Annotated in this window: 72 protein-coding genes and 1 other RNA gene (2 of these 73 running past the window's edge); 58 read left to right on the top strand and 15 right to left on the bottom strand. The window is 46.0% G+C overall.

What is annotated here, in order from left to right:
- Positions 1 to 981: the 3' portion of a 2,3-bisphosphoglycerate-independent phosphoglycerate mutase gene (gene gpmI / locus SB752_RS17475; protein ID WP_410716886.1), read on the top strand. It extends 561 nt beyond the left edge of the window; 981 of the gene's 1,542 nt are visible here — the last part of the coding sequence; its start codon lies off the left edge, out of view; its stop codon occupies positions 979 to 981.
- An 81-nt stretch (positions 982 to 1,062) separates the two neighbouring features.
- A complete protein-coding gene (gene eno / locus SB752_RS17470; RefSeq protein WP_103109617.1) occupies positions 1,063 to 2,349 on the top strand; it encodes a phosphopyruvate hydratase in 1,287 nt (428 codons plus the stop codon).
- A gap of 82 nt (positions 2,350 to 2,431) precedes the next feature.
- Here eno and SB752_RS17465 read toward each other — a convergent pair whose 3' ends face one another.
- The 4 genes from SB752_RS17465 to SB752_RS17450 all read right to left on the bottom strand — a co-directional run bounded on the left by SB752_RS17465 (position 2,432) and on the right by SB752_RS17450 (position 6,153).
- Positions 2,432 to 3,079 (bottom strand): hypothetical protein, encoded by a 648-nt coding sequence (locus SB752_RS17465; protein WP_410716885.1) that lies wholly within the window; start codon positions 3,077 to 3,079, stop codon positions 2,432 to 2,434.
- Between the two features lie 184 nt (positions 3,080 to 3,263).
- A complete protein-coding gene (locus tag SB752_RS17460; RefSeq protein WP_410716884.1) occupies positions 3,264 to 4,091 on the bottom strand; it encodes an ABC transporter ATP-binding protein in 828 nt (275 codons plus the stop codon).
- A 20-nt stretch (positions 4,092 to 4,111) separates the two neighbouring features.
- A complete protein-coding gene (locus SB752_RS17455) occupies positions 4,112 to 5,146 on the bottom strand; it encodes a FecCD family ABC transporter permease (RefSeq protein ID WP_410716883.1) in 1,035 nt (344 codons plus the stop codon).
- Positions 5,146 to 6,153, bottom strand: a complete 1,008-nt coding sequence (locus SB752_RS17450; RefSeq protein ID WP_410716882.1) for a FecCD family ABC transporter permease — start codon at positions 6,151 to 6,153, stop codon at positions 5,146 to 5,148. Before SB752_RS17450 ends, SB752_RS17455 begins: the two co-directional genes overlap by 1 nt.
- Before the next feature lie 206 nt (positions 6,154 to 6,359).
- On the opposite strand from SB752_RS17450, the gene SB752_RS17445 reads away from it, so the two are divergent.
- Positions 6,360 to 7,373, top strand: coding sequence for an ABC transporter substrate-binding protein (locus SB752_RS17445; protein ID WP_410716881.1), 1,014 nt, complete (start codon positions 6,360 to 6,362; stop codon positions 7,371 to 7,373).
- A gap of 108 nt (positions 7,374 to 7,481) precedes the next feature.
- On the opposite strand, the gene SB752_RS17440 is transcribed toward SB752_RS17445, so the two are convergent.
- The 5 genes from SB752_RS17440 to SB752_RS17420 all read right to left on the bottom strand — a co-directional run bounded on the left by SB752_RS17440 (position 7,482) and on the right by SB752_RS17420 (position 11,332).
- On the bottom strand, positions 7,482 to 8,729 hold the full coding sequence (locus tag SB752_RS17440; RefSeq protein ID WP_410716880.1) for a YjgB family protein: 1,248 nt from the start codon (positions 8,727 to 8,729) through the stop codon (positions 7,482 to 7,484).
- Positions 8,719 to 9,243: an RNA polymerase sigma factor gene (locus SB752_RS17435; RefSeq protein ID WP_410716879.1), complete on the bottom strand. Its 525-nt coding sequence runs from the start codon at positions 9,241 to 9,243 to the stop codon at positions 8,719 to 8,721. Before SB752_RS17435 ends, SB752_RS17440 begins: the two co-directional genes overlap by 11 nt.
- Before the next feature lie 112 nt (positions 9,244 to 9,355).
- Positions 9,356 to 10,102: an ABC transporter permease gene (locus SB752_RS17430; protein ID WP_410716878.1), complete on the bottom strand. Its 747-nt coding sequence runs from the start codon at positions 10,100 to 10,102 to the stop codon at positions 9,356 to 9,358.
- Positions 10,099 to 10,860: an ABC transporter ATP-binding protein gene (locus SB752_RS17425; protein ID WP_410716877.1), complete on the bottom strand. Its 762-nt coding sequence runs from the start codon at positions 10,858 to 10,860 to the stop codon at positions 10,099 to 10,101. Before SB752_RS17425 ends, SB752_RS17430 begins: the two co-directional genes overlap by 4 nt.
- A gap of 73 nt (positions 10,861 to 10,933) precedes the next feature.
- The gene (locus SB752_RS17420) at positions 10,934 to 11,332 is read right to left on the bottom strand and encodes a YqzM family protein (protein WP_312113441.1); all 399 of its coding nucleotides are present in this window, start codon (positions 11,330 to 11,332) and stop codon (positions 10,934 to 10,936) included.
- Between the two features lie 291 nt (positions 11,333 to 11,623).
- Between SB752_RS17420 and secG the strand changes: the two genes are divergently transcribed.
- The 5 genes from secG to ssrA all read left to right on the top strand — a co-directional run bounded on the left by secG (position 11,624) and on the right by ssrA (position 15,737).
- On the top strand, positions 11,624 to 11,866 hold the full coding sequence (gene secG, locus SB752_RS17415) for a preprotein translocase subunit SecG (RefSeq protein WP_103109606.1): 243 nt from the start codon (positions 11,624 to 11,626) through the stop codon (positions 11,864 to 11,866).
- Between the two features lie 7 nt (positions 11,867 to 11,873).
- The gene (locus SB752_RS17410; protein WP_410716876.1) at positions 11,874 to 12,008 is read left to right on the top strand and encodes a hypothetical protein; all 135 of its coding nucleotides are present in this window, start codon (positions 11,874 to 11,876) and stop codon (positions 12,006 to 12,008) included.
- A complete protein-coding gene (gene rnr / locus SB752_RS17405; RefSeq protein WP_410716875.1) occupies positions 12,009 to 14,513 on the top strand; it encodes a ribonuclease R in 2,505 nt (834 codons plus the stop codon).
- 106 nt (positions 14,514 to 14,619) lie between these two features.
- Complete coding sequence (gene smpB / locus SB752_RS17400) at positions 14,620 to 15,093, top strand: SsrA-binding protein SmpB (RefSeq protein WP_376909284.1); 474 nt, start codon at positions 14,620 to 14,622, stop codon at positions 15,091 to 15,093.
- Between the two features lie 288 nt (positions 15,094 to 15,381).
- Positions 15,382 to 15,737, top strand: a transfer-messenger RNA (tmRNA) gene (gene ssrA, locus SB752_RS17395).
- Positions 15,738 to 15,779: 42 nt separating this feature from the next.
- On the opposite strand, the gene SB752_RS17390 is transcribed toward ssrA, so the two are convergent.
- The 3 genes from SB752_RS17390 to SB752_RS17380 form a co-directional block, all read right to left on the bottom strand.
- Positions 15,780 to 17,186, bottom strand: a complete 1,407-nt coding sequence (locus SB752_RS17390) for a recombinase family protein (RefSeq protein WP_410716874.1) — start codon at positions 17,184 to 17,186, stop codon at positions 15,780 to 15,782.
- Positions 17,187 to 17,206: 20 nt separating this feature from the next.
- Entirely contained in the window at positions 17,207 to 17,719 is a 513-nt protein-coding gene (locus SB752_RS17385; protein ID WP_410716873.1) for an ImmA/IrrE family metallo-endopeptidase, read from the bottom strand.
- Between the two features lie 69 nt (positions 17,720 to 17,788).
- Positions 17,789 to 18,220, bottom strand: coding sequence for a helix-turn-helix domain-containing protein (locus SB752_RS17380; RefSeq protein WP_410716872.1), 432 nt, complete (start codon positions 18,218 to 18,220; stop codon positions 17,789 to 17,791).
- A gap of 165 nt (positions 18,221 to 18,385) precedes the next feature.
- Here SB752_RS17380 and SB752_RS17375 point away from each other — a divergent pair, with 165 nt between their 5' ends.
- From SB752_RS17375 to SB752_RS17290, 18 genes are all read left to right on the top strand, one after another.
- A complete protein-coding gene (locus tag SB752_RS17375; RefSeq protein ID WP_410716871.1) occupies positions 18,386 to 18,634 on the top strand; it encodes a helix-turn-helix domain-containing protein in 249 nt (82 codons plus the stop codon).
- A 35-nt stretch (positions 18,635 to 18,669) separates the two neighbouring features.
- A complete protein-coding gene (locus tag SB752_RS17370) occupies positions 18,670 to 18,810 on the top strand; it encodes a hypothetical protein (protein WP_410716870.1) in 141 nt (46 codons plus the stop codon).
- A 433-nt stretch (positions 18,811 to 19,243) separates the two neighbouring features.
- Positions 19,244 to 19,798: an XRE family transcriptional regulator gene (locus SB752_RS17365; RefSeq protein WP_410716869.1), complete on the top strand. Its 555-nt coding sequence runs from the start codon at positions 19,244 to 19,246 to the stop codon at positions 19,796 to 19,798.
- Complete coding sequence (locus tag SB752_RS17360) at positions 19,795 to 20,172, top strand: hypothetical protein (protein ID WP_410716868.1); 378 nt, start codon at positions 19,795 to 19,797, stop codon at positions 20,170 to 20,172. The genes SB752_RS17365 and SB752_RS17360 overlap by 4 nt, the downstream gene beginning before the upstream one ends.
- 62 nt (positions 20,173 to 20,234) lie before the next feature.
- The gene (locus tag SB752_RS17355; protein ID WP_410716867.1) at positions 20,235 to 20,489 is read left to right on the top strand and encodes a hypothetical protein; all 255 of its coding nucleotides are present in this window, start codon (positions 20,235 to 20,237) and stop codon (positions 20,487 to 20,489) included.
- The gene (locus SB752_RS17350) at positions 20,470 to 20,700 is read left to right on the top strand and encodes a hypothetical protein (RefSeq protein WP_410716866.1); all 231 of its coding nucleotides are present in this window, start codon (positions 20,470 to 20,472) and stop codon (positions 20,698 to 20,700) included. Before SB752_RS17355 ends, SB752_RS17350 begins: the two co-directional genes overlap by 20 nt.
- 35 nt (positions 20,701 to 20,735) lie before the next feature.
- A complete protein-coding gene (locus SB752_RS17345; protein ID WP_410716865.1) occupies positions 20,736 to 21,011 on the top strand; it encodes a hypothetical protein in 276 nt (91 codons plus the stop codon).
- Between the two features lie 226 nt (positions 21,012 to 21,237).
- Complete coding sequence (locus SB752_RS17340; protein ID WP_410716864.1) at positions 21,238 to 21,360, top strand: hypothetical protein; 123 nt, start codon at positions 21,238 to 21,240, stop codon at positions 21,358 to 21,360.
- Positions 21,361 to 21,464: 104 nt separating this feature from the next.
- Positions 21,465 to 23,447, top strand: coding sequence for an ATP-binding protein (locus SB752_RS17335; RefSeq protein ID WP_410716863.1), 1,983 nt, complete (start codon positions 21,465 to 21,467; stop codon positions 23,445 to 23,447).
- Positions 23,448 to 24,473, top strand: a complete 1,026-nt coding sequence (locus tag SB752_RS17330; protein WP_410716862.1) for a recombinase RecT — start codon at positions 23,448 to 23,450, stop codon at positions 24,471 to 24,473. It begins immediately after the preceding gene.
- Complete coding sequence (locus tag SB752_RS17325) at positions 24,473 to 25,183, top strand: MBL fold metallo-hydrolase (protein WP_410716861.1); 711 nt, start codon at positions 24,473 to 24,475, stop codon at positions 25,181 to 25,183. The genes SB752_RS17330 and SB752_RS17325 overlap by 1 nt, the downstream gene beginning before the upstream one ends.
- 31 nt (positions 25,184 to 25,214) lie before the next feature.
- Complete coding sequence (locus tag SB752_RS17320; protein ID WP_410716860.1) at positions 25,215 to 26,222, top strand: hypothetical protein; 1,008 nt, start codon at positions 25,215 to 25,217, stop codon at positions 26,220 to 26,222.
- Positions 26,155 to 27,006: an AFG1/ZapE family ATPase gene (gene zapE / locus SB752_RS17315; RefSeq protein WP_410716859.1), complete on the top strand. Its 852-nt coding sequence runs from the start codon at positions 26,155 to 26,157 to the stop codon at positions 27,004 to 27,006. The genes SB752_RS17320 and zapE overlap by 68 nt, the downstream gene beginning before the upstream one ends.
- Before the next feature lie 37 nt (positions 27,007 to 27,043).
- Positions 27,044 to 28,408, top strand: a complete 1,365-nt coding sequence (gene dnaB, locus SB752_RS17310) for a replicative DNA helicase (protein WP_410716914.1) — start codon at positions 27,044 to 27,046, stop codon at positions 28,406 to 28,408.
- A 29-nt stretch (positions 28,409 to 28,437) separates the two neighbouring features.
- Positions 28,438 to 28,596: a DUF6906 family protein gene (locus SB752_RS17305; protein ID WP_410716858.1), complete on the top strand. Its 159-nt coding sequence runs from the start codon at positions 28,438 to 28,440 to the stop codon at positions 28,594 to 28,596.
- A gap of 2 nt (positions 28,597 to 28,598) precedes the next feature.
- Positions 28,599 to 29,054, top strand: a complete 456-nt coding sequence (locus tag SB752_RS17300) for a DUF1064 domain-containing protein (protein ID WP_410716857.1) — start codon at positions 28,599 to 28,601, stop codon at positions 29,052 to 29,054.
- A 19-nt stretch (positions 29,055 to 29,073) separates the two neighbouring features.
- Entirely contained in the window at positions 29,074 to 29,832 is a 759-nt protein-coding gene (locus tag SB752_RS17295; protein WP_410716856.1) for a hypothetical protein, read from the top strand.
- 188 nt (positions 29,833 to 30,020) lie between these two features.
- On the top strand, positions 30,021 to 31,910 hold the full coding sequence (locus tag SB752_RS17290; protein ID WP_410716855.1) for a DNA cytosine methyltransferase: 1,890 nt from the start codon (positions 30,021 to 30,023) through the stop codon (positions 31,908 to 31,910).
- Here SB752_RS17290 and SB752_RS17285 read toward each other — a convergent pair.
- Positions 31,904 to 32,122, bottom strand: a complete 219-nt coding sequence (locus tag SB752_RS17285; RefSeq protein WP_410716854.1) for a hypothetical protein — start codon at positions 32,120 to 32,122, stop codon at positions 31,904 to 31,906. The genes SB752_RS17290 and SB752_RS17285 overlap by 7 nt on opposite strands.
- 71 nt (positions 32,123 to 32,193) lie before the next feature.
- On the opposite strand from SB752_RS17285, the gene SB752_RS17280 reads away from it, so the two are divergent.
- From SB752_RS17280 to SB752_RS17245, 8 genes are all read left to right on the top strand, one after another.
- Positions 32,194 to 32,766, top strand: a complete 573-nt coding sequence (locus SB752_RS17280; RefSeq protein ID WP_410716853.1) for a hypothetical protein — start codon at positions 32,194 to 32,196, stop codon at positions 32,764 to 32,766.
- A gap of 43 nt (positions 32,767 to 32,809) precedes the next feature.
- Positions 32,810 to 33,364, top strand: a complete 555-nt coding sequence (locus SB752_RS17275) for a hypothetical protein (RefSeq protein ID WP_410716852.1) — start codon at positions 32,810 to 32,812, stop codon at positions 33,362 to 33,364.
- Between the two features lie 31 nt (positions 33,365 to 33,395).
- Complete coding sequence (locus SB752_RS17270) at positions 33,396 to 33,617, top strand: hypothetical protein (protein ID WP_410716851.1); 222 nt, start codon at positions 33,396 to 33,398, stop codon at positions 33,615 to 33,617.
- A 43-nt stretch (positions 33,618 to 33,660) separates the two neighbouring features.
- Entirely contained in the window at positions 33,661 to 33,834 is a 174-nt protein-coding gene (locus SB752_RS17265) for a hypothetical protein (protein ID WP_410716850.1), read from the top strand.
- A 17-nt stretch (positions 33,835 to 33,851) separates the two neighbouring features.
- Positions 33,852 to 34,076: a hypothetical protein gene (locus SB752_RS17260; RefSeq protein WP_410716849.1), complete on the top strand. Its 225-nt coding sequence runs from the start codon at positions 33,852 to 33,854 to the stop codon at positions 34,074 to 34,076.
- A 36-nt stretch (positions 34,077 to 34,112) separates the two neighbouring features.
- A complete protein-coding gene (locus tag SB752_RS17255; protein WP_410716848.1) occupies positions 34,113 to 34,304 on the top strand; it encodes a hypothetical protein in 192 nt (63 codons plus the stop codon).
- A gap of 338 nt (positions 34,305 to 34,642) precedes the next feature.
- Positions 34,643 to 35,104 carry an ASCH domain-containing protein gene (locus tag SB752_RS17250; protein WP_410716847.1) on the top strand — a complete coding sequence of 154 codons (462 nt, stop codon included), beginning with the start codon at positions 34,643 to 34,645 and terminating at the stop codon, positions 35,102 to 35,104.
- Positions 35,088 to 35,432, top strand: coding sequence for a hypothetical protein (locus tag SB752_RS17245; RefSeq protein WP_410716846.1), 345 nt, complete (start codon positions 35,088 to 35,090; stop codon positions 35,430 to 35,432). Before SB752_RS17250 ends, SB752_RS17245 begins: the two co-directional genes overlap by 17 nt.
- A 382-nt stretch (positions 35,433 to 35,814) precedes the next feature.
- Here the strand turns inward: SB752_RS17245 and SB752_RS17240 are convergent, their stop codons facing one another.
- Positions 35,815 to 36,018 carry a hypothetical protein gene (locus SB752_RS17240; RefSeq protein WP_213022483.1) on the bottom strand — a complete coding sequence of 68 codons (204 nt, stop codon included), beginning with the start codon at positions 36,016 to 36,018 and terminating at the stop codon, positions 35,815 to 35,817.
- A gap of 137 nt (positions 36,019 to 36,155) precedes the next feature.
- Between SB752_RS17240 and SB752_RS17235 the strand changes: the two genes are divergently transcribed.
- From SB752_RS17235 to SB752_RS17200, 8 genes are all read left to right on the top strand, one after another.
- Positions 36,156 to 36,623, top strand: coding sequence for an ArpU family phage packaging/lysis transcriptional regulator (locus tag SB752_RS17235; RefSeq protein WP_410716845.1), 468 nt, complete (start codon positions 36,156 to 36,158; stop codon positions 36,621 to 36,623).
- Between the two features lie 350 nt (positions 36,624 to 36,973).
- Entirely contained in the window at positions 36,974 to 37,468 is a 495-nt protein-coding gene (locus SB752_RS17230; protein WP_410716844.1) for a hypothetical protein, read from the top strand.
- Between the two features lie 219 nt (positions 37,469 to 37,687).
- Complete coding sequence (locus SB752_RS17225) at positions 37,688 to 38,248, top strand: ParB N-terminal domain-containing protein (protein ID WP_410716843.1); 561 nt, start codon at positions 37,688 to 37,690, stop codon at positions 38,246 to 38,248.
- Positions 38,238 to 39,281, top strand: a complete 1,044-nt coding sequence (locus SB752_RS17220) for a DNA cytosine methyltransferase (RefSeq protein WP_410716842.1) — start codon at positions 38,238 to 38,240, stop codon at positions 39,279 to 39,281. The genes SB752_RS17225 and SB752_RS17220 overlap by 11 nt, the downstream gene beginning before the upstream one ends.
- A 132-nt stretch (positions 39,282 to 39,413) precedes the next feature.
- Complete coding sequence (locus tag SB752_RS17215) at positions 39,414 to 39,647, top strand: hypothetical protein (protein WP_410716841.1); 234 nt, start codon at positions 39,414 to 39,416, stop codon at positions 39,645 to 39,647.
- Positions 39,648 to 39,718: 71 nt separating this feature from the next.
- Positions 39,719 to 40,006, top strand: coding sequence for a hypothetical protein (locus SB752_RS17210; RefSeq protein ID WP_410716840.1), 288 nt, complete (start codon positions 39,719 to 39,721; stop codon positions 40,004 to 40,006).
- A gap of 275 nt (positions 40,007 to 40,281) precedes the next feature.
- Positions 40,282 to 41,070, top strand: a complete 789-nt coding sequence (locus tag SB752_RS17205; RefSeq protein ID WP_410716839.1) for a phage terminase small subunit-related protein — start codon at positions 40,282 to 40,284, stop codon at positions 41,068 to 41,070.
- On the top strand, positions 41,051 to 42,457 hold the full coding sequence (locus SB752_RS17200; RefSeq protein ID WP_410716838.1) for a terminase large subunit domain-containing protein: 1,407 nt from the start codon (positions 41,051 to 41,053) through the stop codon (positions 42,455 to 42,457). Before SB752_RS17205 ends, SB752_RS17200 begins: the two co-directional genes overlap by 20 nt.
- 194 nt (positions 42,458 to 42,651) lie before the next feature.
- Here the strand turns inward: SB752_RS17200 and SB752_RS17195 are convergent, their stop codons facing one another.
- On the bottom strand, positions 42,652 to 43,104 hold the full coding sequence (locus SB752_RS17195) for a hypothetical protein (protein ID WP_410716837.1): 453 nt from the start codon (positions 43,102 to 43,104) through the stop codon (positions 42,652 to 42,654).
- Positions 43,105 to 43,156: 52 nt separating this feature from the next.
- Between SB752_RS17195 and SB752_RS17190 the strand changes: the two genes are divergently transcribed.
- The 16 genes from SB752_RS17190 to SB752_RS17115 all read left to right on the top strand — a co-directional run.
- Positions 43,157 to 44,131 carry a hypothetical protein gene (locus SB752_RS17190; RefSeq protein WP_410716836.1) on the top strand — a complete coding sequence of 325 codons (975 nt, stop codon included), beginning with the start codon at positions 43,157 to 43,159 and terminating at the stop codon, positions 44,129 to 44,131.
- A gap of 150 nt (positions 44,132 to 44,281) precedes the next feature.
- Positions 44,282 to 45,829: a phage portal protein gene (locus SB752_RS17185; protein WP_410716835.1), complete on the top strand. Its 1,548-nt coding sequence runs from the start codon at positions 44,282 to 44,284 to the stop codon at positions 45,827 to 45,829.
- Positions 45,826 to 46,734 (top strand): minor capsid protein, encoded by a 909-nt coding sequence (locus SB752_RS17180; RefSeq protein WP_410716834.1) that lies wholly within the window; start codon positions 45,826 to 45,828, stop codon positions 46,732 to 46,734. Before SB752_RS17185 ends, SB752_RS17180 begins: the two co-directional genes overlap by 4 nt.
- A 54-nt stretch (positions 46,735 to 46,788) precedes the next feature.
- Complete coding sequence (locus SB752_RS17175; RefSeq protein ID WP_410716833.1) at positions 46,789 to 47,001, top strand: ribosomal-processing cysteine protease Prp; 213 nt, start codon at positions 46,789 to 46,791, stop codon at positions 46,999 to 47,001.
- Positions 46,998 to 47,684, top strand: coding sequence for a hypothetical protein (locus SB752_RS17170; protein ID WP_410716832.1), 687 nt, complete (start codon positions 46,998 to 47,000; stop codon positions 47,682 to 47,684). The genes SB752_RS17175 and SB752_RS17170 overlap by 4 nt, the downstream gene beginning before the upstream one ends.
- Positions 47,685 to 47,698: 14 nt before the next feature.
- A complete protein-coding gene (locus SB752_RS17165) occupies positions 47,699 to 48,685 on the top strand; it encodes a phage major capsid protein (protein ID WP_410716831.1) in 987 nt (328 codons plus the stop codon).
- A 23-nt stretch (positions 48,686 to 48,708) separates the two neighbouring features.
- Entirely contained in the window at positions 48,709 to 48,888 is a 180-nt protein-coding gene (locus tag SB752_RS17160) for a hypothetical protein (RefSeq protein ID WP_410716830.1), read from the top strand.
- Positions 48,869 to 49,186, top strand: a complete 318-nt coding sequence (locus SB752_RS17155) for a head-tail connector protein (RefSeq protein WP_410716829.1) — start codon at positions 48,869 to 48,871, stop codon at positions 49,184 to 49,186. The genes SB752_RS17160 and SB752_RS17155 overlap by 20 nt, the downstream gene beginning before the upstream one ends.
- A 125-nt stretch (positions 49,187 to 49,311) precedes the next feature.
- Positions 49,312 to 49,560: a hypothetical protein gene (locus SB752_RS17150; protein ID WP_410716828.1), complete on the top strand. Its 249-nt coding sequence runs from the start codon at positions 49,312 to 49,314 to the stop codon at positions 49,558 to 49,560.
- Complete coding sequence (locus tag SB752_RS17145) at positions 49,560 to 50,105, top strand: HK97 gp10 family phage protein (protein WP_410716827.1); 546 nt, start codon at positions 49,560 to 49,562, stop codon at positions 50,103 to 50,105. The genes SB752_RS17150 and SB752_RS17145 overlap by 1 nt, the downstream gene beginning before the upstream one ends.
- On the top strand, positions 50,098 to 50,583 hold the full coding sequence (locus SB752_RS17140) for a hypothetical protein (protein WP_410716826.1): 486 nt from the start codon (positions 50,098 to 50,100) through the stop codon (positions 50,581 to 50,583). The genes SB752_RS17145 and SB752_RS17140 overlap by 8 nt, the downstream gene beginning before the upstream one ends.
- Complete coding sequence (locus SB752_RS17135) at positions 50,555 to 50,752, top strand: YqzN/YkzM domain-containing protein (RefSeq protein ID WP_410716825.1); 198 nt, start codon at positions 50,555 to 50,557, stop codon at positions 50,750 to 50,752. The genes SB752_RS17140 and SB752_RS17135 overlap by 29 nt, the downstream gene beginning before the upstream one ends.
- Complete coding sequence (locus SB752_RS17130; RefSeq protein ID WP_410716824.1) at positions 50,753 to 52,168, top strand: phage tail sheath N-terminal beta-sandwich domain-containing protein; 1,416 nt, start codon at positions 50,753 to 50,755, stop codon at positions 52,166 to 52,168.
- 11 nt (positions 52,169 to 52,179) lie between these two features.
- A complete protein-coding gene (locus SB752_RS17125; protein WP_410716823.1) occupies positions 52,180 to 52,581 on the top strand; it encodes a phage tail tube protein in 402 nt (133 codons plus the stop codon).
- A gap of 35 nt (positions 52,582 to 52,616) precedes the next feature.
- Positions 52,617 to 53,048 carry a phage tail assembly chaperone gene (locus tag SB752_RS17120; RefSeq protein ID WP_410716822.1) on the top strand — a complete coding sequence of 144 codons (432 nt, stop codon included), beginning with the start codon at positions 52,617 to 52,619 and terminating at the stop codon, positions 53,046 to 53,048.
- Between the two features lie 200 nt (positions 53,049 to 53,248).
- Positions 53,249 to 55,445, top strand: the 5' portion of a protein-coding gene (locus SB752_RS17115) for a phage tail tape measure protein (protein WP_410716821.1). The gene runs 161 nt beyond the window's last position; 2,197 of the gene's 2,358 nt are visible here — the first part of the coding sequence; its start codon is at positions 53,249 to 53,251; its stop codon lies off the right edge, out of view.

The raw sequence follows: 55,445 nt of genomic DNA, 5'->3' as shown, positions 1-55,445 counted from the left end.
TATTATGCGATGGACCGTGACAAACGCTGGGAGCGCGTAGAAAAGGCGTACCGTGCGATGGTATACGGGGATGCTCCGCGCTACCAAGATCCGATTCAAGCGATCAAAGAATCGTATGAGAAATCGGTCATGGATGAATTCGTCATGCCGACGGTGATCGTCGATGAGGCAGGAGAGCCGGTTTCCACCATTCAAAGCGGTGACTCGATCATTTTCTATAATTTCCGTCCGGATCGCGCTATTCAAATCTCGCAGGCGTTTACGAACGAAGACTTCCGCGGCTTTGACCGTGGTGAGGAGCGTCCGAGTGATCTGCATTTCGTCTGCCTGACTCATTTTTCCGAGACCGTGGACGGTTATGTGGCATACAAGCCTTCCAACCTCGATAATACGTTGGGAGAGGTTTTGTCCCAGCAAGGCTTGAAGCAGCTTCGCATTGCTGAGACAGAAAAGTATCCGCATGTGACGTTCTTCTTTAGCGGAGGGCGTGAGCAGGAGTTTCCGGGCGAAACCCGCATCCTGATTCCTTCTCCAAAAGTAGCGACCTATGATTTGCAGCCGGAAATGAGTGCTCCCGAGCTAACAGATGCGGTTGTCAAAGAAATCGAAGCAGAAAATTTCGATGCGATCATCCTCAATTTTGCCAACTGCGACATGGTCGGCCATTCCGGAATGATGGAGCCTACGATCAAAGCGGTAGAAACGGTAGATGCATGCCTGGGACGCGTAGTCGAAGCGATTCTCGCCAAAGGCGGCGTAGCCGTTATTACGGCAGACCATGGCAATGCTGATCTCATGCTGGATCAGGCAGGACGTCCAATTACATCGCACAGCACGTATCCGGTTCCGGTAATCGTGACCAAAGCAGGTGCTATGCTTCGTGAAGGCGGAGTTTTGGCGGATCTTTCGCCGACATTGCTTGATCTGTTGGACGCAGAGCAACCGGTTGAAATGACAGGTAAATCGTTACTTGCAAAATAGTCCTCTCTGGCACACACTAAGGACAAATAATAAAAAATACGTGTGGGGTTACCTACATAGATTAAAAGGGGATGGAAGAGAATGGCAATGATTACTGACGTTTACGCACGTGAAATTATGGACTCCCGCGGTAATCCGACTGTGGAAGTTGAAGTGTACCTGGAAGATGGCTCTATGGGTCGCGCAGATGTTCCATCCGGTGCATCTACAGGAGCGTATGAAGCTGTTGAATTGCGTGATGGCGACAAATCCCGTTACCTTGGAAAAGGTGTACTCAAAGCGGTAGAAAACGTAAATGAAATCATCGCGCCTGAGCTCATTGGCATGGATGCGCTGGATCAAGTAGGCATCGACATGGCGATGATTCAGCTCGATGGTACAGATAACAAAGGCAAGCTCGGTGCAAACGCGATTCTGGGCGTTTCCATGGCGGTAGCTCGCGCAGCTGCAGATTCCTTGGGCGTACCACTGTACAACTACCTCGGTGGCTTCAACGCGAGAACATTGCCTGTACCGATGATGAACATTTTGAATGGCGGAAAACACGCAGACAATACAGTAGACATTCAGGAATTCATGGTCATGCCAGTAGGTGCTGAATCCTTCAAGGAAGCGCTGCGTACAGGTGCTGAGATCTTTCACTCCCTGAAAAAAGTGTTGGGCGACAAAGGCCTGAGCACGGCTGTAGGTGACGAAGGCGGATTCGCACCAAACCTGAAGTCCAACGAAGAAGCAATCACGACAATCCTGGATGCGATCAAGGCTGCAGGCTATGAGCCAGGCAAAGACGTATTCCTCGCGCTGGACGTAGCTGCAACTGAAATGTTCAAAGACGGTAAATACCATTTCGAGGGCGAAGGCGTAGTAAAAACAACCGAAGAAATGATCGCTTTCTACGAAGATCTGGTAAGCAAATATCCAATCATCTCGATCGAAGACGGCTTGTCTGAGGACGATTGGGACGGCTGGAAAGCGCTGACTGACAAGCTGGGCAGCAAAGTTCAACTCGTTGGCGATGATTTGTTCGTAACCAACACAGAGCGTCTGGCACGCGGTATCGAAAGCTCCACAGGTAACTCCATTCTGGTAAAAGTAAACCAAATTGGTACCCTGACCGAGACTTTTGAAGCAATTGAAATGGCGAAGCTGGCTGGTTATACAGCTGTTATTTCCCACCGCTCCGGCGAGACAGAAGACTCCACAATCTCGGATATCGCAGTTGCAACGAATGCAGGCCAAATCAAGACAGGTGCTCCATCCCGTACAGACCGCGTAGCAAAGTACAACCAATTGCTGCGTATTGAGGATGAGCTGAGTGATACGGCTCGTTTTGGCGGACGCGCTGCTTTTTACAACCTGAAAAAATAAGCGAAGATCTTTTTCGCTTAGCAAATAAGTGGGCGGTGCCTATGTACGCGTGATGTACGTAGAGCACCGCCTTTTTGCTGCGTCACGTTTGGACTTGCAGCCTCGGACAGGCTGGTGGTGGCGAAAACGGTGTGCAATGCAGGGGAAGCAGTCGCGGGGGAGCGGTGAGGAAGTTAGGGCGCGGCTTACATGCTTGTGCCATGATTTCAAGTACAGACTTTGCTTCGACAAGGAGCTCCTGACAGACAAATACGTGCAGCATGATTTTATCGTCAAACAGATAACCTGTCTGCGCTGTGCATTCAAAGGCTGCAATTCGGCAAACGATATTTTCCTGATCTAGTGGTTCTGGTACGCAAAGAACGAGCTCATCCTCTAGCTCAAGGGGGTGCATAAAGTCGAAGAGCAAATCACAATCGGCAAAAAAGAGAAGGCTCAGTGGCGTCAGGAACGATAGCTGGACAATTCCCATCGGTACTGGATTTCCTTTGTGAAAAATCGTAGTGCGACGTATGGGGCTATTTACTTGGCAAGCTACAGCGGCTGGTGAACAAGGCTCATTTTGCTTGATGCATTGAACAGAAATTCGTTTTCCTGCGTTTATAGCTTCATGGACAAGAGAGCGGTACTTCGGCGGTACAGTGACAGGAGTGCGAGCATAGCTGGTCGTAAGCACCCAATCGTACAGCTTGGGCACGCGGATATACGCTTCGCGAAGCTGGCTATTCAAGAGGGAGTCACGTCCTTTCGAAAAGAAAATTACCTGCCTCTTTATCCTATGAGCGAAGGGGTAGATGGGCATCTGTCTATTGCACTTTTCTAAATTGAGAAAACGTAGCGATGCTGAGACTTTAGGCGGCGATGCACGAAAAAAGGACTGCAGCCGAATTTCGGGCCAGTCCTTTGATGCTCATTTATGACATAACCGCTGTCTTTTGCTCCACAGGCTGGGCAGCGATACGGCTTTTGCTGTAAGGAATGCACATCGGTGTACCGTACAGCGGATCCTTTGTAATTTGACAATCCATATGGAAAACGGTGCGTACCAGATCAGTGGTCAGTACCTCGTCTGGAGTGCCTTCTGCAACAACGCTTTGATCATGAACGGCTACAATGTGATGAGCGTATCGACAAGCCAGATTTAGGTCATGAAGGACCATGACGATCGTGCGTTGCTCCGTTTCATTCAGCTCAAACAACAAATCCAGAATCTCAATCTGATGCGACATATCGAGGTACGTAGTCGGTTCATCCAAGAGGATCGTTTCTGTACCTTGGGCGAGTGTCATCGCAATCCATGCGCGCTGGCGCTGTCCACCAGAGAGGGAATCAACAGGGCGGTTTGCAAGCGGCAAGAGCTGAGTGGCTTCAAGAGCTTTCGTCACCATGTTCTCGTCTTCCTCGGACCATTGCTGGAGCCAGTTTTGGTACGGATAACGGCCTTGCTTGGCTAGCTGCAGGACAGTGAGTCCTTCTGGTGCCGCAGGGCCTTGGGGCAGGATCGCAAGCCGTTTCGCCACTTCCTTTGTGGACTGCTTGGCAATCGATTGGCCGTCGAGCAGGATGGAACCGTCCTTTGGTTTGAGCAATCGAGCGAGAGAACGGAGCAAGGTCGACTTGCCGCTGCCATTACTTCCAATGAAGACGGTAATTTTTCCACGAGGGATGTGCAAATCCAAAGACTCGATGATATTGCGCTCTCCATAGGACAACGTTAATTGACGTATTTCCAGAGCTGACATGGTGGGCAGGTCTCCTTTCACTACCGATTTCGATTTTTATACAGCAGGAAGATAAAAAACGGAGCGCCGACAGCCGATGTGAAGACGCCAACCGGGACCTCAATTGGAGAAAATGCCATGCGCGCGACGAGATCGGCAAGCAAGACGATCAAGGCACCGATAAAGGCTGAGACGGGCAATGCACCACCAAAGGATGGACCGATCAATTGTTTTGCAATGTGCGGCGCCAGCAAAGCTACAAAGCTGATATCGCCACCTACGGATACGGCTGTTCCCGTCAACGCTGCACAAATCATGAGCAGTAAAAAGCGATCCCACTGCAGGAAGCTGCCGAGACTGGTTGCGACGTCATCACCGAGCTGTTGGATGTTCACTCGTCTGGTGAGAACAGCAGCAGCCAGGATCAAAATGAGGACCCAAGGCATAATCATCCACACATCATTCCATTCCACCCCGTAGATGCTTCCGGAAAGCCAGAGCAATGCTTTGTTTTGCAAAAGGAACGGGCTGAAAATAATCAGCATCGTGACGACGGCACCCGCGGCAATTTTAATTCCGACCCCGATCATTACAAGTCTCAGCGGAGTAACGCCTTTTTTCCAGGCTAGTGTATATAAAAGAATGGTGGTCAAGGTTGCGCCGAGAAAAGCGACTGGAGGCAACCACTTGATGCTAACTGTCTCGAACAGGAGCAAAAAGGAAACTGCGGCAACAGAAGCGCCTCCTGCAACCCCGAGAATGTCGGGAGAAGCCAGCGGATTGCGGACAATGCCTTGCATGATCGCACCCGCTACAGCCAGTGCAGCTCCCACTAAAATTGCGATAATGATGCGCGGCATACGAAACTGCTGGACAATCAGAGCGTTATCCTCAGCTCCGATCCCGAGCACTACCTTGAGTACATCGAGCGGAGCAATTTTCATTTCTCCCATCCCAAGGCTGATAATTGCTACGAGCAGAGTCAAAAGAAGGCCGATCGCTGAAAACAACAGCGTTTTCTTATGTAGCTGAAAAGATGCAAAGCGACCAAGCCGAACATTTACAAATTCCTTCATTATTTATCCAGCCCCTTTCGCGCGACATAGATGAAGAATGGAATGCCGATCAGGGCGGTCATGACGCCAATAGGTACTTCAGAAGGCATCGCAATATAACGTGCGCCGATATCTGCAATCAGCAGCAAAATTGATCCAAGCAGTCCGCTGTACAGCATCACCCAGCGTGTATCGATTCCCACTAAAAAGCGTGCGAGATGTGGTGTGACCAAACCGACAAAGCCGATTGGTCCTGCGACAGCTACAGCACAACCAGATAACAGTACAATGACGATTCCCGTAGCCAGCTTTACCAATAATGTTCGTTGCCCCAAGCCTTTGGCTACATCGTCACCCATAAGCAAGGTTTGAATCGGACGTGCCAGGACAAAAGCAGCAAGCCACGCGACAATCATATATGGAAACACAGAGGTTAAATATTCGAGCTTTCTGCCTCCAACTGAGCCAGCGAGCCAAAAAAGAACCTCGTCCGCTGCTTTTTCGTTTAATACCATCATCCCGTGTCTGATTGAGGCGGCAAGGGCGGTAATGGCAGCTCCGGCGAGAACGAGCTTGACCGGAGTCAACCCGTCACGGCCAAGTGAGCCGAGCAGGTAGACGACGAATCCGGCGACGGCTGCGCCCAGAAAGGAGATCCAGGTAAACTGTGTCAAATTGCTAATGCCTACGAAGGTGACGGCAAACACGACAAAGAGAGAAGCACCTGCGTTCAGTCCAAACAGCTCGACGTCAGCGACAGGGTTTCTCGTCAACGATTGTAGCAGTGTGCCAGCAAGTCCGAGGCAAAAGCCAACGGTAAGTGCGTTTAATACGCGGGGCACCCGCACTTCCTTAATAACAATGTGCTCATTGCTACCGTTAAAATTCGTATAAGCATCAATGGCGGTTTGCCAACTGGTATCTATGACACCAAGAATAAGACTGGCATAGCTGAGATAAACCAGGAGCAGAATGGCAATGATAACTCCCAGAATTTTACGAAGGTTGCTTGACAACAAAGCGCTCATGGGGCTACATCCTTATCCTTCTTTTTGCTTTGAGTGGACTTACGTTATTTCATTAATAAGTTTAGAGGTATGAGCGAGATGTGTCAATGATCTTGAGAGTCATTATCATTTAATTGTTGACTTCTGACAGGCTTGAATGTAGGATAATCTTTGTCATTGATTTAGATTCTCACTATCAGAAAGATATTGAAAGGGGTCCTTTCACCATGTTTTCTCGTACATACCGGACCGCAGGCGGTAAAGCGTTTTTTGCTGTCTTGATGGCGCTGTTGCTGATTGTCACTGGTTGTGGCGGCAATCAACAAGCTAGCGAACAAAAGCCCGCAGAACAAAAGCCTGCCGACCAAGCTACTGGCAATACAGGTGGTTCTGATCAATCCTACACAGTTAAACACGCAATGGGCGAAACTACCATTAAAGGTACACCACAGCGCATTGTTATGCTGACCAACCAAGGTACAGAAACATTGATGGCTTTGGGTGTGAAGCCAGTAGGTGCTGTAGGTTCTGCCAATGATCCAACACAATTTTACGATTTCACAAAATCGTTTTTGGAAGGTACCAAGTCTGTCGGTACGGAAGGTCAACCAAACCTCGAAGCAATCGCTGCTTTGAAGCCAGACCTGATTCTAGGTATGAAATTCCGTCATGAAAAAATCTACCAACAGCTGACTGCAATCGCTCCGACTGTTTTCGTAGAAGAGCCGCGCGGTGACTGGAAAGCGAACTTCCAGCTGTACGCTGAAGCGATTAATAAAAAAGCTGAAGGCGACAAGGTCATTGCTGACTGGAACAAACGTATTGAAGACTTCAAAGCAAAAGCTGGCGACAAGCTGAAAACGCAAGTATCTGTCGTACGCTTCATGCCTGGTAAAGTACGCATCTACTATAAAAACACATTTACTGGCGCGATCTTCCAAGAGCTTGGACTGGCACGCCCAGCTGCTCAGGATAAAGATGATTTCGCAGCAGAAGTAACCAAAGAGCGCATTCCAGAGATGGACGGCGATATCATGTTCTACTTTACGTATGAAACAGGAAAAGGGGAAGCGTCCAAGCTGGAACAAGAATGGACAAATGATTCCCTCTGGAAAAACCTGAACGTCGTGAAAAACAACAAAGCGTTCAAAGTGGACGACACGATCTGGAACACATCTGGTGGCGTAGTCGCAGCAAACAAAGTATTGGATGAGCTGGAAGGCTACATCATCGGAAAATAACAAAATTGCAAAAGAAGACGGAGCCGTAAAGCCCGTCTTCTTTTTATTTTGTCCCAGGTCAGACAAAAGCCCGAGTCAATGTGCTCGGGCTTGTTTGCTTTCCTGTTTTTAGCCAGCCATATTGTTGATCGTGCCGCGCGGGTAGTAAATATTGACGTGGTCGATGTAGAGCGTGCTTTGCTTTTTATCCGTCACACCTGTGAAGATGATCTTCAGCTCGTATTTGTCATTTACTTTATAGGTGTAGATCGTTTCGCCGTTCAGTGTCGTTTTGCTTTGTGGCTCACCGAGTGCTTGGTTCACTTCTGCGAGTGAGATGGCTTGCAGTCTTGGATCGTAGGAGCGAATATCGACGACCTGCATGCCTTTGTTAAAGGCGAAGACGAGACCGAGATCACGATAAGTGTTGTATGTGATGCCTTTGATGGTGGAGATGTTGTTCGGCTTGCCAAGTACCTTCTCGATTTCATCGAAAACATCTTTTTCTACGCGGTAGGAGCTGCCGAATGTTTGCCCGTTTTTGGCGAGCTCACGAAGGTCTTTCAACATATCTGCATTGCTGCCATAGAGCATTAGATTTTTATTGCCTTCCGGGTAGTAGAGGTTATAACGAACGAGAAGCAGTTCGCCATTGCTTGTACTCTTGGTACCTTGAAAGATCATTTTCACTTGATATTTGGGGGTTACATCATAGGTGTAGATCGTTTTGTTACCGTATTCACTTACTCGGTTCGGTTGGCCCCATTTTTTTACAACTTCAGACAACGTAATTTTTTGCAGCTGTGGATCAGATGAACGAATGTCTACGATTTGCATCCCTTTGTTATAGCCAAACGCGACTTGCTTACCATTATAAGTGGCGTAGGAGAGGCCGTTTGCATTATCTTTTATGTCAGGATTACCCCAATCCTTTTCGATCTGATCAAAAACAGTCGTTTCCACTGGATAAGGAACGCCTATGACCAAGCCTTTTTCCGCTTGCTTTCGGATGCTCGCGAGGAGCTCCTCCGATTGAGATACGACTGGTGATGGATTGGTTGTGCCCCCATGATTTGCCCCAGTTCCGAGGGATGCCGAGGTTCCTGGAACTGTCGTTTGAGGCGGCGTGTCTGGCGGCATCGCGCTCGGCTGATTATTGCCTACGAGCGTAGCGCCCATCCAAAAGGCTGCAACGAGAACGGAGCAAATCGCTACGCCTTTTCCGAAAGTGGAGAAACGGGTGCTGGCATGTACCCTCTTGCGGCTATCTTCTTGGCGAATGGCATTTACAATCCCTTGTTTTTTGTCTGGCTTCATTTTCATATCGGGTAGTCCTTTCATTTCGTCTAAAAGCTGTTCGTCTGTATTAAATGGCATTCTCAATCATCTCCTTTCTATCTTGCTCCAGCTTTTCCCTGACGGCTTTCATAGCACGATGGAGAGTTACATTTACCTTGTTTTCTGACCAATTCATAATTTCTGCGGTTTCTTTTGAGGAAAGGCCTTTGATTCCGCGTAATATCAAGACTTCCCTGTAAGCTGGCTTGACGTGCTGGATCGCTTGGTATAGGGCTTGCTGCTCCTCCTGCAAATTGAGGATTTCTTCAGGTGTCCGTTCCTCCGATTTCAGGTGGGTGAGCCATTTGTCAGGCAGCCAATTCCGAAATCGTTGTTTCCGCGCATAATCAATCGCAGTATGACGGGCAATCGTTAACAGCCAAGTTTTCGGCTGGGATCTACCTTCGAACGAATCCAATGAGCGTAGCGCTTTGAGAAAGACATCCTGTACGAGATCATCTACATCTTTGTTTCCGGTGTAGTAGACGAGAAACTTGTAAATGTCGTCGCTATAGCGCAGAAACCATTGTTCAATCATTTCGTTTTTGTCCATAGCTGAACCACCTTTGCTCTTTCTACTTGTAATTTGACGACTCACATATCGTTTCATTACAAAAATGCAAAAAAAAACTGTCGGAGAACGATCGACAGTTTTTGGAAAAGGACTATAGGCGAAGCATGGAGTCTTTGGTAAACCAGAGCCGGTAGCTAAGCAGACTGATTAGAACGGCAGAGATTGCCGCAGAAGAAGAAAAGCTGAGCATGATCAGAATTTGGTAACGGACAGCCTCGATAGGGCTTGCACCTGCGACAATCATGCCTGTCATCATGCCGGGAAGCTGTACGAGCCCGATCGTTTTCATGGTATCAAAGGTAGGGATCATGCTAGCCTTTACAGCGCGCTTCAAAACGCCCTGAACGGCTTGGCGGGTAGTTGCCCCAAGACTGAGGAGTGTTTCGATCTCGCCTTTTGCAGTTTCTACTTCACGATTCATATGCGTCAGAAACAGGCTGGAGACGATCATCGAGCTACCGATAATCATACCGCTCATTGGAATGAGGTACTGTGGGGTAGGGGTAGCGAGTCCAAGCGTCACCATAAGCCCCATAGTGATTAACTCCGTAATGAATAGACAGAGCGCAATCCGCCAAAAGATTCCCGGCAGGTTTTTGCCCCTGCTGGCGGCATTCCAGGAAGCTACCGAAATCATCATCATAATCAGAACTATAATGAAAAGAGCGTTGTCTGAATGAAAGACGAATTGCAATACATAGCCAATTGCGAGCAGCTGAACGGTGGAACGGATGGTGCCAATTGCTATTTCTTTTTCCAATCCGAGCTTTTGCCAGACAGAGAGCAAGAGGGCGATCAAGACAAAGGCGAAAGCGAACCACATCGATGTATACGTCATCTGTGCTCCTCCTCAGTGGCAGCAACCGTCGAAATCTGATTGTGCAAAAAGTTTTTCGCCTCTGCTGTTTGCGGTGCATGAAAAAAGGATTCGCTAGGAGCGTCCTCGAGAAGCTGGTGATTCGCCATAAACCAGATGCGTTTGCAGGCGATACGCGCTTCTTCGAGATCGTGCGTAATCCAGATCAAGGTCGTGCCCGTTTGTGCATGCAAATCGAGAAGAAGGCGCTGTGCAGCTTGTTTGCTCAAAGCGTCGAGTGAAGCCGTTACTTCATCTAATAATAAAACGGGGGGCTGGAGCAAAAGGGTACGGACAAGGGCAAGTCGTTGTTTTTCGCCGCCTGACAGCTGCTGAGCTGACTTTCCCCAATCCAGGTTTTCCAGATAAAGCTGTTCGAGTAGGTCACGCGTCTGTTTTTGGTCAAACGGACGCTGGTGTAGTGTACTTACGGTACGCAGATTATCTTCAACACTGCCTGGGAGCATGACAGCTTGCTGAGCGACATAGCTCATATTCATACGCCACTCTGCTGCTTCCCATTGCGTGATATCCTTTTGGTTTAGACGAACTGTACCGCTGTCCGGTGGGATGAGACGGCCCAGGATTCGGAGGAGGGTGCTTTTGCCTTGCCCGGATTTACCTAGAATCCCGATGGTAGTAGGTTCGGTGATTTTGGCGTCGAGATGTTGAAATAACCATTGGCCCGAGTGAGAATGAAATTGTTTGCCGAGTGCTTCAATCTCGATTGTCGTTTTCATGAAATCCCCCCTTAACGAAAGAAAACACCGAAGAGGACGAGTCTTCGGTGTTTCACTATAGCTATCTATGTACTTATTTGTGTTCAGACAGCCATTGTGCAACCGCTTGAATTTCTGGTTGCTTCTTCAGCATTCCTGGTGGCATGCCGCCTTTACCTTCTTTAATAATTTTCGCGATATCCTCTGCGCTGTGTGTTGCCCCAACCTTTGTCAGGTTTGGACCTGCGATTCCTTCCAGGTTTTGACCGTGACAGGATGAGCAGTTTTGTTTAAAAATAGCAGCAGCGTCAATGTTTGCAGTAGGTGCTCCACCTTCGCCCTGTGCTTCACCGCCGTGTTGTGGTGGAAAAATAATCGATCCTACGAGTGCAATGAGAAAAACTAGAAACAAGATACCAAACGAAGTGAAAAAGGCCTTCGCGGAATCAATTACGTCGTTTTGATTCATGTCTTTTTTGTTGGACCCAGCCATCTGACAAAGACCTCCCAAAGCAGATAATAATAAAGGTTCAACTGCAATTTTACGGCAAAATCTTGACAGTTGCAAGGAGACTGCCAAACCGACAAAGAAAGTACACAATTTTCCTTTTTATACATTCCTAACTTTCCTATATTCTACCTAATCTGTGCAAATATTATTTAACAGATATTCTCTTATATTATGGAAGGGATAGCAGGTTGCTGTCGTCCATCAAGTGTGATAAAGTGTTTGTATTGGTTTTTACCGTGTATGCCTTGGAAATACGTTTTGAGGTGAATGAAGATGGCATTGGCTGCTAAAATTTTACTTGTGATTGCAAGTATTGGCTTAATTATCGTCGTATTGCTACAATCTGGAAAAAGTGCCGGCCTTTCGGGTGCGATTGGTGGCGGTGCTGAGCAACTGATGGGCAAACAAAAAGCCCGCGGGATCGATGCACTTTTAGGAAAACTGACCGTAGGATTCGCAATTGGATTCATGCTGTTTGCGATTTTGCTCGGTTATTTCTTGAAAACTGGAGCGTAATAGACGTATGGCCGAAAGACAGCGAGTGCGACTTGCTGTCTTTTTCTCTATTCCGATTGCGACGGGTGCGAGCGGTGAATACTACATAGTAAAGGATAAAAGAAATAGCGCGGCAACGCCACGCGACAAAGGAGGTTTGTGAATGAAGGATCAAGATATTCTGGCATTTATGAGAGAGCAAGCATACCACCCGATGACGGTGAAAGAATTGGAAGAAGCATTTGGGCTTGCAGATTCGGGGGCATTTAAAGAATTGGTGAAGACGCTCAATACACTGGAAGCAAGCGGAGAGGTTATTCGTACGAGAGCCGACCGCTATGGAGTTCCAGAAAAAATGAATTTGGTGAAAGGACGGCTGCAAAGTCATCCGAAAGGCTTCGGCTTCATCATACAAGAAACGCCGGGCATGGAAGACGTTTATGTTCATGCCAATGATATGAACGGGGCTATTCACGGTGATACGGTATATGTACGGGTAGAAAAGGAAGCAGGCGGAAATCGCCTGGAGGGACGCATTATTCGTGTTGTGGAACGCGGTATCAAGCAAGTGGTCGGTACATTTCAGGACGAAAAGCATTATGCGTTTGTCATTCCGGATGAAAAGCGAATCGGCAAAGACATTTTTATCCCCAAGGAAGCTTACAACGGGGCGGTAGATGGTCACAAGGTAGTTGTCAACATCGTTCGTTATCCAGAAGGCCGGGTGAATCCTGAGGGAGAGGTCGTCGAAATTCTGGGGCACAAAAACGATCCGGGAGTCGACATTTTATCGATTATCCGCAAGTTTAATTTGCCAGAAGCGTTTCCAGAGGACGTGTTGGCTGAGGCAGATGCGGCGCCTGATGAGATTTCCGAGGATGAAATTCGCGGTCGTCGCGATTTGCGCGATCGTATGATGGTTACGATTGATGGAGCAGATGCCAAGGACCTGGATGATGCCGTTTCTTTGGAAAAGCTGCCTAACGGGAATGTGCGTCTCGGCGTGCATATTGCAGACGTCAGCTACTACGTGCGCGAGAAATCCCAGCTGGATAATGAAGCGTATCGTCGTGGCACGAGCGTTTACTTGGTGGACCGCGTGATCCCGATGCTGCCACATCGTTTGTCCAACGGGATTTGCAGTCTCAATCCGCAGGTAGACCGCCTGACGATCTCCTGCGATATCGAGATGGACCAAAACGCAAACCCTGTGAAATACGATATTTTCCTCAGTGTGATTCGGACAAATGAACGGATGACGTATGCAGATGTACGCAGCATTTTGGTTGATAAGGACGAGGCATTGATCGAAAAATACAGCGAGCTGGTCCCGATGTTCCAGGAGATGGAACAACTGGCGCTGAAGCTCCGAGCAAAACGGATGCAGCGCGGGGCGATAGACTTCGATTTCCGCGAAGCGAAAATTTTCGTGGACGAAGAGGGAACTCCAACAGATATCGGTTTCCGTACACGCTCCATCGCTGAGCAAATGATCGAGGAGTTCATGCTGGCCGCAAACGAAACGGTAGCCGAGCATTTCCACTGGATGAAGCAGCCATTTATGTACCGCATTCACGAAGATCCGAACAGTGAAAAGCTCATGGCGTTTATGGAGTTCATTACGAACTTCGGGTACTCGATTCGTGGAAAAGGCAATTCGGTTCACCCACGTGCCTTGCAGCAATTGCTGGAAGAGGTAAAAGGGACGCCAGAAGAGATCATTATTAGCACGGTCATGCTGCGTTCGATGAAGCAAGCGCGTTATGACGCGGAAAGTCTCGGTCACTACGGCTTGTCTACGGAGTTTTACACGCACTTTACCTCTCCGATCCGCCGTTATCCGGACCTCATCGTTCACCGTCGTATTCGCGACTGGATCGAGCAGGGCGAGCAGTTGTCGGAAAAGCGTCTGAGCTATTGGGCAGAGCAAATGCCTGTCATTGCCGAGCATGCTTCCCAGCGTGAAAGGCTCGCTGTAGATGCAGAGCGTGAAACCGATGATCTGAAAAAAGCAGAGTTCATGAAGGAGAGAGTCGGAGAGGAATTCGAAGGCGTTATCTCCAGTGTGACTTCGTTCGGGATTTTCGTCGAGCTGCCAAACACGATTGAGGGCTTGGTACACGTCAGCTTTTTGACAGACGACTACTACCATTATCACGAGAAGATGTTTGCACTCGTCGGTGAGCGGACGGGCAAGCAGTATCGGATCGGGGATGTCGTGCAGGTACGCGTCGCGAATGTCAACGTAGATGAACGGACCATCGACTTCGAAATTGTCGGCATGACCAAAGCAGCAGGCTTCCGCGGTAGCCGTGAGCGTACACCTCGTGTCATCGATGGTCGCAGCGGAGATCGCAAGCCTACGCGTGGCAAGCAGGATCGTTCTCGTACTGGTCGTCCAGAGCGTCCAGATCGTCAAAAAGACAAGAAGCATCCGGCAGAAATCCGGCAAAAATATAAGGATCGTCGAAAGAGTGAAGGCAACAAGCCACCTCGTCGGGCAGGTACCAAGGCTGCTCCTGGCAGTGAAGCCGTTGTACCGCTTGGGAATGGGGAAGCAGCTGAAACACCAACGCAACGTGAAAAAGGGTTCTGGGAAGATCTCGTAAAGTCCAAGAAAAAGAACCGCAAGAATGTTGCCAGCCAGGTGAAGCGGAAGCGTCGTTAAACATTTGTGTAAGAGCCATTTTGCTGACTTTACCCGGTAAATGGCTTGCCACAAAGGGAAAAATTTGCTAGACTAACTGTTACCAAACGCAAGCGAGGTGATCTCCATGTCAAAGGATAAAGCCGGAACCAAGACAGTCGCCCAAAATCGAAAAGCACGCCATGATTACCATATCGAGCAAGTATTCGAAGCAGGGATTGCTCTGACCGGTACGGAGATCAAATCAGTGCGCGCTGCCCGCGTGCAGCTCAAGGACAGCTTTGCCCGTGTGCAGGACGGCGAGTTGCTGTTGTACAACGTACACATCAGTCCGTACGAGCAGGGGAATCGCTTTAATCATGAGCCGGAGCGGACACGCAAGCTTTTAATGGGACGTCTGGAAATCCTCAAGCTCAATGGTTTGATTCGCGAACGAGGGTATTCGCTGGTTCCGCTCAGCATTTATTTGAAGGGTGGCTGGGCCAAGGTCGAGCTGGCACTCGTCAAAGGGAAAAAGAACTACGACAAGCGCGAAGACCTCAAGAAGAAGGACGCAGCGCGTGAAGTAGAGCGTGCCCTGCGCGAGCGGCAGAAGGTATAGGAGCGTAGCCACGCTTTGCAGGTGGCTTTGCGCAAATGGTGCACTCTGGCAGGCTTGGCAGGAATCAACGTTGAGTTTTGCATCACGGATGTGCTATATTAAATAAGCAGCAAGCAGTACACACTGTGTTAACAACTACTACAGTCTAGGTGTTGAACGGTTAGTCCTTTTCGTCACCTAGACTTTTTGTCACCTTTCCTTATAGAGCCAGTTTGAAAAGGCGGGTTGCTCGATTGTTCCACAAAAGGGCGAGAGAGAGCCGGAATTTTTAAACATCCTCTTATACCTGGGGGCGTTCTGGATTCGACGGGGATGGTAGAGCATGAGAAGCGAGCCGGGGGGCTGCGGACCTCGTCAACAACGCGGAACGCCATTAACTGGCAACAAACAACTTTCTCTCGCTGCTTAATAACCAGTGAGGCGCTACCATTCCATCGCCCATGTGGCATGACTAGCGCTCAACTTTAGTGGGATACGCCGGAGGCTTCCGCCTGGAGCCAAAGGAAGAAGATCAATCAGGCTAGGTAACGGGTCAGCGCGTCACTCCGCGAATCCGGTGCCGAAATTGAAATGAGTGACTGCGCTCGGAGATGCTCATGTATCGCTGTTTTCGGACGGGGGTTCGAATCCCCCCGCCTCCACTTAAGTACCGAATAAAATACCGCCGGTTAGGCGGTTTTTTTAATTTATACAGATAAGATTTTCTGAATGACCCACATTTTTTCAATTTTTTCAATGACAATTTCTCGGAACATCGACTGTACCAATTGCTTTTGGGTTGCTGGTTCGATATATGACCAGTTTTCTCTTAGATTTAACATAGTCTGTTTGAGTTCAGAGGTAGTTAATTGGTTAGTGTATTCTTCCTCTTTAAATTCCTCATAAATGGATTGCATACGCAGATCCTCTTCTTCGATCAGCATTGCATAATCCTCTGGAGATAACTTTCCATCGCCAAGCGCAATCATCCAGTTTTTGCGTCGCCTATTGCTTGTTTCTACTTCCTTTTGAAGCAAACGTTTATCCTTTGATTTATTAGCCGGTTTGTCATTAATACCATCATTAAGAACCTGTAACCGATCGAAAATAAGATTGTTTAACTTTATTTCGCTTATTGAAGGGGAGCTGCAGGTTTTATTGGAATAGTTGTTACGGCACCTATATGATTTGTATTCTACACCTCCATGTTTGGAACCATATCCTACATAGGTGGCACCGCATTTCGCACATCTAACAATTCCACCATAGGCATATTCATAACTGTGCTTTGACATGTGATTGTTACTACGACGGGACATTATAATTTGAACTTTATTGAAGTCTTCCTCCGGGATTATTGGTTCATGATCGCCATCGGTGATGATCCGCTTTTCTTCTTCCCAATGCGAAGGTTTAAAATGATTTTTCCCGGTATATGTGTAATTGGATAGTAGGTTACGGACATATTTACTGTCCCACATGCCCCCTTCCTTACCACGAGAAAACGAATTCATGTATTGTGCGATCCAGTTTACACCTTTGCCTTCCAGATACTTGGTATAGACCTCTCTTACTAGTTTTGCTTCATCCTCGACGATTAGCATGTTTCGGTCATCATCGAACATATATCCGAGGGGAGGACGCGAAATATGCCTACCGCCAGACTGAACCTTTTTTGTTAACCCCTTCAGTGTTTCCTCACGTAAATTTTCTAAATAAATCTGCGCCCAAATCCCACTGAAAAATAAAAATGCTTTACCCATTGGTGAACGGGTATCAATTTCTTCAGATCCTTGAGCGGCAATAATCAATCGGACATTGAGTTTATTTATCAAATCAATAAAGGTGTAGAGGTCTCCAAGATTACGACTTAGCCTATCTAATTTATGAATAAGGATTGCCTCAAACTTCCCGGCTCTCATATCAGTAATCATTTGCTGAACACCAGGACGTTTGAATGATCCACCAGATACGCCAGGATCGGAATAAACCCGATAAAGGATTAATCCTTTCCTTTCAAGGACACTCATAAGGATGTCGTGCTGTGCTTCCAAAGAAAAGCCTTCTTCAGCTTGTCGTTCTGTACTGACACGAGTATAGATGGCAGCTCTCATTAATGAATCACCCCATAAATCTAAATGTAGTGGGAATAACCATTCACAAACATTCTTCCTAAGAATCTATCAAAGCGTTTTTTGGCTAACCGTTCTGAGACCTTAAACAAATGCGAAATCAGTTTTGGGGCTTCGAAGATTGATGCTTTGTAGGCAAGGTGATCAAACATATAGTAGGGTACCAGCAGATGCTCAGCAAAGTGATTAGTTTGGAATTCTTGAGAGACTACAAATAGTTCAGGTAGATCAGGTTGGATTCCAACATGCAAGATGAGGTGCCCTAATTCATGGGCTATCTTCTCACGCTGCTGTTCGAGTGGTAGTCTGCTGTCTACTCGAATGACGTGCCATCCTTGTTTGTAAGGATGTTGCAAAGTCTGACTCCTTATATCTGAATGCTGTACCTCGACACGGAAAGTTTTACAAATCATATATAGGTCTATAGCGTCGGGTGTTTGAATTCCGTGGTATTGCAGTAGATTGTAAACCATTTCTTCAAGCCAAGTTTGTGAACGGTAAAGCTCTTTGAGCATGAATATCCCCCTTGTGATGCCGGAAACATATGTTCGTATTTTGGTCAAAAAATAAAAAGCCGAAAGCTACTATTCTGGCTTTTTGATTTGTTCATTGAATTCGCGAAGGGACATTGGTGCACTTGGCTTGATGTTGTTCTCGCGCATCTTCTTTTTATTTTCATAAAATAAACGTCTCAGTTCCTTCTTCTCTTCTTCAGGTGCATCTAAATAACCATCGAGAAAAAAATAATCATCTGGATCATCAACAATTTCATGGAGCAGTTGATCACGGGTTTTTTCTTCAGTGAGTAAAGTTCCATTTTGATTTTTCCCAGTAAGATAATCTGTACTCGTTTTAAAGATGACCGCGAGCTTTTTTAGGGTTTCAACGTCTGGCTCATATGTGTCTGATTCCCATTTAGAAACAGTAGTATTATCGACACCGAGTAATGCAGCTACTTCCACTTGGGTCATTTTCAATTCTTTACGCTTTGATTTTATACGAACTCCAAGGGACATTATAACTGCACTCCTTTTTTGCTAAACAATCAAACTAAGGATAACATGTTGATCAATATTTGAAAATAAAGTTGATTAAATAGCAAAAATACAATTGACATTTGATCAAAGCTCAATTATTATTTGGTTAAAGGTTGAGTAAACATCAAATTAGGAGGTGAGAAAATGAACTATAAAGAGCTTAAAAAGTTACGGATGGAAAAAAAATATTCTCTTCTAGAGATGGCAGAGTGCATTGGGTTACAAACCGCTGGTGGCTATCTAAGAATAGAAAATGGTGAAAATAAACTGAAAGCGGAACATTTACCTTTATTAGCTAAAAAGTTTGACATGAGCTTAGAGGAACTGATAACACGCCTTTTTTTTGAAAAGAAAGTTGATGAAAGCTCAACTTTTAATCTTCAACCGGCCTGAAAGAACAATGATCTTGATAGAAGGAGCTAACTACCATGCCATATTCCACTGACGAAAAAATTGTAATACCGTTGAGTATTTTCCCTCGCGATTTATTGGAAAAAGCATGTTTGGAAGTTAAGAAAAACAAAGCAAAGAAAGCTGTTGAACAAAAGGCTCAACCAAAGCAAGCTTGATAGATTTCTAGCATCCACACAACTGCATAGAGCGCCGAAGAGCGGGAGCGAGCGATGATACGAGCCGCGCCATAATACATTCCATCATTCATCAGGTAAGGGTGAATTAAGGTCAAGATGGGGTCACTGCCATGACTCGACGCTGCATGCAGTTGTGTGATGAAAGCGAGGTGATCAAGTTGGACATGCTCGATGTCCTTGTGAAACGGATTGGCTGGTACACAAAAAAGGTCAATCAATCTGCAAAATGGTCTCGTGAAAAAAGAGCAAGACGACACCCTGTACTGCTTGCTTACAAAACACGGCTACATGAACTAATCGCATTAGAAAAAAAGCCTCGGCTCATCAAGGGGCCGAGGGAGAATCTAGAAGATGAGCATAGATTCATTGTACATCGACAATTAAATAGTGACAGTAAAGGAGACACGAACGCATGAGCGCAAATCAGTACGGTCCACAATTGGGTCAGGCGCTTATGGAAGCAGGCATCACTCAATTGAGTTTCAGCCTAGATGCACATGTAAGCCCTGAATCCGTGAGTGCCTATAAGAATGGCAGAGCAGTGGCTCCGCCAGACATTAAGTCAAAGTCAGTTTTGGTAACTGATAACCCGTTCCTTGCAATGTCAGCCATGTTGGAATCAGCAGCAGGTACTGGGCCGGTGATCTTGGACGGTGAGCGAATGGAGATAAACAGGCACACCGTTCTTGATCAGACCAAGTTTGAAATGCAACAACTCTTGAAAGTTACTGAGGTGGCTGAACAAAGGTTGATGAGGATTGCTCCAGGCGCTTTATCACAACAAGAGAGACAAGATGTGGAAGCCTTGGTGCAAGAAGCGATGGACGTTGTAACAGCAGCAATGAACTTGGTCGCAGTCCTTTGCAGGGAGTACAAGATTTCGTGGATTAAACATTGGACACTTCATCATTCAAAGCTGGCGAAAAACGGATTGCTGAAAATGATCAATGGGGGGAAGGGTAAATGACCGCATATCTTGGGCCTGAAACATTGTCATTGATATCAGTTTTAGATCGTGAAGCATTACACACGGCACTTATTGAAATGGCAAGGCGTGAAGCACTCACTCCAGTGGATTTATTGAGAGATAGACGGTGGCTCTTAGCTGAAAAAGTGAAGCGGCAACAACCACTTGATGAGGAAGAATTGGGATTAGCTGTTTCTACACTTCGAAAAAGAGCAGACATATCGGAACGAAATGGATTTGAAATGAACCCAATCATAGATAGGAATATTGCGGATAAAGTCGAGGAGATTAAGAAAGCACGTGAGGAAATGATGCTTGAAAAAATTAAAGCTCGATACAAAGAAAAAACCGCCTGCAGCGAACAGACGGCTTAATCAAAACAGAAACAAATGTTTGTGTAGATATGGTAACACACTCGATCAAGGAGGGCAAGCCCATGACTAAATCGCTTTTGGATAGAGGCATTTTGGCAGTAGAAAACATTGATATAAAAGGTGATCGATGGGCGGCATACCAAACTAACGGGGTTCTGAAAATGAGTGATTTCTCCAAATTGGGGGAAGGGCATGAGGTTGTCATTCAAAACTGGGAAGAAATCTGCCGCCTCCGCGATTTTTTAAACAAGCTGGAACCTGTCAATGTTCCTGAACCAGTGAAGGAGGGATTACAGCTTGAGCGAGCTTCTGCTTGATTTCCCGGAATATGTTGAACTGACAGAGCCTATACGAAAACAGCAACTAGAGACATTGGCGTTTGATTCAGACGAGGAAATGGACACGCTTGAGTGGACTGTACGCGATGTAATCGAAGAATTGGAGTTCCTTGTTGATCTAAGAGCAACTATGGCAAAAGAAGACTTTAAAGATCAAGCGAGAGAGCAAGCGCGGAGGCTTTTGAAATAGCAACTATCAATCTAAAAACGGATGGAGAGAGCACTATGAAAACAATTGAAAAGGCAAAGAAGATCGCAGTGTTGCTTGAAGAGATCGACCGAAGAAAGCAAGTGCTGTCAGCAATGGTACAAGAGCAACGAATTCATGTTCATTACGGAAATTCTAATTACTGGATTAAAGATGAATCAGTAATTGAATTGACCATCGAGGCATACAAAGAAGTCCTTGATCAGAAAATTCTAGAGTTGGAGCATCTTGTGAATGGTGATTTATACGAAATGAGAGCAACCATGGAACGTTTAACAGGACACATGCAGTAATGCGGGCTTCGGCCCTGCGTGGAAGATTCAGAGCAGACTCCTTTCAAATTGAATGAGGGTCGCACGATGAGACTGAGCCTTCCACGGAGGATTGAAACCTCCCAGGGTAATAACTCTGACAAATTACATAGCGAGGAAAAGACGTGGCGTAGGCAAGGAACTACAACGGCTGCCGTAGAGGTTGGGACGGTGGCGCCTCGCGATCAAATTGAGAGGGGGTGTAATAGTGGGAGAAGTAGCGGAAATGATTCTATCTGGTCTCTTGTGCCAAGTTTGCGGTACGTATATGGACGATTTACAAGAGCCTGGACATCCACGAACTTGCGATGACTGCAAAGAAGAACAATAAAAGACCCAGCGTTGCACCGCTGAGTCTCGGGTCTTTGATGCACGATTGGGAATCAATTCAATCGTAGCGGATAGACCCCCAAAAAACAAGTGGGAGGTATATTCATGAAGCGAATCAGCTTGATGAAACTGGTTCTACTTAACTTTAAGGGCATCAAAGAATTTGTCTTAGAGGTAAACGGTGAAAGCGTGAAAGTATACGGTGATAACGCTGTAGGCAAGACAACCATTTTTGATGCTTTTACATGGGTGCTGTTCGATAAGGACAGTCAGAATAAACAAGATTTTGGAATAAAGACACTCGATGCAGAAGGTAAGGAGATGCACCGTCTGTCCCATGAAGTTGAGGCGACCCTGTTGGTGGATGGGCAGCGTAAAAGCTTGCGAAAAGTGTTCACTGAAAAGTGGACCAAAAAACGTGGTTTAGCTAGAGAAGAGTTTTCAGGTCACACTACAGAGTATTTTGTCGATGGTGTTCCTGTAAAGCTCAAGGAATACAAGGAACAAGTTGAAAACATCGTCAGCGAAGATTTGTTTAAACTCCTGACGAATCCGAGCTACTTTAACGAACAACTTCACTGGGAAGCTCGTAGAAAGGTTTTGCTCCAGGTATGCGGTGATGTGACTGATGAGGAAGTAATCAAGAGTGAAAAGAGTTTGGCACCTCTCCTAAAAATCTTGAATGAGAGAAGCATTGAACAGCATCGAAAGGTGATTGACGGGAAGTGCTCGGAGATCAGCAAAGAACTGGACAAGATTCCGGTTCGAATTGATGAAGCAACTCGTTCCACACCGGATATATCGGGCCTGAATGAGAAAGAGATCGTGGAAAGTATAAGCGCTCTGCAAGAGCAGATAAGCAGCAAGGAAGCCGAAGCTTTTCGCCTACGATCCGGGGGAGAAATTGCGGTAAAACAAAACCGCATACGTGAGATTGAAGGGGAGCTCCTTCAAATTAAGAACAATCTGCAGGCTGGAAGCTTAGAGAAGGTAGCTGCAAAGCGCCAAGAACTATCTAGCCTCAATAGTCAATTCACCACATTGAATCAACAAATCGGTGACATGAAAAGGGCGGTAGCTAGAAATGAGCAGCAAGCATCTGTTGAGTCAGCGGAAGCAGATAGGCTCCGTCAACAGTGGCATAAGGTTAACGACGAGGTATTCGAACATCATCATGATAATAATTGCCCCACATGCGGACAATCATTGCCAGAAGAAAATATAGAAGCTGCACGAACAAAAGCGTTATCTGATTTTAATCACAGCAAGGCAGAGCGTTTAGAGAAAATATCTGCAAAAGGACGGGCAGCAAAAGAAGAGGCAACCCGGTTGATTCAAATCAATCAAGTCAACCAACAGCAAATTGAAGTGCTGGAACAATTGGTAGCGGAAAAATCGAAAGAGATCCACTCGACAGAATCCGAATTGCAAACATTGCAAGCAAACATGGTTGATGTGGAAATGGACCCGGATTACATCGCTAAGCAGAAGGAAATTTCCGGTATTCAACAAGACATTGAACAGGTCCGTAGTTCTGTTCAAGAAGCAGCTGCAAAGGTGGCTGGTGAAATTGAAAATTTGAAAGCGCAGAAAGATGAGCTAGAACAAGATAAAGCAAAATTTTTCCTGGCTCAGACCGTCTCTCAACGCATAGAGCAGTTGAAAACACAAGAAAAAGAACTCGTAGCCGAATATGAGAAGTTGCAGCACGAGCAATACCTAACAGAAGAGTTTATTCGGGCCAAGGTCAGCCTGCTTGAAACAAAAATTAATAGAAAGTTTCAGTATGCACGCTTCAAGTTGTTTGAACAGCAGATCAATGGTGGCTTGAGAGAACGTTGCGACACACTTTACAAAGGAGTCCCATACGGCAGCGGTCTTAACAATGCAGCACGCATCAATGTAGGGCTTGATATCATCAATACGCTTTCAGAACACTATGGCATTACTGCCCCAATTTTCGTGGACAACGCTGAAGCGGTAACCAAAATGATCGATACATCCACCCAAGTCATCAGCTTGATCGTAAGCGAGAAGGACAAGCAATTACGGGTTGAAGTTCCTGTCAATATCAAGGAGGCGGTCTAATTGGTTGAAAACCAAAATGAGTTGGTAAAGAAAGAGATATCGCAATCAGAGAGGTTCATGAACAAGGTTGTGTCAGAATTTAGCACCAATGTTGGAACAGTTGCATTAACGGATTTCCAAAAACGTCTTGCTCAGAATTATTTCATTTCGCTGGATTCTGTACTGAGGTCAACAGAAGAGAAGAGATTGAAAAAAAGCGAGAAATACCGTGACCCCCTGCCAGTGACATGGGCCAACGTGAATATGGACAAGCTTGCCCGTGATGTTGTCTCCATGGCTAGGGTTGGTTTTGATCCAGCACAACCAAACCACATCAACCTTATCCCCTTCAAGAACAACAACACGAACAAGTACGATATTGGATTCATTGAAGGGTATCGGGGAATCGAGCTAAAAGCCACAAAATACGGTTTGAACGTGCCAGATCACGTCACGGTTGAACTTGTATTTAATACAGATAAATTCAAACCAATCAAGAAAGATCGGACGAACCAACATGAAGCATATGAGTTTGAGATAACGAATCCATTTGAACGCGGAGAGATCATAGGGGGATTTTATTATCACTCGTATACGCAAAATCCTACAAAAAATAAATTAGTAACAATGAGCATTAAGGATATTTTGAAACGCAAGCCAACCCATGCAAGCGTTGAGTTTTGGGGTGGCGAGAAAGACAAATGGGAAGACGGTAAAAAGGTTGGGAAAGAGCAAGTAGAGGGCTGGCATGAACAAATGTGCTGGAAAACCATTTATAGAGCTGCTTACAGTGATATCACCATCGACAGCCAAAAAATTGATGACGATTACTTACGTCTGAAACAAATGGAATCTGAGTTTGCAGATGCTGAGCTTGCTCAAGAGATAAACGATAACGCAAATCGGAAAACAATTGATATCGATCTGGACACACCCCCTACTAATCATCCTGTAAATACGGAAACAGAACCATTCATGAGTGGACAGGCTGACGAACAACCTGAAATGAACCACAGACAAACTCCAAACGGAGGACCCGATTTCTAATGATCGAGATTACCCCCCTGGCATCCAGCAGCCATGGAAACTGCTATCACATTACAGATGGCACTACCGCCTTGCTACTGGAGTGCGGCATCCGTTTTAAAGACATTCAACGCGCATTGCAGTTCCAAACATCAAGCATTGCGGGTTGCCTCGTGACACATGAGCACGGCGACCATGTGAAGGGCATTGCAGAAGTGATGAAGGCAGGCATCGACGTATACGCGTCCAGAGGAACACTTGAGTCTTTGCAGGTTACAGGTCACCGAGCAGTTACCATTCAATCTCAGAAACAATTCACATTAGGTTCCTGGACGATCTTGCCGTTTGATGTACAGCATGACGTTGCAGAACCACTCGGATTTCTTCTTGCGAATAGGTCAGGTGAGAAGCTGGTGTTCATCACTGATAGTTACTACTGCAAATACAAATTCAACGGCCTAACACACATCATGTTGGAGTGTAACTACAGCCTAAAGATTCTGGATGAGAACATAGCTGCAGGTCGGGTGCCAACCGTCATGAGGAAGCGTCTCTTACGCTCACACTTTAGTCTTGAAAACTGCAAAGAGTTCCTACGAGCCAATGATCTGTCAAAGGTTCAAAGCATATGGTTGTTACACCTCAGCGACAGCAACAGTGATGAAGCACTCTTTAAGAAAGAGATACAGGAGCTTACTGGCAAGCCAGTGATCGTTACACAAAAGCAATGATTACAAAAGGCAACACAAGAGGGGGCAGGGGATGGGCAAAGCAGAATACGGGACAACGGGGTTTTTGGTCCTTCCCCGTTTGTCTTTCCGGAATAGAAGGGACAAGCTTCTATTCGCAGATTTGATGGAGCGTGCCAGCTACAAGGACGGAGTTGGAGAAAAGCGCGGAGAGTTAGTGTTTAACGCAGCCGAATTTGGACGAGAAGTAGGTTGGTCCAGGAAAGAGATAACCATATCCCTGAATCACTTGGTCAAGGATGGATTAATACGAATTACTGCTGCAAAACGCAGATGTGATGGGGTTATCATCACACTTTTACACTACAACCAAATGCAAGATTTGAGTTCATACAGGGCGCAAAATTCCTCCGAAAAAGGGACAAAGGAGGGACAATCAACTGACAACGAAGGGGCAATCAAGGGACAATCAAACGAAAGCGGAAACCCTTGTGGCTCTAGGGATGAAGGAGGTTCGCAGATGACAGAAGGGACAATCAAGGGACAATCAAATGCTTATGAAGGGACAAAGGAGGGACAATCTTTATTTATTAAACAACAAGAACAGCAGTATGAACATAAGAACCATTTAAAAGACTTACCCGAGCAGTTGTCGAGAGTAGATCATGTAGAGACATTTGTTGACTCGCAAATGCAAGTCAACCCGATATCCTCTTTGCCAAGACGCCTCTTTGTGGAATATTTCAACACCATTCGCTTGAAGAGGGCTACCGGACGGATCGCAACAAGCAAGGCAACAAAGATATGGGATCAGCTTGTGAACTATTGGCAAAATAAAAAACTTGCAGATACCTCTGACGGTCGAGCTGCCATCATCCTTTATTCGTTAACGGTCCACATCATGCAAAAGGATGACAAAAAAGAAGAATACACCTTCGGAATCATCCGCAACACAACGGAATATGAGGCTCGGCAAAAGATGCTGAAACTCAGGAACCAAGGAGGTGCAGGACGTGAAATCGCTGCAACAGGTACTGAATCAGGACGTTCAGAGTATCACCAGAAGCGCCGAAGCTTCTAAGCCTCCTGCTAGGGAATGCCCTATCTGCCATCGGAGTATTGAGCCTGTACAAATCGTATTGCTCGGTCAGATCCGATGGGGAACGGTCACATGCGCTTGCGAGACACAAGCGAGGGAAGCAGAAGAAAAAGCAAAACAGGCTCGTGAATGGTTGACACTATGCCATGAGTTCACTAGCCGGGACAAGCTTCTTCCTGGGGCGACCTTGGAAAATTACACCATGGAGAAGGGATGCGGAAATGCCATCAGGATAGCAAACAACTTCGTGGGTACATACACCGAATGGCAGAAACAACGCCCAGGACTGGGTCTTTATTTAAACGGACCAAATGGATTGGGAAAAACACACCTTCTCTCTGGGCTGTATCAGGCATTGATGGGCAAGAAAATATCTGCAGTGTTCATGACAACGTACCACATGTTCCAACGCTTCCGTGAAGTCACCAAAGTGGATGACTACGAGTATGAAAAACGGCTTCTGAAAGTGCTATACGGTTGCGATGTGCTACTTCTCGATGATGTAGGTGGTGAGGTGCCGTATGACTCGCGAGCTGAGAAATTGCTGGATGTAATCAATGCTAGGAGCAAAAAGAGACCAATCATTTACTCGAGCAATTTCACGACAGACGGACTTGAACAGTGGATGGGAAATCAGGGGGCAAGGATCGCGGATCGCATCTTGGAAAACTCAATCACCATCACCCTCGACGGCGACAGCCAACGTGGAGTCATAAGCGACAAGAATCATGATTGGCTTGCTGGAAGGGTGAAGGGACTTGAATAACACCGCTGTAATACCTGAATCCAATAGCCAGGTGTTGATGAATCATCAGGCCGAACAGAGCGTCATAGGGACGATGTTTTTGAACGAAACCTATTACCCTCTGGTCTACTCGATATGTAAACCAGAGGACATGTATTCGCCACAGCACAGGCAGATATTTCAATCCATGGTCGATCTTAAACAAACTGGCAAACCAATTGACCTCGTTACTGTGACAGCTCACCTACAAGATGCAAAGCTGCTCGATGAAGTTGGTGGCGTAACGTACATTACCGAACTCGCCAGCTCAGTTCCAACAGCAGCCAATATCGAATACTACGCTGGAATTGTTCGAGAGAAGTCCAATCTTCGGAGGGTTTACCATATGGCGCTCACGCTGCCCCGTCTGATCGAGGAAGAGGTCAGCATTGCATCAGCTATAGAGCGCATGGAAAAAACGCTGCAAGAAGTGACAACGAGTGCCTATGGCAAGGGATTCCGATCAACAAGGGACGTCCTGCTAAATGTATACGAGACAATCGAGCAAAACGCCAATAACAAGGCGAGAGAGGTTACTGGGATGCCAACTGGCTTCAAAGATTTGGATCGGATTACTCGTGGACTTCAAAGATCAGACCTGATCATCATAGCAGCTCGTCCGTCTGTAGGGAAAACGGCACTTGCTCAAAACATTGCCCAGAATGCAGCTGAAGACGGTAATGACCCAATCGCTATATTTTCACTTGAGATGAGCGCCGAGCAATTGGTACAGCGCATGATCAGTTCTGAAGGTCATATCGAGGCAGACCGATTACGAACTGGGCAGTTGGAAGAGGATGATTGGCAAAAACTCACCAGTGCCATTGGAAAACTCTCAAAAAAGCCAATATTTATCGACGACACCCCTGCCATAACAGTCAGTGAAATCAAGGCAAAAGCCATGCGACTGATGAACGAAAATGGCGGAAGACTTGGAGCAATCCTGATCGACTACTTGCAACTGGTTCGTTTGAGCTCAAAGACAAAAAACAGGCAGGAAGAAGTATCAGGAATATCAGGTGCCTTGAAGGCCCTTGCCCGCGAACTTGATGTCCCTGTAATCGCGCTATCCCAGCTAAGTCGTGGTGTAGAGCAACGTCAGGACAAACGTCCGATGATGTCGGATATCCGTGAGTCCGGTTCGATTGAACAGGATGCCGACCTCGTAGCGTTTTTGTACCGTGATGACTATTACGACAAGGAAACAGATAACAAGAACATCATTGAGGTCATCATTGCCAAGCAGCGTAATGGCTCCACTGGAACGGTAGAGTTGGCTTTCCTGAAGGAGTTCAATAAATTTGCTGATTTAGCACCTCGTCAAATGTCCATTGCTGATGTCCCTGATGATGACGAGCCTGAAGATCGCCCGTGGCGGCAATAAGACATCAGTAAACAAGGAGGGTGACCAACGTGAAGCAAGGTAAAAAACCAAACAGGCGACAAAGAGAAGAATTAAAAGCACGCAATCTTAACCCTGCTAATTGGTTCGTAGAGAGAGACAACCAAACAGAATTTGTTTTGATTCATCGCTTCTCTGGTACAAAACGGACTATCAAGAGAGGGGCGTAGGGATGAAACGTAGAGTTAGAGCAGCCAAACAAGATAGTGATAAGCCGAAGGTGCCCAAATATAACAACAAAATTACTCACGTAGATGGCATCAAGTTTGACTCCAAGGCCGAGTCCGAATACTACCTTGTCTTAAAAGAAAAACTTGCTGCTAGAGAAATTCAAGATATGCGGCTGCAACCGGTTTACGTTCTACAGGACAAATGCATGCGGAATGGTAAGAACCTTCAGGCAATAACATACAAAGCAGATTTTGAAGTGCTTCACTTGGACGGCTCGCTGGAGGTTATCGACATCAAGGGCGAAGAGACAGAAGCATTCAAGCTCAAGGCGAAGATGTTCCAGTACAGATATCCAAACCTAAAACTCACTTTGCTAAAACAAGTTAAGAAGTACGGCGGCTGGATCACCACCGACGAGTATAAAGAGAAAAAACGCGAAGAGAAAAAAGCGATATAACCAAGGGAGAGTGTAGAAGATGAGCAAACACGCACAATTTACGGCAGTGGTAAAGAAAATGTCTACGGATGATAAAAAGGTTGTTGTGAACTTGGAAATGGTCGGGAAGCTTGATCCATACGCTATGGCTGACATTGTCGACATGGTTGGGGATAAAGTAGTTGTCCATCTAGGAAATCCACAAATGGCTATAGATTTTGACGAAGAGGAGAGGGCGCAACGTCCGGGGCTTTCTGTCACAACCGATCAGTCTGGAGTCGTTACAACTGTCAGCGGGCATAGCGAGGATGACCACAAAGATGACCATGAAAATAACGATGACCTGGACACTGATGGCGACGAGGGCGAAGACCTTGAACACGATGAAGACAATGAGGATGAGGATTCCACTGAAAACGAGGAAGACACCGAAGACATTCAATCCGAAGAATCAGAAGGTGACACTCCTGATTCAGAGCAGCAAGGTCATGAGGAATCCGAGGTGGGCACGGATGACAGTGACGATCAGGAAACAGAGAATCAAGGGGATGCTGCTGCTTCAATCGACAAAGAAGCACTGGAAGCATTTATCTTGAGCGGACAGGCTCCGGTATTTGATGAATTTACGTTTGATTTCCCGGAACTACTTCAGCGCAAAAAGAACGGCGAAACATGGATCAGAATTGCTCAAAGTTTGAGTGTAAGTTCAACCAAAATTTCAGCTGAATTACGTGAATATAAAAAGCGTGTCGCTGAACATATGGCAAAGCAAAACGGCGAGGAACCGGGGGCAGCATAAAGCTGCTCCTCTCCCCTAGAAAGGCGGAATCACATGACAGCCTTTAAACCAGCCCTAGACCACCCGTGGAGACGGGGATTCCCTAAGACTGCCGATCAAAAGAGGATCAACCAAACTATCGTAAACGCGAAAGTGAACAACTGGAAAGTAGGCGGAGCAGTGTCGCCTTGGAACGGGAGGAAATAGGCATGAGGACAACATTTACATCCCTGCATTTGTTCTGCGGCATAGGTGGCGGAGCGCTCGGATTTCAACAAGCAAAAGAAGAATGGCGTGGAGCTGTCGGTCAGATAGAGACAGTCGCTGGTATTGATGTAGACCCGGATGGTTGCACTGATTTTGAAAGAATTACCGGCGCCCCAGCATATCAAATGGACCTTTTTAGCAGGCAACAATACCGTGATTTTCACGGACAGGAACCGCCAGATGAGTGGCAAGAAGTCACGCCTGATGATATCTGGAGAGCTGCGGGCAGGCAATCACCTGACATTGTTTTTACAAGCCCGCCATGCAAAGGATTCAGCGGCTTACTTCCGGAGAAGTCAGCAAAAACGATGAAATATCAAGCGCTTAATCAGCTCACAGTCAGAGGTATGCGCCTTTGCCTCGAAGCGTTCCAAGATGATTTGCCCTCCCTTTTCCTCTTAGAGAATGTACCTCGAATCACTTCACGGGGAGCTACCTTGCTAAAAGAAATCAAACAACTACTAGGTAAGTACGGATACGTTTTTCACGATGAAAGCCACAACTGCGGGGAGATTGGCGGGCTCGCTCAACATCGTCGTCGATACCTTCTAATCGCTCGAAACCCTCAGAAGCTTTCGAACTTTGTCTATAAGCCACCTCACCGGCGAGTAAGAGCCATTGGGGAAGTAATCGGACCTCTACCGCTACCGAATGATCCAACTGCAGGTCCTATGCACAAACTGCCACGGCTTCAGTGGAAAACGTGGGTCAGATTAGCTCTAATACCTGCAGGTGGTGATTGGAGGGACCTTGAGAAAGTTGATTGGGAGAATTACCAGATTGCCTACGAACCGCGCAAGGGAGCATTGGCGGTAGGAGATTGGGAAGAGCCTAGCGGAGCAGTCACAGGGGCTGCTGGATATGGCAGAAGCAATGGCACCCAGGCTATTGCGGACCCGAGGTTAACGCTGCAATCCATGTATCCAAGCGGCTATGGTGTACAGGATTGGGACAAGGCTGCTCAGACAATCCGATCGGCAGGACGAATCATGAATGCACCTGTTTCCATAGCTGATCCGAGATTTTCTCAAGAAACACCAAAATTCAATCACGCCTACAAGCTTACATCTTGGAATGACGTATCTGGTACGGTCGCCAGTGGAGGTGGACCGACAAATGGTGGAATCTGCATTTCTGATCCACGCACAGGCTTCAAGGAAGGCACCCACGGGGCAATTTACCGGGTGATGCGATACGAGGAACCGGCTAACACAATAACGGGGGCTATGAGGCCAAACAATGGCGCACCATGCATTGCTGACCCCCGTCTCGGTGTAGAGAAGGGTTACACCAATAAGCGTCAGATTCTTGCTTGGGATGGACCAGCAAGCACGGTAACTGGAACACAGGATATTCAGTCTGGAGCTCAGAGTATCGCCGATCCACGACTTGGCTGCGCGCCACGGTCAGGAACACTTGGGGTACAGGATTGGAATGAGCCAGCCAAGACAGTGATTGGTTCAGGTGATATTCATGCTGGCGCGGCTGCAATTGCTGATCCACGCATTCCAGCAGACAACGAGCGCGGGACATGGGTCATCATATCTGAGGATGGCACATGGCACCGCCCACTTACGACATTTGAATTGGCAATGCTGCAAGGATTTCCTATCCTGCTGCATGACGGTACTCCGTTCGAACTGGTCGGCAATAACGATGCCAAGTGGAGAGAACGTATCGGAAATGCGGTACCACCTGCAGCTGCCCAAGCCATTGCAGAAACCGTTCTACGATCGATGCTTGCTGAACAGGATGGAACTTGGATGATGGCAGCAGAAGAGATTTGGGTGAAACCAGAGGAACAACAAGAGCCGGCACACCTCGTTCACTGAGGATAACTGCGTCCGTGGCTGCCAAACAGTTCGCGGACGTTACCATAAACCCGAACATGCAGGTCCGGGAAAGCAAAAGCAACATGGCCATCTTCTAGTTGTAGGCGTTCGCTGTTTTGCTCAATGACAAACGGAATCTCCATTGCTTGTAGGGCGTCCTTGAGATAGCTAACCTCAGACCATGCGACTGAATAATAGAATGACTTTTCCACGATATCAACTCCTTTGTGGCCATTATGCCACATTGAACTGAACAGAAATTAAAAGGTGGTTGAGAATTGGAATGAAAAAAATGACAGGAAACAATCAGGGTTACAGGTTCTATATTACGCCAGAAGAATATGCCATTGCAGAGTCCAACGGGATTGACATGGAAGGGGTAAACCGTCGGGTACGCTTATGGGCGTGGCGAGTTGAAAAGGCTATCACTACCCCTATAAGACCGCAAGCCGATAGGCGCGAATGGGCTAGGATTGCCAAAGAAAATGGACTTAGCTACAGAACGTTCATGAACCGTATTCACCGGTTAGGGTGGGAAGAAGAGCGGGCGGCACTAACCCCTTTACTGGACAGGTACGAAGTAATCCGAGAAATTGCGGATAAAAAAGGGCGAAAAGTACCGCGTGAATACCTTGCGTTGGCTAATCAAAAAGGAATTCCGGCTAGTTTAGTTTTCCAACGAGTCCGGCGAGGGTGGAGTTTTGAAAAGGCAGCTACTCTCCCACCAATGGACAAGATTACATCTGGAAAAATTGGAGCAGAAAGATCGAAAAATAGCCCCAAACAAGCGGAAATACAAGCATGGAAAAACTGGCTGTTCCCTCACAGAGCAAAGCGTGTGATGGACAGCAGATAAGGTTCATATATAAATTGCTCAAGGAGATAAGGGAGGCTGGGGTATGCCTACTATGGAGTTCACATATGACCCGTTGTTTATCACGAGGCACCTACTACAAAGCTACGTTGAGAAGTTTGTCGAGGGCAAGTTCTACAAGGCCAAGCAGTACGCATGCTATGACTTTCTAAACACGATGACAGACGAAGAGCTGGAGGGCATCCTGCGCCAGTATGTGAAGGAAAACAACCTAGAGGCTATCACGTTCAAACAGCCGTGGGTTGAGTGCGCAGCGATATTCGAGTACATATTCAATTCCGAGCGGTACCGAGCGCTAGAGCTAGGTTTCAAGCGTCGAGGCTACGGAAGTACAGGGATGGGCGTGGTGGACAAGACAACCAACACATTCTACGACTGCGGGTTCCTCCAGCACTGGCCGACTGTCGTCGAAGTCATCAAGGAGATGTACCCGGACATGCACGAAGCGATGGACGAGCTACTACGTAGGCCCGGCATGGAAGAGCACAAAGGTATTACCAGACAAACGCTGGATGCCTTCATCATGGAAAACTTTGAATTAATCGGCGGAAACAAGCAAATAGAATTTTACCTTGATTAACGATTGCTCACTTTGTAAAGGAGAGATAATCATGTTTGAAAAAATCGAGTCTGCAATGAAAGAATTTGAAAGTGAAGGCGGGAAGGTTTTACAAGATCGTTTGCATGATAACGGAATTACAAAACGAAGGACTGTAATTGTTGTTACCAATTATGGTGGTATGCATGTCCTGCAAAGTAACATTGTTCTTGAGAAAGAAGAATTAAATAGAGTTTTTCTTAGCGGCTTTGAAATTGACTTTTTAAAAGGATAAAAACTTATCACTGCTTTACAAATTGTGTAGGGAGGAAAGAACAATGAAAGTCGTTCAAAAAATGCTGTTCGTGAACGAATCTGAAGAGGTTATCAATGAGTGGTTAAGTAAAGTTCCAGCAGATGATATTGTTTCGGTTAGCTATCAAGTGGTTGGTTTTGAAAACGGTGTAGATGAATACACAACAATTTTTTATAAAACGGTCTTACCACAATAGTTAGGGAGGAAAGAATGATGAAGCCAATTAAAGTTTGTCTGCATAAAAAGGGCGCGCACATGCTGGAAAGAAACGAAGATGGCAAATGGTTTTTAGCCGGGAAGGAGATCGAAGAACAGAAGGCGATCGATGAGTTGGCAGAAGCTGTTCAGGATTTGGGATATTGGTGCCAGGTTGCTAAGGATGTGCTGCCAGATGAATATTTTGAAATGGTGCAAGAGTCGTACTCATACCAAAGATAGAGCATTAATCAAAGTGATAAATGGGGAGGTAAAGGTATGAAGCAACTTCTCGAAAAATGGGAATGCTTGAATGATTCGTGCGGACACTCCTTTCTGGTGGACAAGGGAACTGCCAAAGGGAAATCGTTATCGTGCCCATTCTGCGAACAAAGCTCTGAAGCAGTAGCACATCAAAATCCAGATGCAGACCTAGAAACTCAATTAGAGGGCTGCTTGTATCCATATTGAGCTTTACAAACCATTACTTGTGAGAAGGAGGTAGCCATGAGCGAATCAGTAGAAAAGATAAAACGAATCGCCATAAGTTGCTCAGTTGAATACTGCGGCTTTAAGTACTACGAAATCAGGCATTTCTTTGATAGAGATGAAGGTGGCGAATCGTTCCTGACAACTTGAGATTCCATTTTCCGTCTTCAAGAACATGGGGGTAACGAAACGGTTCAACGGTACGAAGAAAATCAATGAATGGTTGGCAACTGAAGAAGGTCGGAAATGGTACATTGCTGGTTTGAATAAGAAATGGGGATCTGAACGGTACGCTTAAAAATGGAGGGAGGCGGTTAAGAATGAAGGCCATCACTATTCACCAACCTTGGGCTACGCTGATCGCTCTCGGTGAAAAGAAATTTGAGACGCGCAGCTGGTCGACCAAGTACCGCGGTCCCATTGCGATTCATGCCGCTAAGAAAGTGGACAAGGAGATTTGCTTGGAAGAGCCTTTTCGCAGCTTGCTGGAGAAACACGGCTTTACAGCAGATAATTTGCCAACTGGTGCAGTGGTTGCAATTGCAAACTTCACCGATTGTTGGGCTGTCGGACACGATTATCAAAGTGGCATGCCAGTGCTTTTTAACGGTGAAGGCGGGAAAACGAAACGGATTTGCCTAAAGGAAGACTCCTTTGGATGGTTTGAAGCCGGACGGTACGCTTGGGAAATGTCAGATGTAAAACAGATCGATCCGGCGCCAGCAAAAGGCCAGCAAGGACTGTGGAATTGGGGAGGGGAACGGGATGCAAGCAGGACGTGAGTTGGATTTAGAAGTGGCAAAGGCTCTTGGGTGGAAGGTATCCGAAGACGAGGGAATATTCTGCGATGAGGATGGTCATGTGGTTGATGAGCCAAAGTTCTCCACCACCTGGGAAGGCATGGGCGAGCTGGTGGAGGAAGCAAAAAAGCATAAAATATACCTCGAATATGCTCACGAAGATCAAGGGTATGTAGGAAGAGCGTGGGAGGATGGGTATTCTCCAGATACACCTGTCGTGAGGTCTGCACCATTGGCAGTTACGATCGCATTCCTGGCTACGCAGGGAGTGTACATCACGGAAATGGATTTAACAAAAGAGAAATTGTGATGAGGAGGAAGTCAATGAGTAGATGCTGACTAATAAATAGAAAAGGGTACATAAAGTACCCTTCCGATAAGCTTTTTAAATGATATGGAGAATCTATACAAGTAGAATTAATAAATTTCTTGGCAAACACGTTGTGCATAACACCCTTGTGTTTCAGCTGCAAGTGCAGCACCTGAAACAGACATAGCCATCATGATTGCAAAAGAAATAGCAAAAAATTTTTTCATATTACCACCTCCTTGATAGAAGATTATGGAAATATTCTAACACTAATGGGATTTGTTGTAAATGGAGTGGTGAGCGAGTAATGAGCTTAACAAAATATTTCATGTGTCTAGTAATAGGAACTGATGCCCCATTAAGGAGCACCAGCCTAGCGGTTCTAGCTGTCTAGCTGTGACGATCCATCTGCACTGAACAATTGTTTCAAGATAGCATGATTCATGCCGGAAACGCGCTCGAAAACAAAAGCAACCTGATCGGCATGTGGCTGTAGATAGTAATTCCTATAGCCAAGCTCAGTTAGTTCCCGATTGAGCCGGAGAGCATCTTCGAAACTTACGTAAAAATACAGATGTTTAGTCATGTTAATCACCCCCTTCCGCACCTAACCGTAGCAGAAGGGGGGGAGGGAAAAAAAGAAAAAGCCCCCAGCCGGGAGCCCGAATATGCGTTCGTCAAACCATATTATACCACGGGCTTACCGCGAGGGGGAATTGGAAGATGAGCGCACAATTAGACATGTTTGTAACTGCCAAAGATAAAGAAGAGGCAAAACGGCTGCTGAAAGCTTACCCTGAGTTGAAGGCTGCTGTGGAGATTTATGCAGAAGATAGTCTACACCACGATTATTCAGAATTTGATATGGCTAACGCCGAGGGGACTGGAACACGCGGGGATATAGATGGACGCGGAACTAGACGTGATGTGGTAGGTAACACAATTATTCTGCGGGAAGAACGGCCACGTATGATCCGGGACTACGAAATGATGTGTAAAGCAGTAGATCGTGCGTTAAGGGCGCTTACCGCGGAAGAGAGGGCTGTAATCGAAAAGTGCTTCATCGAACAGAAAAGGGACAAGTACATTTACGAGCACGTTATAAGGGTCCCGAAAAGCACATATGATTTTTACAAAGCAAGAGCAATAGATAGAGTCACGTTTATCTTAAAGACGGCTGCGGTCATTTGAGCCGTCTTTTCCATTGGGCATTTCTTAGGCAAAACTTGTGCAAAACCTGGACTTTTCTTGTACCAAAATTGGGCGTTCTGCCTGTTATTATGAGAGCATGAAAAATTGTGAATGAGCCATCCGTCGAAAATGTCGGGTGGCTTTTTTTATGGGAGACGATTCACTTGGCTAAGGTTCAAAAGAGAACTGGACCAATACAGGCGCCTCGTTTAGCAAAAAATCATAATTGCAAAGGGTGCGAGTGGGCAGTTGCTGGCTCCCGGTACGTGGCAACATGTATGTGGTCTGAGTGCATCAGAGATAAACAGAAGAGCCGAAGCAATGCCAAGCCTGGGGGTGGGTGAAATGTAGTGCGTCAGTTTGTTGACTCAGATACCGGAGAAATATTCTATACCGAGGAAGTGCTGCGCCGGTCGGATGAGATAGTAAAAGTATTTCGTCCCGTCGGCCGCAGCTCAAAATTCGTAAAGATCAAAGCCAGCCAAAAGGCAAAGAGACGGCTACGAAAGCTGTCACTCGCTGAAGCTGGCTTTTTGTTGAAAATCGCTCCGTATACATCCGAGGGAACAAACCTCCTGCAGGGCGATAACGAGCGCGGGCAAAAGGGAACGCCGCTCACAGTCAAAGACCTTGCCCGAATCGCTGACTGCTCCTATCCAACAGCGCGAAAGATCGTGAAGATATTCATTGAGCTGCACGTCCTACGCCGCACCGATCTGGAAGGGCGGTCAGCATTGGCAATCAATCCGCTATATTCCCTCAACGGGAAGACAGCAGAGACGTGGCTCCTGCAGCTGTTCAAACAGGAGATCACAGAGGCTGGAGAAGACCCCAATTTGGATTAGGGGGTCGCCAGAAGGCAACAGCCAGCAGAGCCTTGAGGCTCTAAGCGCCAATCGCATTTTTTGCGGTGAAAGGAAACATATACTTTTCCGCTGGAATAGTAGTCGTTTCGTTACACCACCAAAACACAGCACCAGCCCAACAGCAACAAGGGTTTCAGAAGTTTCGGGGCTGGCAATATTCTTTATTCTTACTTTATTGCCACGAAGGAGCTGAACAGCTTGGACATACGGAAATTACATATCTCAAAAATCAATCCTGCTCCTTATAATCCGAGGGTAGATTTGCAGCCCGGTGATCCAGAATACGAGAAGCTAAAACGATCGATTCAGGAGTTTGGATACGTACAGCTGCTCATCTGGAATGAACGATCAGGTAACCTCGTCGGAGGACATCAAGGATTCAAGATACTCGTTAACGAGCTAGGGCGGACTGAGGTAGACGTCTCTGTTGTGGTCCTTGATGATACGCAGGAGAAGGCGCTCAACATAGCACTGAACAAGATCAGTGGAGAATGGGATGAGGAGCAGCTTGCGCTTGTCCTGGCTGAATTACAGGAGCATGAGCTGGATATTGCGCTTACTGGATTTGGTGAAGACGAGGCAACCAAGCTTATCGGTGAGTTTACATTCAAAAGTGATGCTGATACAGAGTTCTCCAACAAGGAAATAGACCTGAGCGAGTTTGACGAATCGAAATTTGATTGTCATTGCCCTCGATGCGGGTTCGTCTTTAACCCGAAAGGCCCTATTCCGGAAGAAGGTCCACAAGATGAAGCCTGAATGGGATTGGAGCTTAAATGATCTAGCGCACATATCATCTAACGGGCGAAAGGTCTTTTCTTGTTTCTCCTGTGGCGGGGGCTCAACGATGGGGTACAAACTGGCCGGATACGAAATGCTAGGCAATGTGGAGATCGATCAACAAATGATGGCCCTTTACAAGCGAAATCACAACCCACGCTATCCTTTCGAAATACCTATACAGGATTTCAAAAACATCCCGAATGCTGAGATGCCGGCAGAATTATTCGATCTGGATATATTAGACGGCTCCCCTCCTTGCAGCGTATTTTCAACAGCAGGAAAGCGCGAGAAGAAATGGGGCAAGGAACATCACTTTCGGGAAGGACAAGCAAAGCAACAGCTTGATGACCTGTTTTTTGATTTCTTGGACGTGGTAGAAAAGCTCCGTCCGCGTGTAGTGGTAGCTGAGAATGTCAGAGGAATGATTATTGGGCTGGCAAAGGGATACGTAACGTTGGTGAAAAAACGATTCAAGGAATTAGGCTACAAGGTGCAATTGTTCCTGCTAAATTCCGCATCAATGGGGGTGCCTCAGAAAAGAGAGCGCATCTTTTTTATTGCCCATCGTAATGATCAGAGTCTACCAAGACTGAAGCTAGAATTTCACGAACGCCCTATACTCTATAAGGAGATACGATTTGGAAGGGGTAGAGCCTTAGACCCTAAAACTCTTACGTACAAACGATGGCTGGAGCGTCGTCCTCGTGACGATAGCTTTGGGGATATCACGGAACGGATTGCTGGGAAAATGAGCAATTTCAATTCTATTTTGATTAAGGATGATCGTGTACCTAATACTATTGCAAGCAATTCATGCTTTATTCGCTACGATGAACCTTATTTCATTAGTGACACAGATATCATTCGCATTCAGACATTTCCACGAGATTATAATTTCATGGATGCTGATGTGCAGTACGTATGCGGAATGTCTGTTCCTCCGGTCATGATGAAAAAGATTGCCCAAGAGATTTACAGGCAATGGCTGTCAAAGGTGCCGAGGGAATAACAAAAGGGAGACGCGCGAACGTCCCCCTAGAGAAACCGGGCACTCCCGGCAGAGATAGCGAAGAGCTGCGGCCGCAGTTTTACCAAGTCGCTATCTCGTTTTCCATTTTACAGGAAAGCCGAGGGTGTCACAATGAAAAATACAAACAAACGTTCTCTTTCTGACTCCGATGTTTTGCTTCTTCAGCACGAGGCGGAAGTCATGGAGGGAATTTTGGAGTCAAAGGACCAGTACAGAAAAGTCATCAAAGCTGCCATAGCAAAATGGGTTAAGGACTTCCAGTCTGGTCATATTGAAATCAAGACAGTAGACGATTTGAAGAAGCTGATCGAGCTTGATATTGAGCTGCAGAAGGATACGCTCTGAGTGTTAAAAAGTGACCCCATCTCCTTATAGTGTAGGTGTCCAACAAAAAACGTAGAGGAGATGGTCATCTTATGACACACAATCAAGAGACAGTCCTGGTAGCTTTGTATTCTACCTACAAGAAAGAAGTAGACTTGCAAAGGGTTTACAGTGCATTTGCAAAGGTAGGCAAGGTGGATTCTTTAATCAAAGCCTTGATTCAGATGCAGAGAATGGGGCTCGTGACTATTCCGTCAAATGCTTGGGCTTATGGTGGCCCATGGCCCGAAGACATTGTAATGTCAGCCGTAAAGCTAACCGATTATGGAAAGCAAAGAGCTGAGATGTTAGAGCGGGAGGTAAGAGAGCGTCTTAAATAGGCGCTCTTCTTTTTTTGAAATCAAACATTTCAATCAACATCACCGTCGTCATCTTGCTGATCATCAATAAAATGTTTTGGTGGGATGTAAAAGTTTGATTTGTGGAGCATGTAAAAGCCGATTCCAACTATAAGGATGAGGGAATAGATTGTGAGGATTTCACTCATCTTACTGAGCTCCTTCGCAAACAGCAATTTACAGATCTTATGTAGCATTAAAAAATACATGACTATATTTTAGATTCAAACATAAATAACCGGGGGTGGTGATATGTAATGGCTCGTGCAAGAAGCCCGAATCGTGAGCTCGCTGAAAAGATGTACTTAGAAAGCGGAGGAACCATTCTTCTCAAGCAAATTGCCGAGCATCTTGGTGTAAGCGATTCGCTGATCAGAAAGTGGAAGAATCAGGACAGATGGGAATCAAAGCTGAATAGTAACGTTACTAATGACAAAGGTAACGTTACTAAAAAAGCAGGCGCACCAAAAGGCAACAAGAATGCAGCCGGTCACGGGGCACCCAAGGGAAATAAGAACGCCGTAGGCAATGCTGGCGGTGGTGCTCCCCCGCGTAATTCCAATGCAGTTAAGACAGGTGAGTTTAAATCATTCTGGATGGATGCTCTTACACCTGAGCAGCAGGAAGTACTGGAAAGGGTTAGCCTTGATCCAGTTCAGCAGGTGGAAGAAGAAATTCGTTTTATTACTCTGCGCGAGTATGAAATGCTGCTTCAAATTCAGAAGTTGAAGGAAGGTCTGACTGAAAAGCAGCGCCGTGTTCTCCATGAGAGAGTCACTGTAAAAGAACCTGTCCAGGTTAATGATGATAAATCGGGAAAAACAAAAACGGTCGTCCTTACCCGTGATGAACTGGTCATTACGGAAATTGAGGAAACCGAGTACCGAGTGATTGAGGATATAATTCGCGTTGAGGAAGCTCTGACAAGAGTCCAAGACAAAAAATTAAAAGCTATTCAACTGAAAGCACAATTGCTGAGTAACGGTGGCGGTCCTGAGAAACAGATCACCGTCCGGAGGTGGTCGCGTGACAAATCTGGCTCTTGATCTCGACCTTGATCCATTCGAAGGCTGGACGCCTCATCCAAAGCAAATTGAAGTCATGGAATGTGATGCCCGAAACGTTGTCATGAACTGTGGGCGACGTGGAGGAAAAACCAATGTGGGTGCGCGGAAGTGTTTCGATAAGATTCTAGCAGACATTGAGGCGGACAAGGGTTTGCCGTACAAGCCGCCACGAAACCTGAAGGTAATGAAAAAGCCAAAGCCACGGCTTGAATACTGGTGCATTTCCCCGACATATTCCATGTCAGAGATTCAGCAAGAAGAGCTGGCAGCGGTCATTCCAGAGGAAATGATCGAGAGCTGGGACTTGTCCAAGAATCGTGTGTGGTTGAAAGGGTATATCCTCATCCAGTTTAAATCCGCTGACAATCCCAAGACGCTGGTCGGTAAAGGGTTGGACGGCGTTTGGCTTGATGAGGCGTCCAAGATGAAGGAGCAGACGTGGACCGGTTATCTCTCGTATGCACTCGCTGACAAAGGCGGGTGGAGTGTTTGGACGACAACACCGGAAGGAATGAACTGGTTTTATCATGACATAGTGTTAAATGGTCAGCATACGCAGGCAGGCGGTCATCTTGACGAATATCGGAATGACCCGGAATGGCGAAATTTCTATTGGACAAGCAAGGACAATCCTTTGCCGGAGCTTCAGAAGAATATTAAGCGCATGATTGAAACCATGCCGAAACGATATGTGGACCGGGAGATTTTCGCCCGGTTTGATGTGTTTTTTGGGCAGGTTTACGAAGAATTTGATCGCGCTCTTCATGTAGTGCCGCGCGCTCTGTGCGAGCAGAAATTTAATGATGGGCACTTTGTTCATATAGAGGCAGGGAAGGACTGGGGATTCACCAATCCGGGCGTTACCTTGGTCGGTGCAATGACTGCAAATGGTGAACTGTGGATTGTGGATGCCATTTATAAACGCCAGATGGAGATTCTTATTCCTGGTGATTCGAACTGCTGGGTTGCACAGGATAAGGAACTGATGAAAAAGTGGAAGATCAAGCTGTTTTGGTGCGACTCAGAGGACGCTAGCAACATCAAGACATACCTGACCAATGGTTTGCCAGCGAAGTCAGCACAGAAACACTTGAAAGAAGGACTAAGGGCTGTCTCTACTCTGTTCAAGGTGAAGAATGACAACAGCAGGCCGAACATCTTCATCTCTGATCATTTGAAAGAGGTTATCCAGGAGCTGACCAACTACCGTTACCCGGAAGGTGCTACTGGTGATCGGGCAGAGGTGCCATTGAAGGAGAATGACCACGCTATGGATGGCCTTCGGTATCTGGTTTGGAACAGCAAGGTATTCCATCAGTTGCTTATCAGTCGGTTTAAGATTATTCCGTGGAAGATTCCTACCTAATTTAGCGGTGATTTCAGAGATATTAAATAGATACATCATAAAAAGATCTGAAGGTATTAGAATGATCACAAAAATTTCAATAATTTATATTTATATGAAAAAATTGACATCAATATACAAAATGTGATAAAAAAAGGATGTTAATGGAAATTTTTATCACATTTTGTATAGGGGGGATGAAACTCAATTTATATTTAATCCATAAGTGAAATTAGTTTTTTAGCGAACTCAGTATCTGAGGGGTTAGAAGATAATGCTTCGATGCATTTTATGAACTCTTCTAATTCTTGGGGATTCTCATCAATTGTTGCATGTTGAGAATTTTGAAAGTAGTTTTCTAGCATATATCCGTAGCTAAGTACGTTTCTGGTTTTTTCAGTCGTACCTACAGTAAATGAGGTACTATCTACAAGGATTTGAACTTTACTTGCGTGAGATAACGCTAATTTGAATTTGGTATCCCAATCAACGTTTTGTCTTAATGATGCCGCTAAGGACCTTAAACTTCTTTGAAAATCAACATCAATTCGCTCTTGGTGAAGTTCTAAGTTACTTTTGGTACTTACCAATCCCCATAACGTTAGAATATTGGTAACTACTAATGCCGCAATTAATGTAGAGACAAAGTATTTTCTCTTAATTTGCAATGTAACCTCACCTTTTCGTTTTCTTCTAATTATATATCAAGGAGTGTAAAAAATGTTAAAAAAAGCAAAGGTTGCATTGTCAGCAGCGCTGCTAGCATCTATATTTTATATGGATCCTACAATGGTTTTAGCGAAATCTAATGACAACTTGAGTCAAACGGAAATGAAGAAATTAAAGGAAGTCTTTAAATTCTCTGATCAACACATAGAGGATTTAATAGAGGATGGATTAGTTCAAGATTATTTATCTATAGAAAAACCAGTAGTTAGTAAAAAACAAGAATACTATGAGCTAACCAGTGAGCCAGATGGTGAAGTCGTAGTCGAGCAACTTACCAAAAAAGAGTTTGATATTAAAGTAACTGAAAACCAAGAGGCTAATAAAGAGAAAGAAGAATTTGCTGAATCTGGCTTAATTTCGCCACTAGGACACGATATTGAAGATCGACATGAATATATTACTTTAGAAACATGGTTTATCTATGATGAAGAGAACTGGAATGCCCAAGCATCTGCACGTTTCGAGTTCGCGGATAATAGTTCAACATATGGCTTTACAGCAGCAGACCTTTATGATGATTTTCTTGCTATTGGTGTTAGCCGTAATGCCCGACTAATACCAGGAACTGAAGATTATATTCTGAAATATCGTTTATATGGATTCAATGGTGAATATGATAAGTATGGAAACCCCATTAATGAGTGGTACTATGATAATAAGAAAGATGATAGAGCAGATTTACGGGACGAAGGTGGTTACGCGTTTGAAGTAAAATACCCTAGTTTAAACAATAATAGAAGACAGTATATTAAAAATATTAGGGGCTACATGAAAGTAGATGTTGAACCTGAGAAATCTTCTTGGAATGGAGAGAGATATGATGTATTTAGTCATTACCTTCATACACAGTACAAAATACATTGGTCAGGATCTGTCTCAATTCCTTTAGGTGGAAGCATTGCATTTGAATACGAAGACGATATCCAAAAAATTACTGGACATACATCAGAACGTATAAGTGATTGATGGTAAGTATTACTTTAATCAACAATATTAACTGACACTTCTTGTGGCTGGTTCATTTAATAGCATAACACTTAAAACAAAGAAGACATGTCGGTTTATCGATCATGTCTTCTTTGTTTTAAGTAAAGATGTAATTGGGAGGTGAAAAATATGCAAACGATGCTCTTGGAGCAGTTTTACGAAGAAAACAAAGCCAACAATTCATGGCGTTGGGTGATGGATCTTATCTCCAAGCACAAAGGTCGAAACTACGCTTTGATGCGGCAGTATGTAGACGGTGATCAAGACATTCTCCATAGAGCTGAAGATAAGGGGAAGCCAAATAACAAGATCGTACTCAATTTCGCCCGAAAGATCATCGACTTTGGTACCTCATACATTGCCAGTAACCCTATTCGTTACTCTGCAAATGAAGCTGGTACAGAAGTAGACGAACTCACTAAAAAGCTGCAAACAGTCCTGATGGATAACGATGAGGAAAGCTTATCCTACGACATCATCGAAGACGGTTCGATCGATGGTGAGGTTTTTGAATACTACTACTTTGACGAAGATGGACAGATTTGCATCGCCGAGTTCAAAGCAGATGAATGTATTGCCGTTTACGACACAACGGTTAAAGCAAAACTAATTGCGGTTATTCGTTACTACACGTTAACAGACGCTTCGCGAAATCATAAGACCTTAATTGTCGAGGTGTACGATGAAAATGAAATCACGTACCTGCGACAAGAGGGAGCTGCACTTGTTCTAGATACAAGCTGGGAGAACAACCCGACTCTGCACAAAATCACGGTTCTTGCCAAAGACCAAGACGGGAAAGTCATGCAAAAGTCTGTTGTTCCCTGGACGCACTTTGTGAATCGGCGGCGGAAACATCAAACTAACCGTGATGACGGGATGGTTGAGGGCATGGGTGACCTTGCAGACCTTAAGCCATTGATGGATGCGATTAACAAGGCCGTCACTGGAAAGGTAGATGTGCAAGAGTATTTCAAGAATCCGAAAGTATTGTTTGAGGACCTCGATTTGGATGAGCTCATCCTCTACGATCCAGAAGGGAACCTAATCACGGATGTAGAGAAGAAAAAGGAATATCTGGCTAAGATGTGGGCAACGTCTCAGATTCTTGTTGGTGGTAAGGCGGTGCCGATTACTTGGGATTTGCAGGATCAACACGAAGAAAACACGATCAACCGATTAATCGAATCGCTGCTTGATCAAACCGGAACACCGCATCTACGCCCTGATCAAGTGGGAACAGCTCCGTCCGGAATCGCATTGAAGATCATCTTTTACCATGCAGACATAAAAGCTGGTATGAAAATGCGCCAATATGGTAAGGGATTCCGTAACAGAGTTCGTATTCTTACTGGGATGCTGAATCAGAAATATCGGAAGCAGTGGGATTACCAACTGATTGATGTGAAATTCAGCAAGAACATGCCAGTGAACTTGGTGGAAATGGTTGAAATCGTGACCAAGCTGGTTGGTCAGTTGTCGCATGAGGAAAGGCTGGCGCTGCTGCCGTTTGTAGACGATCCGCGCGCATCGCGTGAAAAACTGTTGGATGAACAGGACGAGGAAACCGAACGTAGATTGAGGATGCTTGATCCTGACGCAATGGAAAGCGACGAGCCGCCAGAAGATGAATCAGCAACTGCAGTTGAAGATCATTCAGATGGTGACGCAGCATGAGCAGAGAAGAACGGTATCAAGAGGAACTAGAAGCGCGCATCTTGAAGCATGGGGCTAAATTAAAAAAGGCATTTACCAAAGCCAATAAGAACATCGTGCAGGAAATCACCAACCTCTATTCTCGTTACACAGAAAGTGGCGAGAGCATGCAATCCCTCGTCCACAATGCAAATAGACTTGAGGGTATCATGGGGATTATCAATAATACCTTAGTAGCACTAGGTTTAGAGGAAGAATCCCAATTAAGATTTGCATGGGGGGAGGAGTACAAAAACAGCATCTTCCATCACTTGTACTTTATCGAAGATGAGTTGAAAATCGGAGTTAATATACCTCAAATAAACGGTGGAATGGTGATGTCTGCAATTGAAACCCGTTGGGCTGGAAGACCGTTTTCAAAGCGAATCCGCACAAGGGTTGATTTATTGTCAGCAGCAATGGAGGATGTGATAACTCAATCAGCTATCCAAGGTTGGGGCATCACACGGACAGCCAAAGAAATTACATTGCGAACGGAAGAGAATTGGTCTAGTGCAGTTAGACTAGCCCGTACAGAATTAAACCGGGCCGCTGCTCAAGGGCAAACGATGGCTTACCAAGCTAATGCTGACATTATAAGCGAAAAAGAGTTTTGTGCGACATTGGATAAGCGGACGTCCTCACAGTGTCGAAAACTTGATGGGAAGCGATACCCATTGGATTACGATACTGCGGAGAACCCTGGACGTGAAAGGGAGCGAATCCCTAATCATCCAAATTGCCGATCGTACTGGAGACCTGTTTTGAAATCAAAAGTTGCAGAGAAGCTGGAGCGCGAACGCGCTTATCGTATTGATAGCGAGAAAGGTTATACCTCAGCACGGACATACAAAGAGTGGGCAGAAGCAAAGGGATTGCCCCAGTAGCATCACGTTGAAATCGTGGTGTTTTTTTATTGCCTGAAAGGAGGCGAGGTCGATGTGATCAGAATTAAGGCGGTTCTGGACAACGGGGAAATGAAAATTGAAGCAGTTGGTCATGCGAATTATGCTGAGCATGGGAAGGACATTGTTTGCGCTGGAATCTCCACTATCATGCAGACTGCGTTGCTGGGGATTCAAGCAATAGCACAGCAATATCCTGAATATGTTTCACTTGAAATTCAAAATGAGGAAGGGGAAGGAAACAAATGAAAAAGCTCCAATCAAATTGGACCTTTAAGATGCAACGATTTAACGATGCTGGTGCTGATGATGGCGGAAACGGAGGTGGCCAGGGTGGTCAGGCAGGGAGTAACGGTGGTGGTGCCGGCGCAGCTGCAGGCGCCAATGGGGGAGGTGGTCAAGCAGCTGCTGGTGTCGATAAAGCAGGGGAAAGTAAACCTGCGGTAGCTTTTTCCTCAAAGGAGGAATACGATACCGCGTTAAAAGGGGCGGTTAGTGATTTCCTCAAAGGCTTGGGCATTGAAAAAGCTGAAGATTTGAAGGGAATCGTTGATTCCCATAAGCAAAAGCAAGAAGCTGAAAAAACAGCGGAGCAGAAGCTCGTAGAACGTGATACCGATTTGAAAACAGCCAACAGCACGATCCAAAGCATGCGTATTGAAAATGCCTTTATCACAGAAGCCATCAAGCAAGGAATTGATGCGGACAAGCTTTCCGACGCTATTCGTCTTGCTGATCTCTCCAAGATTGAAGTGAATGATGCAGGCAAAATCAAAAATATCGAAAAGCATGTCACCGACTTGATTACAGCTAAACCATGGTTAAAAAGCGAAGGTACGACACGGGGCATCACGCCAGCCGCCAAGCTGCCGACCAATCAAAAAAGCACAATCCCAAATATCTCAGACCTGCGTAAAATGCAGCGTATCTAAGGAGGAACCTATCCATGATGAAAAAACAAATGAGCGTATTGCCAGTAATGGCTTTGACCGCAGCCTTTCCTTTTGACATTCAAAAATTTGCAGAAGGGGTTACCCTCAGCACCGAACTAACTGGCTTGATTCCTGAAGAAACTGCAACGGACATCGTCAAGGACGTGGTTCGCGGCTCTGCGATCATGAAGCTTGCAGATTTGGAACCAATGACTACGGCCACAAAGAAGATTCCTGTCCTGCTCGATGGCCCAGGTGCCTACTGGGTCGGTGAAGGTGAACGAATCAAAACATCCAAAGCAACCTGGGCACAAGTAACGCTGCAGGCGAAAAAATTGGGTGTCATTATTCCGATGTCGAAGGAAGCACTCAGTCGCCCGCGTATTGACGTTTTCGAGGAACTGAAGCCTTACATCGCAGAAGCGTTCTACACCAAGTTGGATGCAGCTGCCTTCATCGGTACGGAATCGCCGTTTGCAACCAATATCCTGACTGCGGCGGCCAACTCTGGTAACACCTTTACCCGAGGCTCAGTAGCTGGGCAAAACCTCGCGGATGACGTGAACAGCGTTATGGCATTGATTGAAGCTGATGACCAAGAGCCGCGTGCATTCGCTGCCCACTTTGGTTTGAAATCGTCTCTGCGTGGTCTGAAAAACAGCCAAGGCGATCCGCTCTATCTGACTTCCGTCCGTGAAGGGGTTGCCGAAGATTCCCTGTACGCTTTGCCTATTGAATACTGCCGCAATGGAGCATGGGACAAAACAAAAGCGGATCTTATTGCTGGCGACTACAAAAAGTCCAAGGTCGGCATCCTGCAACAAATCGAATACGAAATCCTGAAAGAGGCTACCTTGCAAAGCGTCAATGCTGCAGATGGTAAGCCTCTTTCTCTTGCAGAACAGGATATGGTTGCGCTGAAAGCTACGTTCCATGTGGCATTCCTGGTAGTCAAGGAAGCCGCGTTTGGTGTCCTGCGTCCAACTGGGTATACACCTTAATTGCTAGAAAGGAGCAAAAACTTATGATGAGACCGAATGATATGCTGACTATCAGCGGTGGCAAAGACAAGAAAAAACAGAAAGTGACGCGGAAGGCTTTCGAAGTCGTTTACGAACCATTGGGATACAAGCTTGAAGACGACCCAGTTGGTGAAACGACAAATAAAGAACCGGTGAAAACCGATGGCGATTCTGACAAGTAGTGAATTAACCGACTTTTACTCTGAATTCGCCTCATGGGAACCGGAACGTCTTGCATCAGTTGTATTACGAGCGAACATATATGTTGAGGGACAGGTGAACGTACCAAATCCTGTCCCTGATGAATTAAAGCTGGCTGTCGCTATGGTGATTAAAGATATGGCCCAAGATCGAAGAGTGAGCAGCACCAAGCAAGGAGATTATCAGGAGTCATTCTCTTATGTGAGCAATGACCCCAAAGTCGAAGGCATCCTTTCGAAGTATCGAAAAAACAGGGGGCAGAAGCTATGGATGATCTAACCGAATATAAGCGGTTGCTGTGCCACTCATTTGCCCTCTTAGACCTTCAGGGGGATGCTGACCCCTTCACCGGTGGAAAAGATCGCTCAGAATGGCTCCCAATTGCTCAGGGAGTGCCTTGCAGGGTGTCAGGTTCCCCAAGCCGTATTCAGCAGCTTACAGGTAGGCAGGCGACCCCCCAAGATTTTCTGATGCACACCCTGTACCCGGGCTTGAAGGCAGGTATGCGGCTAAAGATTGAGCAGCCTGAATTTACAAGCAACCTGTATCAAGTGGGGTTGCCCTATCCGGTATACGGCGCTGAAAGCCTACATCATTACGAAGTAGTGATCACAATGATCGATCCGGACACGGGAGAGGAAACAGAACCCTGATGGCGCAAGTCAACAAAAAAGATTTAGAAAAACTGTATAGACGCTTAAAAAAACGAAGTAAAACTGAAGTTACAGCAGCAATGGAGAACGTGTCTCGGAAAGCTGGCTTTCAGGTGTTAAGGGGTGCTCAAGATCGTGTTCCAGTTGACCAAGGACTATTAAGATCGTCATTGTCCGTAGGTGATCAAAACAACCTATTTAACTTCTCGTTACAAGGTAGTCGAGCAGAAATAACTGTAGGTAGCAACTTGGAGTATGCTCGTTATATTGAGGAAGGGTATACCCAGAAAGCTGGTCAATTCGTACCAGGTTACTGGAGGGGAGACCAGTTCAGGTATGATCCTGCAGCTTATGAAAAATATCTTTCGGAAAAGAGTGCGGGAAATAATCCAAGTTTGTTCGACTATGGAATGGTTTTGACTGGAAAACGCATTCCTGGAGTGCGCTACCTATCAAAATCAAGAGAAGAAGTAGACTCAATCATGGAAGAGTTGGTAAAAGAAGAGCTCGACGATTTGGCAAGGAGGTTGTTCCCCGATGGGTGATGATGTACTGTCTGTAAGGCACTGGCTGTTTTCTTTGACAGGAATCCAAACAGAGAATCTTTCAGTGCCCAAAGACTTCAAACGGCCCACGTGGTTTGTGGAGGAACCATATCGAATCCCAGAACCACGGCGCGCAGATGCGTATCGAGAAAAAGGGACCATGAATTTTGTCCTGATGGCAAAGGATATCAAGCAGCTCACAAGTCTATCTATGGCCGTCAGGCAAAACCTTGCAGATCGTCGCTGGCTTCTCCCACTTTATAACGCTGACAGGCAACAGATAGGGTATCTACGAGAGTGCCGCTTGACGATGAGTAAGCCAGATAACCTCGACCAGTCTTACGAGCTGAAATATACGGTTTATATCCCATATACGCCAACGATTTACGACCCATTGGAAGTAATCCATAGACGTTATGACGAAACGCTGAGGAAAGGAGACAAGCGCTATGGTTCGCAAAACGGAGCAAGACAATAGCCAGTCAAAGCCGGCATATAAAAAAGAACAAATTTTGAAGGTGGCAGAGCAGAAATTCGGGTTAAACCGAACAGAAGCAATTGCTACCTTTTTTGATGCTCCAGAAGAGATAACGGTCGAGCAGGCAGAGCAGCTTGTGAAGAAATTCAAAGAAAGGAAGGTGAAGTAAATGGCAGGACAATTCCAGCCCGGGGAGGATAAAGTTTTATCCGGTGTCTATTCGTTTTTGAAGTCATTCATCAAAGAGCAAACGACAATCGGTAATCGAGGAAAGCTTGCACTGCCAATTGTCGCTGATTGGGGTCCAATCGGTGAGTTTGTCACAGTCCGCTCCAAGCCCTCCGCTGAGAAAATTTTCGGAGCTGCGGAAGAGCTAGATTTGGTTTGGGCTGCTGACCCGTCTCCAACAGAAGTCTTGCTTTACAGGGTCGCTGGCGAGAGTGCATCTGCTGCAAACGTAGTCTTGAAAAATGGGGAGAACGAGGTGCTTCGCATTGAAGCCAAGCACAAGGGTAAGGCGGGCAACAACCTAAAAGTTGTGGTCCAGCCGAGTTTATTGGATGCTTCTCAGACAGAAATAATTATTTATCGAGGGTTTGAACTGGTAGATAGCCGGACTGGAAAGACGGTTGATGAACTGGTAGCTGCTTTTGCAGATAGCGAATTTGTTACATTGAAAAAATTGACGGATACGCTGCCCGATGTCACTGCAGGTGTAAGCCTGACTGGGGGCGACAGCGGAAACAGTATTGAGGCAACTAAATACACGGCTTACCAAAATGCGCTTGCTACTCAAAAAGGTAAGTACAGTGTGTTTACCCTTGGTATTGCTGACCCCGCATTAAATGCCGCTGCGGAAGACTGGACAAAGCAGCAAAATGCACTTGGGAATTACATCAAGTTTGCATTTGGTGGCGATGAAACAAGAGATAAAAACAAACAAAACATCATGAAAGCATCTACTGATGTGAATCACATGGCTGTCGTCAATGTAGGCAGCGGAGCTCGTTGGAAAGACAAAATCTATGCGAGTTCAAAAGTGGCTATTTATATAGCGTCTCTGATGGCATCCTTACCGCTTAATTACACGATGGCATTGTACATTACCCCATTTGAATCCTTAACGAATGAGTGGGACCCAGATACAGATTTAATCGAAATGGTTCAAGCTGGCGTGCTGATGCTGAACATGGATAACAGACAGGTAATCATCCAGGAGCCTGTAAACACCTTGACCATTCCAGGTCCAGATCAGTCTAAGGACTTTGGGAAAATTCGGGTGGCGGATACCTTCCATACTATCCTCTACGCAGAAGAAAAGGCAGGAAAGGACTGGATTCGACAGCAGCCAAACAGTAATAGTCCTGCCCGTCGTGCAGCCTTTTGTCAAATGATGAAGCGAGATGTTTTGAGACCACTAGCCACGCTTGAAGTCATTGCGAACGATTACGAGTTTATAGAAGATCCAGAGTATCACGGGGATGACCCCATTTACACACCAGCTCGCAATGCAGGCCATTTCATTGCTGGCTTCCGCCATCAGGATGCACTCGAAAAAATTTATATCTACAACAAAGCGAAATGAGGTGATTCAGCATGGCAGAAACGTTTTCTGGTACACATGGGCATTTTTATAATCAGAACGGGAAAGAGCTCCCTGAATGCACTGGTTTTGAGCTTAACGAGGAATTTGAGAAGGGCGAAAGTAAAAGGGCAGGACGGCTACGTAAAAGCCATCGTGTCCTGGCCTCTTCTGTCAGCATGACCGCAACGTTTGAGCGTACAGCTGATATTCAGGAAATCATTAAGGAAATTGCAGCAAGCCCTGAAAAGAAAGTGAACTTCATCGGGGAACTGGATGATCCAGTTGCCGGGAAGTATAGGGTTGCGGTAACTGGGTTTTCTCCAGACTCCTTGGCATTGGCGAAATGGAGTCATGGCGAACTGGATGAGGATACCAGTTTGGAAGGTACGGTTGACGATTACGAATTTATTTAGAATAAGCCGGGGCTACCCACAAGGAGGAAGCTAGAATGAGTCAGTTTTTGACGATGGAAGATTTTCTGAGCATGGACGTAAACGAGCAAGTAAAGTCTGAATGGGATTGGAAAAGGAAGAGTGCAAAGTTGCCGATTCGTTCCGTCTCAGGTGAAGTATATTTCAAGGCTAGGAAAGCGGCGCTAAAAGTCTCTGTAACAGGTAAAAAGAGCAAAGCAGAACGGAAAGTAGAATTTGATGATTTGCGCCAAAAAGCTGAAATCATCATTGCGGGTATTGATACCGATCGTACCGATTTTAAAATTGATTCGCCGCAAGTGCTCGCCAAATTCAATAAAATTGCAGCCGTTGATGTTGTGCCATGCATTTTCAGCCCTAACGAAATTGATTCGTTATTTGAAGCCATTTCCGAAATCAGCGACTTTGTTGATGATGAGGAGGGCGAGGAAGAAGTAAAAAACTCATAAAAGAGAGCCCCGAGCTGGCTCTCTTTTCTTATATTTGGCAAGAGAAAAACAAGCTCCCCTCAGAAATCTTATGTCTTTCAGAACGTGAAAAACAGTTTGTCATGGTTTCTACAGCGATGGAGATTGAACGTAAGGTGGAGCAAGCGAAGAAGATGGAACGAAATAAAGGTAGGCGTGCAAAAGGAAGGAGGAGATAGCGGATGGCTTTGACAACCACCTTAGAGTTTCAGGATAAAATGACTCGACAGCTAACCAATCTCCTTCGAGGTATGCGAGGTCTGCTGAATGGCTTAGATGATGTAGAAGATGCAGCCGGCGGTGTAGAAGATGCCTTTGATGATCTATTTGATGATTTTGACATTAGGCCAATCGAAGATTTGGATAATGCGCTCAGTGAGGCTGAACGGGAGGCTGAAAGACTCAGGCGGGAAATGGACGAGGTGGAACGTGCCGAAGGGGATATTGATACTCGGGAAATTTCACGATTAGAACGTGCCTTACGAGATGCTGCGAGGGCTGGTGACGAGACTGCCGAGTCTTTGGAGCATGTTGACGCTGTAGCAGGCCATTTAGAAGAAATTGGGGGGCTGGCAACTGCTGGTGGTGCAGCGATTACTGCCGGGTTATCAGTTGCAGCCGTGTCTGCCCATTCTATGGATCAGGCTCTCGGTATATTACAGGCAAATGTCGGGGCAACTGATAAACAGATGGAGACCATGTCGGAGACAGTAAAGGGTCTCTACGCTACCGGTCTTGTTGAGGCGCCTTTAGAAGCTGCTGAATCGTACGGCAAACTAAGGCAGCTTCTTGAGGGGACAGATGAGGAAATCGGAAAGGTTGCTGAAGGAGCTCTTGCACTTGAAAAGGCATCGTTTGGAAAACTTGATCAAGACGGAATTGCTAAAGCTCTCGACATGATGCAGGGCCAATGGGCTACCGATCCAATAAAAGGATTGGATATGATTGGTGCTGTCTATACACGGGTCGGCGACAAGGCAGACGACTTACTTGATACTATTTGGGAGTATTCACCGCAGTTTAAAGAGGCTGGGATTAGCGCCGAGCGGATGATGGGTATGTTTGCGGCAGGAGCGGACAAGGCGTTTAATTTTGACAAGCTGGGTGATGCATTCAAAGAAGGCTTTGGTATCCGTTTGAACAAGGCTCTCGATGAAAATGCCTTGGGTTCACTCGAGGAAATCTTTGGGGAAAAGAAATTGTTCGACATGCTTGATCAAATCAAAGCAGGTGGGAAAGAAGCAGAAAATGCTATCCTTGCCATCACAGCTGGTATAGCGTCCATTAAGGATCAGAAGATACAAGATGATGTTTTAGGAAATGTCTTCGGTACTCAATATGAAGATGTTGGTCGTGAGGCGCTAATGACTATGCTAAATGCTGGACCACTCGAAGATTTCGCAGGAAAAACCACTGAAATCATTGGTCAAGTTAAGAACGAGTGGCTGGCCATGTCAAATGAAATGCAGCTGGCGGTTGAACCAATTGGAGACTCCGTTTTGGAGGTAGCCAAACCAATAGTTAGCTTTCTCGCTTCTATAGCAAAAGGAATTGGTAATTTTACAAAAGAGCATCCGTTTATTACTAAAGTTGCGGTTTCCTTTATGATGATTGTTTCAGTACTTGCCATGATAATTGGGCCTCTAATTCTTCTTGCTGGACTTTGGACGCCAATAACTACTGGACTTCGAGTAGCGTCTCTTGCAATGAGTGGATTTGGGTTGTCATCACTAGCAGCTCTCTGGCCTGTTCTATTAATTATAGCGGCTGTAATTGCTTTGATAGCGGTGGGGTGGTGGCTATATGATAACTGGGATATGGTCAGTGAAGCATTAGTACAAGGGTGGAACTGGGTCAAAGAGATGGCTATCGCTGCATGGGATGGCCTTAGTGCATACATTGAAATGCTGTTTAACTTCTGGAAAGGAATTTTCACAGCATTCATCCAGTTCATAACTGGTGATTGGTCAGGGGCATGGGATACCATCAAGGAAACGTTCTTCAATACCTTTACGACAATAGATGGATGGTTTGATGGTTGGATCAGTGGGTTGTTCGACAGCGGTAAAAAAATTATCACAACCATCGTTGACGGGATTTTATCTGTAAAGGACGAAATCGCGGAAGCACTCGCAAGTGCATTCGAATGGGCAGATCAATTTTTGCCACATTCTGATGCCGACTTGGGACCGTTTTCTCGTCTGACTGATAGTGGTATGGCAATTCCTGAAACAATGGCGATCGGAGTAGAGGCAGCGGACGATTCACTGACCGCAGCTTTGGACAGTACTTTCAGCAAAATGCCAAGTTATACCCCTTCTCTGTCGAACTTAGGTACTGGTACGGCTCAGTCATTCACAGATGGTGCTACATCAAGTG

It is taken from the genome of Brevibacillus sp. SIMBA_040, from assembly GCF_046535075.1.
Lineage (GTDB): Bacteria > Bacillota > Bacilli > Brevibacillales > Brevibacillaceae > Brevibacillus.
The sequence above is the reverse complement of the archived record's forward strand: the minus strand, read 5'-3'. Positions and strand labels throughout refer to the sequence as shown.

Coding starts and splice junctions, on each gene's coding strand:
- eno (WP_103109617.1), top strand. CDS start 1,063: ATGGCAATGATTACTGACGTTTACGCACGTGAAATTATGGACTCCCGC.
- SB752_RS17460 (WP_410716884.1), bottom strand. CDS start 4,091: ATGTCAGCTCTGGAAATACGTCAATTAACGTTGTCCTATGGAGAGCGC.
- SB752_RS17455 (WP_410716883.1), bottom strand. CDS start 5,146: ATGAAGGAATTTGTAAATGTTCGGCTTGGTCGCTTTGCATCTTTTCAG.
- SB752_RS17450 (WP_410716882.1), bottom strand. CDS start 6,153: ATGAGCGCTTTGTTGTCAAGCAACCTTCGTAAAATTCTGGGAGTTATC.
- SB752_RS17445 (WP_410716881.1), top strand. CDS start 6,360: ATGTTTTCTCGTACATACCGGACCGCAGGCGGTAAAGCGTTTTTTGCT.
- SB752_RS17440 (WP_410716880.1), bottom strand. CDS start 8,729: ATGCCATTTAATACAGACGAACAGCTTTTAGACGAAATGAAAGGACTA.
- SB752_RS17435 (WP_410716879.1), bottom strand. CDS start 9,243: ATGGACAAAAACGAAATGATTGAACAATGGTTTCTGCGCTATAGCGAC.
- SB752_RS17430 (WP_410716878.1), bottom strand. CDS start 10,102: ATGACGTATACATCGATGTGGTTCGCTTTCGCCTTTGTCTTGATCGCC.
- SB752_RS17425 (WP_410716877.1), bottom strand. CDS start 10,860: ATGAAAACGACAATCGAGATTGAAGCACTCGGCAAACAATTTCATTCT.
- SB752_RS17420 (WP_312113441.1), bottom strand. CDS start 11,332: ATGGCTGGGTCCAACAAAAAAGACATGAATCAAAACGACGTAATTGAT.
- secG (WP_103109606.1), top strand. CDS start 11,624: ATGGCATTGGCTGCTAAAATTTTACTTGTGATTGCAAGTATTGGCTTA.
- SB752_RS17410 (WP_410716876.1), top strand. CDS start 11,874: ATGGCCGAAAGACAGCGAGTGCGACTTGCTGTCTTTTTCTCTATTCCG.
- rnr (WP_410716875.1), top strand. CDS start 12,009: ATGAAGGATCAAGATATTCTGGCATTTATGAGAGAGCAAGCATACCAC.
- smpB (WP_376909284.1), top strand. CDS start 14,620: ATGTCAAAGGATAAAGCCGGAACCAAGACAGTCGCCCAAAATCGAAAA.
- SB752_RS17390 (WP_410716874.1), bottom strand. CDS start 17,186: ATGAGAGCTGCCATCTATACTCGTGTCAGTACAGAACGACAAGCTGAA.
- SB752_RS17385 (WP_410716873.1), bottom strand. CDS start 17,719: ATGCTCAAAGAGCTTTACCGTTCACAAACTTGGCTTGAAGAAATGGTT.
- SB752_RS17380 (WP_410716872.1), bottom strand. CDS start 18,220: ATGTCCCTTGGAGTTCGTATAAAATCAAAGCGTAAAGAATTGAAAATG.
- SB752_RS17375 (WP_410716871.1), top strand. CDS start 18,386: ATGAACTATAAAGAGCTTAAAAAGTTACGGATGGAAAAAAAATATTCT.
- SB752_RS17370 (WP_410716870.1), top strand. CDS start 18,670: ATGCCATATTCCACTGACGAAAAAATTGTAATACCGTTGAGTATTTTC.
- SB752_RS17365 (WP_410716869.1), top strand. CDS start 19,244: ATGAGCGCAAATCAGTACGGTCCACAATTGGGTCAGGCGCTTATGGAA.
- SB752_RS17360 (WP_410716868.1), top strand. CDS start 19,795: ATGACCGCATATCTTGGGCCTGAAACATTGTCATTGATATCAGTTTTA.
- SB752_RS17355 (WP_410716867.1), top strand. CDS start 20,235: ATGACTAAATCGCTTTTGGATAGAGGCATTTTGGCAGTAGAAAACATT.
- SB752_RS17345 (WP_410716865.1), top strand. CDS start 20,736: ATGAAAACAATTGAAAAGGCAAAGAAGATCGCAGTGTTGCTTGAAGAG.
- SB752_RS17335 (WP_410716863.1), top strand. CDS start 21,465: ATGAAGCGAATCAGCTTGATGAAACTGGTTCTACTTAACTTTAAGGGC.
- SB752_RS17325 (WP_410716861.1), top strand. CDS start 24,473: ATGATCGAGATTACCCCCCTGGCATCCAGCAGCCATGGAAACTGCTAT.
- SB752_RS17320 (WP_410716860.1), top strand. CDS start 25,215: ATGGGCAAAGCAGAATACGGGACAACGGGGTTTTTGGTCCTTCCCCGT.
- dnaB (WP_410716914.1), top strand. CDS start 27,044: ATGAATCATCAGGCCGAACAGAGCGTCATAGGGACGATGTTTTTGAAC.
- SB752_RS17300 (WP_410716857.1), top strand. CDS start 28,599: ATGAAACGTAGAGTTAGAGCAGCCAAACAAGATAGTGATAAGCCGAAG.
- SB752_RS17295 (WP_410716856.1), top strand. CDS start 29,074: ATGAGCAAACACGCACAATTTACGGCAGTGGTAAAGAAAATGTCTACG.
- SB752_RS17290 (WP_410716855.1), top strand. CDS start 30,021: ATGAGGACAACATTTACATCCCTGCATTTGTTCTGCGGCATAGGTGGC.
- SB752_RS17280 (WP_410716853.1), top strand. CDS start 32,194: ATGAAAAAAATGACAGGAAACAATCAGGGTTACAGGTTCTATATTACG.
- SB752_RS17275 (WP_410716852.1), top strand. CDS start 32,810: ATGCCTACTATGGAGTTCACATATGACCCGTTGTTTATCACGAGGCAC.
- SB752_RS17270 (WP_410716851.1), top strand. CDS start 33,396: ATGTTTGAAAAAATCGAGTCTGCAATGAAAGAATTTGAAAGTGAAGGC.
- SB752_RS17265 (WP_410716850.1), top strand. CDS start 33,661: ATGAAAGTCGTTCAAAAAATGCTGTTCGTGAACGAATCTGAAGAGGTT.
- SB752_RS17260 (WP_410716849.1), top strand. CDS start 33,852: ATGAAGCCAATTAAAGTTTGTCTGCATAAAAAGGGCGCGCACATGCTG.
- SB752_RS17255 (WP_410716848.1), top strand. CDS start 34,113: ATGAAGCAACTTCTCGAAAAATGGGAATGCTTGAATGATTCGTGCGGA.
- SB752_RS17250 (WP_410716847.1), top strand. CDS start 34,643: ATGAAGGCCATCACTATTCACCAACCTTGGGCTACGCTGATCGCTCTC.
- SB752_RS17245 (WP_410716846.1), top strand. CDS start 35,088: ATGCAAGCAGGACGTGAGTTGGATTTAGAAGTGGCAAAGGCTCTTGGG.
- SB752_RS17240 (WP_213022483.1), bottom strand. CDS start 36,018: ATGACTAAACATCTGTATTTTTACGTAAGTTTCGAAGATGCTCTCCGG.
- SB752_RS17235 (WP_410716845.1), top strand. CDS start 36,156: ATGAGCGCACAATTAGACATGTTTGTAACTGCCAAAGATAAAGAAGAG.
- SB752_RS17220 (WP_410716842.1), top strand. CDS start 38,238: ATGAAGCCTGAATGGGATTGGAGCTTAAATGATCTAGCGCACATATCA.
- SB752_RS17215 (WP_410716841.1), top strand. CDS start 39,414: ATGAAAAATACAAACAAACGTTCTCTTTCTGACTCCGATGTTTTGCTT.
- SB752_RS17210 (WP_410716840.1), top strand. CDS start 39,719: ATGACACACAATCAAGAGACAGTCCTGGTAGCTTTGTATTCTACCTAC.
- SB752_RS17205 (WP_410716839.1), top strand. CDS start 40,282: ATGGCTCGTGCAAGAAGCCCGAATCGTGAGCTCGCTGAAAAGATGTAC.
- SB752_RS17190 (WP_410716836.1), top strand. CDS start 43,157: ATGTTAAAAAAAGCAAAGGTTGCATTGTCAGCAGCGCTGCTAGCATCT.
- SB752_RS17185 (WP_410716835.1), top strand. CDS start 44,282: ATGCAAACGATGCTCTTGGAGCAGTTTTACGAAGAAAACAAAGCCAAC.
- SB752_RS17180 (WP_410716834.1), top strand. CDS start 45,826: ATGAGCAGAGAAGAACGGTATCAAGAGGAACTAGAAGCGCGCATCTTG.
- SB752_RS17170 (WP_410716832.1), top strand. CDS start 46,998: ATGAAAAAGCTCCAATCAAATTGGACCTTTAAGATGCAACGATTTAAC.
- SB752_RS17165 (WP_410716831.1), top strand. CDS start 47,699: ATGATGAAAAAACAAATGAGCGTATTGCCAGTAATGGCTTTGACCGCA.
- SB752_RS17160 (WP_410716830.1), top strand. CDS start 48,709: ATGATGAGACCGAATGATATGCTGACTATCAGCGGTGGCAAAGACAAG.
- SB752_RS17155 (WP_410716829.1), top strand. CDS start 48,869: ATGGCGATTCTGACAAGTAGTGAATTAACCGACTTTTACTCTGAATTC.
- SB752_RS17145 (WP_410716827.1), top strand. CDS start 49,560: ATGGCGCAAGTCAACAAAAAAGATTTAGAAAAACTGTATAGACGCTTA.
- SB752_RS17140 (WP_410716826.1), top strand. CDS start 50,098: ATGGGTGATGATGTACTGTCTGTAAGGCACTGGCTGTTTTCTTTGACA.
- SB752_RS17135 (WP_410716825.1), top strand. CDS start 50,555: ATGGTTCGCAAAACGGAGCAAGACAATAGCCAGTCAAAGCCGGCATAT.
- SB752_RS17130 (WP_410716824.1), top strand. CDS start 50,753: ATGGCAGGACAATTCCAGCCCGGGGAGGATAAAGTTTTATCCGGTGTC.
- SB752_RS17125 (WP_410716823.1), top strand. CDS start 52,180: ATGGCAGAAACGTTTTCTGGTACACATGGGCATTTTTATAATCAGAAC.
- SB752_RS17120 (WP_410716822.1), top strand. CDS start 52,617: ATGAGTCAGTTTTTGACGATGGAAGATTTTCTGAGCATGGACGTAAAC.